At 60.4% G+C, this 57,671-nt stretch carries 52 protein-coding genes (1 of these 52 running past the window's edge); 27 read left to right on the top strand and 25 right to left on the bottom strand.

Annotated elements, in window-relative coordinates:
• Nucleotides 1-275: 275 nt before the first annotated feature.
• Nucleotides 276-1,475, bottom strand: a complete 1,200-nt coding sequence (gene tyrS / locus CAF74_RS12560) for a tyrosine--tRNA ligase (RefSeq protein ID WP_011336180.1) — start codon at nucleotides 1,473-1,475, stop codon at nucleotides 276-278.
• A gap of 210 nt (nucleotides 1,476-1,685) precedes the next feature.
• Here tyrS and CAF74_RS12565 point away from each other — a divergent pair, with 210 nt between their 5' ends.
• Nucleotides 1,686-3,110, top strand: a complete 1,425-nt coding sequence (locus CAF74_RS12565; RefSeq protein WP_085746572.1) for a peptidoglycan DD-metalloendopeptidase family protein — start codon at nucleotides 1,686-1,688, stop codon at nucleotides 3,108-3,110.
• Between the two features lie 3 nt (nucleotides 3,111-3,113).
• Entirely contained in the window at nucleotides 3,114-4,205 is a 1,092-nt protein-coding gene (locus tag CAF74_RS12570; protein WP_085746573.1) for an anhydro-N-acetylmuramic acid kinase, read from the top strand.
• Between the two features lie 72 nt (nucleotides 4,206-4,277).
• Here the strand turns inward: CAF74_RS12570 and erpA are convergent, their stop codons facing one another.
• Together erpA and argC are read right to left on the bottom strand one after the other, a co-directional pair.
• Entirely contained in the window at nucleotides 4,278-4,628 is a 351-nt protein-coding gene (gene erpA / locus CAF74_RS12575) for an iron-sulfur cluster insertion protein ErpA (protein ID WP_003228776.1), read from the bottom strand.
• Between the two features lie 168 nt (nucleotides 4,629-4,796).
• Entirely contained in the window at nucleotides 4,797-5,831 is a 1,035-nt protein-coding gene (gene argC / locus CAF74_RS12580) for an N-acetyl-gamma-glutamyl-phosphate reductase (RefSeq protein WP_011336183.1), read from the bottom strand.
• 135 nt (nucleotides 5,832-5,966) lie between these two features.
• Here argC and hemJ point away from each other — a divergent pair, with 135 nt between their 5' ends.
• From hemJ to coq7, 6 genes are all read left to right on the top strand, one after another.
• The gene (hemJ, locus tag CAF74_RS12585) at nucleotides 5,967-6,395 is read left to right on the top strand and encodes a protoporphyrinogen oxidase HemJ (RefSeq protein WP_007956328.1); all 429 of its coding nucleotides are present in this window, start codon (nucleotides 5,967-5,969) and stop codon (nucleotides 6,393-6,395) included.
• A gap of 33 nt (nucleotides 6,396-6,428) precedes the next feature.
• Nucleotides 6,429-7,397 (top strand): nitronate monooxygenase family protein, encoded by a 969-nt coding sequence (locus CAF74_RS12590; RefSeq protein WP_085746574.1) that lies wholly within the window; start codon nucleotides 6,429-6,431, stop codon nucleotides 7,395-7,397.
• Nucleotides 7,398-7,466: 69 nt separating this feature from the next.
• Nucleotides 7,467-8,417 carry a DUF805 domain-containing protein gene (locus CAF74_RS12595; protein WP_085746575.1) on the top strand — a complete coding sequence of 317 codons (951 nt, stop codon included), beginning with the start codon at nucleotides 7,467-7,469 and terminating at the stop codon, nucleotides 8,415-8,417.
• 61 nt (nucleotides 8,418-8,478) lie between these two features.
• The gene (locus tag CAF74_RS12600; RefSeq protein WP_007956321.1) at nucleotides 8,479-9,267 is read left to right on the top strand and encodes an SDR family oxidoreductase; all 789 of its coding nucleotides are present in this window, start codon (nucleotides 8,479-8,481) and stop codon (nucleotides 9,265-9,267) included.
• Between the two features lie 80 nt (nucleotides 9,268-9,347).
• Nucleotides 9,348-9,686 (top strand): histidine triad nucleotide-binding protein, encoded by a 339-nt coding sequence (locus tag CAF74_RS12605; RefSeq protein WP_007956318.1) that lies wholly within the window; start codon nucleotides 9,348-9,350, stop codon nucleotides 9,684-9,686.
• A 107-nt stretch (nucleotides 9,687-9,793) separates the two neighbouring features.
• On the top strand, nucleotides 9,794-10,441 hold the full coding sequence (gene coq7 / locus CAF74_RS12610) for a 2-polyprenyl-3-methyl-6-methoxy-1,4-benzoquinone monooxygenase (protein ID WP_007956317.1): 648 nt from the start codon (nucleotides 9,794-9,796) through the stop codon (nucleotides 10,439-10,441).
• 61 nt (nucleotides 10,442-10,502) lie between these two features.
• On the opposite strand, the gene speD is transcribed toward coq7, so the two are convergent.
• Nucleotides 10,503-11,297, bottom strand: coding sequence for an adenosylmethionine decarboxylase (gene speD / locus CAF74_RS12615; RefSeq protein ID WP_007956315.1), 795 nt, complete (start codon nucleotides 11,295-11,297; stop codon nucleotides 10,503-10,505).
• Between the two features lie 237 nt (nucleotides 11,298-11,534).
• Complete coding sequence (locus CAF74_RS12620; RefSeq protein WP_003228794.1) at nucleotides 11,535-11,957, bottom strand: OsmC family protein; 423 nt, start codon at nucleotides 11,955-11,957, stop codon at nucleotides 11,535-11,537.
• A gap of 236 nt (nucleotides 11,958-12,193) precedes the next feature.
• On the opposite strand from CAF74_RS12620, the gene crp reads away from it, so the two are divergent.
• On the top strand, nucleotides 12,194-12,838 hold the full coding sequence (crp, locus tag CAF74_RS12625; protein ID WP_007956313.1) for a cAMP-activated global transcriptional regulator CRP: 645 nt from the start codon (nucleotides 12,194-12,196) through the stop codon (nucleotides 12,836-12,838).
• A 10-nt stretch (nucleotides 12,839-12,848) separates the two neighbouring features.
• On the opposite strand, the gene CAF74_RS12630 is transcribed toward crp, so the two are convergent.
• The 4 genes from CAF74_RS12630 to CAF74_RS12645 all read right to left on the bottom strand — a co-directional run bounded on the left by CAF74_RS12630 (nucleotide 12,849) and on the right by CAF74_RS12645 (nucleotide 16,129).
• On the bottom strand, nucleotides 12,849-13,547 hold the full coding sequence (locus tag CAF74_RS12630; RefSeq protein WP_085746576.1) for a lipoate--protein ligase family protein: 699 nt from the start codon (nucleotides 13,545-13,547) through the stop codon (nucleotides 12,849-12,851).
• 96 nt (nucleotides 13,548-13,643) lie between these two features.
• Nucleotides 13,644-14,480 (bottom strand): indole-3-glycerol phosphate synthase TrpC, encoded by an 837-nt coding sequence (gene trpC, locus CAF74_RS12635; RefSeq protein WP_007956311.1) that lies wholly within the window; start codon nucleotides 14,478-14,480, stop codon nucleotides 13,644-13,646.
• Complete coding sequence (trpD, locus tag CAF74_RS12640) at nucleotides 14,477-15,526, bottom strand: anthranilate phosphoribosyltransferase (RefSeq protein WP_039768098.1); 1,050 nt, start codon at nucleotides 15,524-15,526, stop codon at nucleotides 14,477-14,479. The genes trpC and trpD overlap by 4 nt, the downstream gene beginning before the upstream one ends.
• Nucleotides 15,527-15,535: 9 nt before the next feature.
• Nucleotides 15,536-16,129: an aminodeoxychorismate/anthranilate synthase component II gene (locus CAF74_RS12645; protein ID WP_007956309.1), complete on the bottom strand. Its 594-nt coding sequence runs from the start codon at nucleotides 16,127-16,129 to the stop codon at nucleotides 15,536-15,538.
• Nucleotides 16,130-16,532: 403 nt separating this feature from the next.
• Here CAF74_RS12645 and estP point away from each other — a divergent pair, with 403 nt between their 5' ends.
• On the top strand, nucleotides 16,533-18,443 hold the full coding sequence (gene estP / locus CAF74_RS12650) for an esterase EstP (RefSeq protein ID WP_085746577.1): 1,911 nt from the start codon (nucleotides 16,533-16,535) through the stop codon (nucleotides 18,441-18,443).
• Nucleotides 18,444-18,513: 70 nt separating this feature from the next.
• On the opposite strand, the gene trpE is transcribed toward estP, so the two are convergent.
• The 10 genes from trpE to CAF74_RS12700 all read right to left on the bottom strand — a co-directional run bounded on the left by trpE (nucleotide 18,514) and on the right by CAF74_RS12700 (nucleotide 30,788).
• A complete protein-coding gene (gene trpE / locus CAF74_RS12655) occupies nucleotides 18,514-19,992 on the bottom strand; it encodes an anthranilate synthase component I (protein ID WP_085746578.1) in 1,479 nt (492 codons plus the stop codon).
• Between the two features lie 71 nt (nucleotides 19,993-20,063).
• Complete coding sequence (locus CAF74_RS12660) at nucleotides 20,064-20,882, bottom strand: phosphoglycolate phosphatase (protein ID WP_085746579.1); 819 nt, start codon at nucleotides 20,880-20,882, stop codon at nucleotides 20,064-20,066.
• A complete protein-coding gene (gene rpe / locus CAF74_RS12665; RefSeq protein ID WP_007918813.1) occupies nucleotides 20,879-21,553 on the bottom strand; it encodes a ribulose-phosphate 3-epimerase in 675 nt (224 codons plus the stop codon). Before rpe ends, CAF74_RS12660 begins: the two co-directional genes overlap by 4 nt.
• Nucleotides 21,554-21,667: 114 nt before the next feature.
• Nucleotides 21,668-22,816, bottom strand: a complete 1,149-nt coding sequence (locus CAF74_RS12670) for an iron-containing alcohol dehydrogenase (RefSeq protein ID WP_085746580.1) — start codon at nucleotides 22,814-22,816, stop codon at nucleotides 21,668-21,670.
• 281 nt (nucleotides 22,817-23,097) lie between these two features.
• Complete coding sequence (locus CAF74_RS12675) at nucleotides 23,098-23,922, bottom strand: ABC transporter permease (RefSeq protein WP_085746581.1); 825 nt, start codon at nucleotides 23,920-23,922, stop codon at nucleotides 23,098-23,100.
• A 12-nt stretch (nucleotides 23,923-23,934) separates the two neighbouring features.
• A complete protein-coding gene (locus CAF74_RS12680; RefSeq protein WP_007959935.1) occupies nucleotides 23,935-25,182 on the bottom strand; it encodes an ABC transporter permease in 1,248 nt (415 codons plus the stop codon).
• 141 nt (nucleotides 25,183-25,323) lie between these two features.
• Nucleotides 25,324-26,367: an ABC transporter substrate-binding protein gene (locus CAF74_RS12685; protein ID WP_085746582.1), complete on the bottom strand. Its 1,044-nt coding sequence runs from the start codon at nucleotides 26,365-26,367 to the stop codon at nucleotides 25,324-25,326.
• Between the two features lie 48 nt (nucleotides 26,368-26,415).
• Nucleotides 26,416-27,540, bottom strand: coding sequence for an ABC transporter ATP-binding protein (locus CAF74_RS12690; RefSeq protein ID WP_007959931.1), 1,125 nt, complete (start codon nucleotides 27,538-27,540; stop codon nucleotides 26,416-26,418).
• A gap of 218 nt (nucleotides 27,541-27,758) precedes the next feature.
• Nucleotides 27,759-28,388 (bottom strand): response regulator transcription factor, encoded by a 630-nt coding sequence (locus CAF74_RS12695; RefSeq protein ID WP_007959929.1) that lies wholly within the window; start codon nucleotides 28,386-28,388, stop codon nucleotides 27,759-27,761.
• Nucleotides 28,389-30,788: a PAS domain S-box protein gene (locus CAF74_RS12700; protein WP_007959927.1), complete on the bottom strand. Its 2,400-nt coding sequence runs from the start codon at nucleotides 30,786-30,788 to the stop codon at nucleotides 28,389-28,391.
• A gap of 73 nt (nucleotides 30,789-30,861) precedes the next feature.
• On the opposite strand from CAF74_RS12700, the gene CAF74_RS12705 reads away from it, so the two are divergent.
• Nucleotides 30,862-31,851, top strand: coding sequence for an alpha/beta hydrolase family protein (locus CAF74_RS12705; protein ID WP_085746583.1), 990 nt, complete (start codon nucleotides 30,862-30,864; stop codon nucleotides 31,849-31,851).
• 62 nt (nucleotides 31,852-31,913) lie between these two features.
• Here the strand turns inward: CAF74_RS12705 and CAF74_RS12710 are convergent, their stop codons facing one another.
• From CAF74_RS12710 to CAF74_RS12720, 3 genes are read right to left on the bottom strand one after another with little or no spacing between them, the layout of a single operon-like run.
• On the bottom strand, nucleotides 31,914-32,681 hold the full coding sequence (locus CAF74_RS12710) for a TerB family tellurite resistance protein (protein ID WP_085746584.1): 768 nt from the start codon (nucleotides 32,679-32,681) through the stop codon (nucleotides 31,914-31,916).
• A 1-nt stretch (nucleotide 32,682) separates the two neighbouring features.
• A complete protein-coding gene (gene murU / locus CAF74_RS12715) occupies nucleotides 32,683-33,354 on the bottom strand; it encodes an N-acetylmuramate alpha-1-phosphate uridylyltransferase MurU (protein ID WP_085746585.1) in 672 nt (223 codons plus the stop codon).
• Complete coding sequence (locus CAF74_RS12720; protein ID WP_085746586.1) at nucleotides 33,351-34,370, bottom strand: aminoglycoside phosphotransferase family protein; 1,020 nt, start codon at nucleotides 34,368-34,370, stop codon at nucleotides 33,351-33,353. Before CAF74_RS12720 ends, murU begins: the two co-directional genes overlap by 4 nt.
• A gap of 130 nt (nucleotides 34,371-34,500) precedes the next feature.
• Here CAF74_RS12720 and CAF74_RS12725 point away from each other — a divergent pair, with 130 nt between their 5' ends.
• From CAF74_RS12725 to CAF74_RS12775, 11 genes are all read left to right on the top strand, one after another.
• Nucleotides 34,501-37,299 (top strand): LPS-assembly protein LptD, encoded by a 2,799-nt coding sequence (locus CAF74_RS12725; RefSeq protein ID WP_085746587.1) that lies wholly within the window; start codon nucleotides 34,501-34,503, stop codon nucleotides 37,297-37,299.
• Complete coding sequence (gene surA / locus CAF74_RS12730) at nucleotides 37,280-38,596, top strand: peptidylprolyl isomerase SurA (protein WP_139832903.1); 1,317 nt, start codon at nucleotides 37,280-37,282, stop codon at nucleotides 38,594-38,596. The genes CAF74_RS12725 and surA overlap by 20 nt, the downstream gene beginning before the upstream one ends.
• Entirely contained in the window at nucleotides 38,593-39,582 is a 990-nt protein-coding gene (pdxA, locus tag CAF74_RS12735) for a 4-hydroxythreonine-4-phosphate dehydrogenase PdxA (RefSeq protein ID WP_085746588.1), read from the top strand. The genes surA and pdxA overlap by 4 nt, the downstream gene beginning before the upstream one ends.
• On the top strand, nucleotides 39,579-40,397 hold the full coding sequence (gene rsmA, locus CAF74_RS12740) for a 16S rRNA (adenine(1518)-N(6)/adenine(1519)-N(6))-dimethyltransferase RsmA (protein WP_085746589.1): 819 nt from the start codon (nucleotides 39,579-39,581) through the stop codon (nucleotides 40,395-40,397). Before pdxA ends, rsmA begins: the two co-directional genes overlap by 4 nt.
• Before the next feature lie 116 nt (nucleotides 40,398-40,513).
• Nucleotides 40,514-40,894 carry a Co2+/Mg2+ efflux protein ApaG gene (gene apaG, locus CAF74_RS12745; RefSeq protein ID WP_064380341.1) on the top strand — a complete coding sequence of 127 codons (381 nt, stop codon included), beginning with the start codon at nucleotides 40,514-40,516 and terminating at the stop codon, nucleotides 40,892-40,894.
• Nucleotides 40,894-41,775, top strand: a complete 882-nt coding sequence (locus tag CAF74_RS12750; protein ID WP_085746590.1) for a symmetrical bis(5'-nucleosyl)-tetraphosphatase — start codon at nucleotides 40,894-40,896, stop codon at nucleotides 41,773-41,775. Before apaG ends, CAF74_RS12750 begins: the two co-directional genes overlap by 1 nt.
• Nucleotides 41,776-41,808: 33 nt before the next feature.
• The gene (gene glpE, locus CAF74_RS12755) at nucleotides 41,809-42,138 is read left to right on the top strand and encodes a thiosulfate sulfurtransferase GlpE (RefSeq protein WP_085746591.1); all 330 of its coding nucleotides are present in this window, start codon (nucleotides 41,809-41,811) and stop codon (nucleotides 42,136-42,138) included.
• Between the two features lie 297 nt (nucleotides 42,139-42,435).
• Entirely contained in the window at nucleotides 42,436-44,358 is a 1,923-nt protein-coding gene (locus CAF74_RS12760) for a PrkA family serine protein kinase (RefSeq protein WP_007959909.1), read from the top strand.
• A 205-nt stretch (nucleotides 44,359-44,563) separates the two neighbouring features.
• The gene (locus CAF74_RS12765) at nucleotides 44,564-45,835 is read left to right on the top strand and encodes a YeaH/YhbH family protein (RefSeq protein ID WP_007959907.1); all 1,272 of its coding nucleotides are present in this window, start codon (nucleotides 44,564-44,566) and stop codon (nucleotides 45,833-45,835) included.
• Nucleotides 45,832-47,403 carry a SpoVR family protein gene (locus tag CAF74_RS12770; RefSeq protein WP_011336213.1) on the top strand — a complete coding sequence of 524 codons (1,572 nt, stop codon included), beginning with the start codon at nucleotides 45,832-45,834 and terminating at the stop codon, nucleotides 47,401-47,403. Before CAF74_RS12765 ends, CAF74_RS12770 begins: the two co-directional genes overlap by 4 nt.
• A gap of 63 nt (nucleotides 47,404-47,466) precedes the next feature.
• Nucleotides 47,467-48,696, top strand: a complete 1,230-nt coding sequence (locus CAF74_RS12775) for a multifunctional CCA addition/repair protein (RefSeq protein ID WP_085746592.1) — start codon at nucleotides 47,467-47,469, stop codon at nucleotides 48,694-48,696.
• 39 nt (nucleotides 48,697-48,735) lie between these two features.
• On the opposite strand, the gene folK is transcribed toward CAF74_RS12775, so the two are convergent.
• Nucleotides 48,736-49,254 (bottom strand): 2-amino-4-hydroxy-6-hydroxymethyldihydropteridine diphosphokinase, encoded by a 519-nt coding sequence (gene folK / locus CAF74_RS12780; RefSeq protein ID WP_039768074.1) that lies wholly within the window; start codon nucleotides 49,252-49,254, stop codon nucleotides 48,736-48,738.
• Nucleotides 49,245-49,601, bottom strand: coding sequence for a dihydroneopterin aldolase (gene folB, locus CAF74_RS12785; RefSeq protein ID WP_085697719.1), 357 nt, complete (start codon nucleotides 49,599-49,601; stop codon nucleotides 49,245-49,247). Before folB ends, folK begins: the two co-directional genes overlap by 10 nt.
• Before the next feature lie 74 nt (nucleotides 49,602-49,675).
• Here folB and plsY point away from each other — a divergent pair, with 74 nt between their 5' ends.
• Nucleotides 49,676-50,245, top strand: coding sequence for a glycerol-3-phosphate 1-O-acyltransferase PlsY (gene plsY, locus CAF74_RS12790; RefSeq protein ID WP_085746593.1), 570 nt, complete (start codon nucleotides 49,676-49,678; stop codon nucleotides 50,243-50,245).
• Nucleotides 50,246-50,268: 23 nt separating this feature from the next.
• On the opposite strand, the gene tsaD is transcribed toward plsY, so the two are convergent.
• Complete coding sequence (gene tsaD, locus CAF74_RS12795) at nucleotides 50,269-51,294, bottom strand: tRNA (adenosine(37)-N6)-threonylcarbamoyltransferase complex transferase subunit TsaD (protein WP_085746594.1); 1,026 nt, start codon at nucleotides 51,292-51,294, stop codon at nucleotides 50,269-50,271.
• Nucleotides 51,295-51,493: 199 nt separating this feature from the next.
• Here tsaD and rpsU point away from each other — a divergent pair, with 199 nt between their 5' ends.
• From rpsU to CAF74_RS12815, 4 genes are all read left to right on the top strand, one after another.
• A complete protein-coding gene (gene rpsU, locus CAF74_RS12800) occupies nucleotides 51,494-51,709 on the top strand; it encodes a 30S ribosomal protein S21 (protein WP_002551877.1) in 216 nt (71 codons plus the stop codon).
• Nucleotides 51,710-52,189: 480 nt separating this feature from the next.
• Nucleotides 52,190-54,157 carry a DNA primase gene (gene dnaG, locus CAF74_RS12805; RefSeq protein ID WP_085746595.1) on the top strand — a complete coding sequence of 656 codons (1,968 nt, stop codon included), beginning with the start codon at nucleotides 52,190-52,192 and terminating at the stop codon, nucleotides 54,155-54,157.
• A 67-nt stretch (nucleotides 54,158-54,224) separates the two neighbouring features.
• Nucleotides 54,225-56,072: an RNA polymerase sigma factor RpoD gene (rpoD, locus tag CAF74_RS12810; protein WP_085746596.1), complete on the top strand. Its 1,848-nt coding sequence runs from the start codon at nucleotides 54,225-54,227 to the stop codon at nucleotides 56,070-56,072.
• A gap of 126 nt (nucleotides 56,073-56,198) precedes the next feature.
• Nucleotides 56,199-57,671 carry the beginning of a bifunctional diguanylate cyclase/phosphodiesterase gene (locus CAF74_RS12815; RefSeq protein WP_085746597.1) on the top strand. The gene runs 2,274 nt beyond the window's last position, so only the first 1,473 of its 3,747 coding nucleotides appear in the window; its start codon is at nucleotides 56,199-56,201; the stop codon falls past the right edge of the window.

Raw genomic sequence — 57,671 nt, forward strand, 5'->3', positions numbered from 1 at the left:
GCTTCCGATCTCTCGTTAGCGGGAGGCGAATTCTACAGCGTTACACGCTGCTGTCAACACCTCTTTTTCTCCGCTTTCGACCGAGAAGATCGAACCGTTGAAAGCGCCGAACAAGTCGACATTTCCAACTGCTTCCAGGCTTCGATGAACTGAAGCAACCCGCTTTCGAAACCTACTTAACTCATTGAATCTCAAGGAGTTTTCCGTTTCGACTGCGCCGGAAGTGGGGCGAATTATAGACCTCTGGAATTCGCCGTCAACCCCTTATTTCAACTTTACTCAGATTTCAGCGTAATCCGTGCAAAAGCCTTCTTGCCGGCCTGGCAAACGTGAGTCGCGCCCAGTACGTATATAAAGGAGCGATCAACCACCTCACCATCTACACGTACACCACCGGAAGCCAGCAGATCACGTGCAGCTGCCGAGTTCTTCACCAGACCTGCCTTATTAAGGACAGCGGCAATCGGCATATCCTCGGCAGCAGTCAGCTCGACCTCTGGCAGATCATCCGGCAACTCACCGTCCTTCATACGGTTACCCGCGCCACGGTGAGCATTGGCCGCAGCCTCTTCACCATGGAAGCGCGCGACAATCTCTTCGGCCAGCTTGATCTTGATATCGCGAGGATTAGCGCCCGCCTCTACATCAGCACGGAACGCATTGATCTCATCCATCGAACGGAAGCTGAGCAACTCGAAGTAGCGCCACATCAACGCATCGGGAATCGAAACCAGTTTGCTATACATGACACCTGGCGCTTCCTGAATACCGACGTAGTTGCCCAACGACTTGGACATTTTCTTCACGCCATCCAGACCTTCAAGCAGCGGCATCGTCAGGATGCACTGCGCCTCCTGACCATAACCACGCTGCAGCTCACGCCCCATCAGCAGGTTGAACTTCTGATCGGTACCACCCAGCTCCACATCAGCGCGCAAAGCAACCGAGTCATAACCCTGCACCAGCGGATAGAGGAACTCGTGAATGGCGATCGGCTGATTGGTGGTGTAGCGCTTGTCGAAGTCGTCACGCTCGAGCATACGAGCAACGGTGTATTGCGAAGTCAGACGAATAAAGTCCGCAGGCCCCATCTGATCCATCCAGGTGGAGTTGAACGCGACTTCGGTTTTCGCCGGATCAAGAATCTTGAACACCTGAGTCTTGTAGGTCTCTGCGTTTTCCAGAACCTGCTCACGGGTCAACGGAGGACGTGTGGCGCTCTTGCCGCTCGGATCACCGATCATTCCGGTGAAATCACCAATAAGGAAGATCACCTGATGCCCCAGTTCCTGGAACTGGCGCAGCTTATTAATAAGCACAGTGTGACCAAGGTGCAGATCCGGCGCAGTTGGATCGAAGCCGGCCTTGATTCGCAGCGGCTGGCCACGTTTGAGCTTTTCGATCAGCTCGGACTCGACCAACAGTTCTTCCGCACCACGTTTAATCAGCGCTAGCTGCTCTTCAACCGACTTCATAACAGACCCGCAAGGCTCAGATTCAAAGGGAACCAACCATACAAGATCGCGCACCAAATACAAGTTTTGCCCGGCGCACGGACGCCAATCCACAGACAGGGCGTCCGCAGACTTGCTTCAGGGATGATTTGGTTATATTTTATACAGTTATTTCATCTTCATCATGTCATTCATCTTTTCCAATTCATCTTTTTCAAAGCCAAATTACTTATGACCACTGAACCGTCTAAAGCGCCACCGCTTTACCCGAAGACCCACCTGCTCGCCGCAAGTGGGATCGCCGCCCTTCTCAGTCTGGCGCTCCTGGTGTTTCCATCCAGTGATGTTGAAGCCAAAAAGACAACGCTGAGCCTTGAACTGGAAAGTCCTGCTGAACAACTGACACAAGATCAAGACGCTGCCGACGCAGCTCAAGCCACAAATGAGTCCGTAGCTTCCCCTTTCGCACAGATCGAAAATAGCGCCGAAGAGACGCAGGAAACCGCTCAGGCCGCACCAGCGCCGACACCGGCAGCTGAAGAAAAGAAGGCCCCAAATCACAGGGAAGTGATCGTCTCCAAGGGCGATACGCTTTCTACACTGTTCGAGAAAGTCGGTCTCCCGGCCGCGGCCGTGCATGAAGTGCTGGCCAGCGACAAACAAGCCAAGCAGTTCAGCCAGCTCAAACATGGCCAGAAACTCGAATTCGAATTGAACCCACAAGGCCAGCTGACCAACCTGCACAGCAAGGTCAGCGACGTTGAAACCATCACCCTGACCAAGAACGACAAGGGTTATGTGTTCAACCGCGTTACCGCCAAACCGACTGTTCGCACCGCCTACGTGCACGGTGTGATCAACAGCTCGCTGTCGCAGTCCGCCGCCCGCGCAGGCCTGTCCCACAGCCTGACCATGGATATGGCCAGCGTGTTTGGCTACGACGTCGACTTCGCTCAGGATATCCGTCAGGGCGACGAGTTCGATGTCATCTATGAACAGAAAGTGGTCAATGGCAAAGCCGTTGGCAACGGTCCGATCCTGTCCGCCCGCTTCACCAACCGCGGCAAGACTTACACTGCCGTGCGTTACACCAACAAGCAGGGCAACAGCAGCTACTACACCGCCGATGGCAACAGCATGCGCAAGGCGTTCATCCGTACACCGGTGGACTTCGCCCGCATCAGCTCGAAATTCTCCATGGGGCGCAAACACCCGATCCTCAACAAGATCCGCGCCCACAAAGGCGTCGACTATGCCGCTCCACGCGGTACGCCGATCAAGGCTGCCGGCGACGGCAAAGTGCTGCTGGCCGGCCGTCGCGGCGGTTACGGCAACACCGTGATCATCCAGCACGGCAACACTTACCGTACGCTGTATGGCCACATGCAGGGCTTCGCCAAGGGCGTGAAGACCGGCGGCACCGTCAAACAGGGCCAGGTGATCGGTTACATCGGCACCACCGGCCTGTCCACCGGCCCGCACCTGCACTATGAGTTCCAGGTCAACGGTGTCCACGTCGATCCACTGGGCCAGAAGCTGCCGATGGCCGACCCGATCGCCAAATCCGAACGCGCCCGCTTCCTGGCACAGAGCCAGCCGTTGATGGCTCGCATGGACCAGGAAAAAGCCACCATGCTGGCTTCGAGCAAGCGTTAAGCCATGGCTCTTTATATCGGAGTGATGTCCGGCACCAGTCTCGACGGGCTGGACATCGCCCTGATCGAGCAATCCTCGGCGATCAACCTGATCGCCACGCACTACATCCCCATGCCTGAAACCCTGCGCGCCGAGCTGCTTGGCTTGTGCGCCAGCGGCCCTGACGAGATCGCCCGTTCGGCGATTGCCCAGCAGAACTGGGTGAAGCTCGCCGCGCAAGGGATCCATACCCTTCTCGAACGGCAACAGCTCAAGCCTGAAGCCATTCGCGCAATCGGCAGCCACGGCCAGACTATTCGCCACGAGCCGGCGCGTGGTTTCACCGTACAGATCGGCAACCCCGCCCTGCTCACTGAACTGACCGGTATCACCGTCGTCAGCGATTTCCGCAGTCGCGATGTGGCCGCTGGCGGCCAGGGCGCCCCTTTGGTTCCGGCCTTCCATGAAGCGTTATTCGAAGAGCGTACCGGCAACCGCGCGGTCCTGAATGTCGGCGGTTTCAGCAATCTCAGTCTGATTGAGCCGAACAAGCCTGTAGCCGGTTTCGACTGCGGGCCGGGGAATGTGCTGATGGACGCCTGGATTCATCAGCAACGGGGCGAGAACTTCGACCGAAACGGGCAGTGGGCAGCCAGCGGGAAGGTTGAGCCTACCCTGCTGAAAGCCCTGCTCAGCGATCCGTTTTTCGTGACACAAGGCCCGAAGAGCACCGGTCGCGAAGTCTTCAACTTGCCTTGGCTGGAGCAGCAACTGTCGCGCCTGCCAGGTTTCGCACCCGAAAACGTACAGGCAACACTGCTCGAACTGACGGCGCTGACAATCGTCGAATCGCTGCAAAGCGCTCAATCGAATACCGAAGAGATCTTGGTCTGCGGGGGCGGTGCCCACAACGCCACGCTGATGAAGCGCTTGGCCGACCTGCTACCCAACGCCAAAGTCGCCAGTACCGCGACCCACGGCGTCGATCCGGACTGGGTCGAGGCCATGGCCTTCGCCTGGCTGGCCCACTGCTGTCTGGAGGGCATCGCCGCCAATCGCCCGAGCGTCACCGGCGCCAAAGGCTTGCGCGTGCTCGGCGCCATCTACCCCAACTGACAAATCGCAGATAACAAAACGCCGCAGAACCGTGAGGTTCTGCGGCGTTTTATTGTGTACGTTGAAGCGCGATCAGATCGAGAACGAGGAGCCGCAACCACAAGTGGTGGTGGCATTCGGGTTCTTGATCACGAAACGCGAACCTTCCAGACCTTCCTGATAATCCACCTCGGCACCCGCCAGATACTGGAAGCTCATCGGATCGACCACCAGACTGACGCCTTCGCGCTCGACGATGGTGTCGTCCTCGGCCACATCTTCATCGAAGGTGAAGCCGTACTGAAACCCTGAACAACCGCCGCCCGTAACGAATACGCGCAGCTTCAAGCGATCATTCCCCTCTTCATCGACCAGGCTCTTCACCTTGTGCGCGGCACCTTGAGTGAATTGCAAAGCCGTGGGGGTGAAGGATTCGACGCTCATGCTGACTATCTCCCGGCGTTACGCCGCCATAATGCGTGATGACGCGCATTATCCGCTTGTCCTAGAAAATCGGTCAACTATTGTTACGGTATATCAATAAAGCTGATCAACCGACCAGAATGCAAAAAGGCCCGTCAGACGGGCCTTTTTACCAAGCTAGATCAGTCGTTACGGCAGCATGCCCGCGTGGGACAGGCCCAAACGCTCATCCAGCCCGAACAGGATGTTCATGTTCTGCACCGCCTGACCCGACGCGCCCTTGACCAGGTTGTCGATCACCGAGAGCACTACCACCAGATCACCATCCTGCGGGCGGTGAACCGCGATGCGGCAGACGTTGGCGCCACGCACACTACGGGTTTCTGGATGGCTACCAGCCGGCATCACGTCGACGAACGGCTCATTGGCATAACGCTTCTCGAACAACGCCTGCAGATCCACCGAGCGATCCACCACGGTCGCGTAGAGCGTGGAGTGAATGCCACGGATCATCGGCGTCAGGTGCGGCACGAACGTCAGACCGACATCCTTGCCCGCCGCACGACGCAGCCCCTGACGAATTTCCGGCAGATGGCGGTGACCTTTCACCGCATAAGCCTTCATGCTTTCCGACGTCTCGGAGTACAGCGAGCCTACGGCAGCACCACGACCGGCACCGCTGACACCGGACTTGCAGTCGGCGATCAGGTGCGACGCGTCGGCAATACCCGCCTCAAGCAACGGCAGGAAACCCAACTGCGTCGCGGTCGGGTAGCAACCCGGCACCGCGATCAGGCGTGCTTTCCTGATCTGCTCACGATTGACTTCCGGCAGACCGTAAACCGCCTCGTCCAGCAACTCCGGCGCGCCGTGCGGCTGGCCGTACCACTTGGCCCACTCATCGGCGTCCTGCAGACGGAAGTCTGCCGACAGGTCGATGACCTTGGTGCCGGCCGCCAGCAATTCGCCTGCCAGTGCGTGGGCAACGCCGTGCGGAGTGGCGAAGAACACCACGTCGCAAGCGCCCAGCGTCTTGATGTCCGGCACGCTGAATGCCAGACCGTCGTAGTGACCGCGCAGGTTCGGGTACATATCAGCCACGGCCAGACCGGCCTCGGATCGGGAAGTGATCACTACCACTTCTGCCTGCGGATGCTGTGCCAACAGACGCAGCAGTTCGACACCGGTGTAACCCGTGCCGCCGACGATACCGACCTTGACCATAAACCTGCCCTCAACGAACCCACTGGAAAGCCGTCGATAATAGGGGCCGCGCGCGCCTGCGACAACCGCAAAGGTGACGTGCGGACGCTCAAGCCTCTACTATCGGGCCTACCGTGAATCAGGGAATAACCCAAAATGCTCTATCTGTGGATCAAAGCGCTGCATATCGTCAGCATCGTGTGCTGGTTTGCCGGCCTCTTCTATCTTCCGCGACTGTTCGTTTATCACGCGCAAAGTGAAGACACGATCAGCAAGGAACGCTTCAGCATCATGGAGCGCAAGCTCTATCGCGGCATCATGGGCCCGGCGATGATCGCCGCGCTGATCTTCGGCGGCTGGCTGATCTACCTGAACCCGAGCATCTTCAGCAGCGGTGGCTGGATCCACGCCAAATTGACCCTGGTCGTGCTGTTGATCGGTTACCACCACATGTGCGGCGCGCAGGTAAAACGTTTCGCCCGTGGCGAGAACACCCGCAGCCATGTCTTTTATCGCTGGTTCAATGAAGTGCCGGTTCTGATATTGCTGGCTATCGTAATTCTGGTCGTGGTCAAGCCGTTCTAACTTCAACAAATACAACTTTCCGGGGTACTTCCGATGTCGCTGCCCGCTCTGCTCGAACAACGTCTGCGCCTGCCCGTAGTGGCGGCGCCGATGTTCCTTATCTCCAATCCTGAACTGGTGCTGGCGTGCTGTCGCAACGGCGTGGTTGGCAGCTTCCCGGCGCTGAACCAACGCGAAAGCAGCGGGTTCAAGGCCTGGCTGGAGCAGATCGAAGCGGGGCTGGCGACATTGGAGAACCCGGCGCCGTACGCGGTGAACCTGATCGTCCACCACAGCAACCCGCGCCTGCAGGCTGACCTGGACATCTGCGTCGAGCACAAAGTCCCCATCGTCATCACCAGTCTCGGTGCCGTGAAGGAACTGGTAGACGCCGTGCACAGTTACGGCGGCCTGGTCTTCCATGACGTAACGACCCGTCGCCATGCCGAGAAAGCCGCCGAGGCTGGTGTCGATGGCTTGATCGCCGTCGCGGCCGGTGCCGGTGGGCACGCCGGGACCTGGAGCCCGTTCTCGCTGATCGCCGAGATCCGCGAGTTCTTCGACAAAACCCTGTTGCTTGCAGGATGTTTGAACCATGGGCATGAGATTCTCGCCGCACAACTGCTCGGCGCGGATCTGGCCTACTTCGGCACGCGATTTATCGGCACCACTGAAAGTCATGCGCCTGACGCTTACAAGGAGATGCTGCTGACTGCCAAAGCCGCCGACATCATTCATACTCCTGCCGTGTCCGGTGTACCGGCCAGTTTCATGCGCCAAAGCCTGGAGGCCGCCGGTTTCGACATGGCCGCCCTGCAAGGCAAGGGCGAAGTGAATTTCGGCGACAAGCTCAAGCCGATCAACGACGAAGCCAAGGCCTGGAAAACCGTGTGGTCGGCGGGTCAGGGCGTAGGCCAGATCGACGATCTGCCAAGCGTGGATCAACTGGTGGCGCGTCTCGATACCGAATACCGCCAGGCCCTGGAGCACGCAGCACAACTGCCGAAACGCTGGCCACGTTGAATGAAACCCGTCCAGTCGCTGCTGACTGGCCTTAGACTCAATTTATCTCGCGACAAGGATGCCTCGGCCATGAGCGAACCCCGTTACAAGATCGTTTTCGACGGCGCGCTCCAGCCCGGCGTCGATATCACCACGGCCAAGCTCAACCTGGCCGATCTGTTCAAAAGCGATGTCGCCGCCATCGAGCGCCTGTTCAATGGCCGCACCGTCGCGCTCAAGCGTGATCTGTCCCACAGCGATGCGCAGACCTACCTGCAAGCGCTGGGCAAGACCGGGATCGATGCCCGGATCGAAACGGAAACACCCATCGAACTGAACCTGTCGGATGTCCACGAACAAAGCGCCGCCGTTGCGGAGCCTGACTCGCCTTATGCGCCGCCTCGCGCCGTCGTCGGTGAAAACCTGCCGGCATTCGCACCTCTCAAACCGTTCAGCGTTGAAGGCCGGATCGGCCGCTTGCGTTACCTGGCATGGTCGATGGTGTTGAGCCTGGTAGCCCTGCCAATCGTCAGCGTGTTCGCGCTGATCGGTCTGGGCCTGGTGAGCGCCGACTCGACGACCGGCCTGATCATCGGCGGTCTCCTCGCCTTCTTCCTGTTTCTGGCCTTCGCGATCGTCGGGATCCTGTTCAGCATTCAGCGCCTGCACGATATCGGCTGGTCGGGTTGGCTCTGGCTGCTGACGCTGGTGCCGTTCGTGGGGAGCTTCTTCCCGCTGGTGATCATGGTCGTGCCGGGCAATACCGGCGCCAATCGCTATGGCCCACCGCCTCCGCCGAACAGCACGGCAGTCAAAGTGCTGTGCTCTTTGTGGATCGTGTTTATCGGGCTGTTTTTCATGGGCGGCATGCTGGGCGGGATTACCGCCATCCAGCAGGAATACGAAAGCAGTCTTGAAAGCAGCTACGAGAGCGGCTCGGTGACCACCGATGAAATCGATGTGGAAGTCGAGCCCACCGCGAATTCGGCAGACGATGCAGCCGAAGCCACCCTCGCCCCTGTAGACTCTGCGAAAGAATGAACAACGCTCCCCGCCGTGACACCTGCGTCCACGGCGCGGCGCTGTTGCGATGGAGATTTGCATGACCCGTTACGCTCTGATCACCGGCGCCTCCAGCGGCATTGGCCTGGCCATGGCCGAAGCCCTGGCGCGCCGTGGCCGCAGCCTGATTCTGGTGGCTCGCCAGCGTGATCAGCTGGAAAGCATTGCGATTGAACTGACCCAGCGCTTCGGCGTGGAAGTGCTGTTCCGCGCCTGTGATCTTGGCGAGCCGCTGCGCCTGTCCGGTTTTCTGCTGGAGCTTGAAGAAGGCGATCGCCAAATCGATCTGCTGGTCAATTGCGCCGGCATCGGTACTTGCGGCCCGTTCCTGGCCCAGGACTGGATGACCGAACAGGACCTGATCGAAGTGAACATCCTCGCCCTTACCCGCCTTTGCCATGCCATCGGCAACAGCATGGCGTTGCAGGGCGGCGGGCAGATTCTCAACGTCGCGTCGGTGGCAGCCTTCAACCCCGGGCCGTGGATGAGCACCTACTACGCCAGCAAGGCGTATGTACTGCATTTCTCGGAAGCACTGCGGGTGGAACTGAAGAAGTGTGCGGTCAAGGTGTCGGTGCTCTGCCCCGGCCCGACCCGCACCGCGTTCTTCAGAACCGCACAACTGAACAACGACAAACTCAACGCCAGCAAACTGCTGATGAGTCCCGAGGAGGTCGCGCTGTATACCGTGCGCGCCCTGGAGAAAAACCGCGCGATCATCATTCCCGGACGCCGAAACCGCTGGTTCGCCTTTCTGCCTCGGCTCGGTTCGCGCTGGCTCAACCGCACCATCGTCGGCATGGTCAACAAAGCTTACTGCCCTCGCTGAAGGGCCGACAGGCAAATGGCTGGGCGTGGTGATCCTCCGTGGGTACACTCAGCCCAGCTCACACAACGGAGAAAACAGCTGTGGATACTCTGTTCACCAAGATCATCAACCGGGAAATTCCGGCGAAGATCATCTACGAGGACGACCAGGTTCTGGCGTTCCACGACATCGCCCCACAGGCACCGGTGCATTTTCTGGTGATCCCGAAGAAACCGGTGCGTACCCTCAACGACCTGACCGAAGACGACAAGGCACTGGCCGGGCATATCCTGTTCACCGCCCAGCGTCTGGCGCTGGAACTGGGTTGCGAGGAAGGCTTCCGGGTGGTGATGAACTGCAATGAAATGGGCGGGCAGACGGTCTACCACATTCACATGCACGTACTCGGTCAACGCCAGATGAACTGGCCGCCGGGCTGATTGAACCCGCAGATCGGTGGGAGCGCCCTGCTCCCACATGACCCAGCGCAAACCTTCCCCGGCCGATTCGGTTAAACTGGCCGCCGAGATTCTTCCCGGAGGTCAGCATGACTACCCAACGTCACTACTCGCCCATTGATCGTCTTCTGCTGCAAGCCGATGCCGCGATGCGTACCTTGCTGCCCTTCAGCGGCCAGCCGTACCGTCCGTCGCCGGCAATCGTGCAGCCCGATGTGCAGATGAGCGATGAAGACACCCGCCACGTCGCCGGCCTGATGCGCATCAACCACACCGGTGAAGTCTGCGCCCAGGCGTTGTATCAAGGCCAGGCGCTGACCGCCAAGCTGCCGCAGGTGCGCGAGGCCATGGAGCATGCGGCCGAAGAAGAGATCGATCATCTGGTCTGGTGCGAACAGCGCATTCACCAGCTGGGCAGCCACACCAGCGTGCTCAACCCACTGTTCTACGGTATGTCGTTCGGCATCGGCGCAGTCGCCGGGTTGATCAGCGACAAGGTCAGCCTCGGATTTGTTGCCGCCACCGAGCATCAGGTGTGCAAGCATCTGAACGAGCATCTGGAGCAACTGCCGGCCGAGGACGAAAAATCCCGGGCGATTCTGGAGCAGATGCGTATCGATGAAGAACATCACGCGGAAAGCGCACTGGAGGCCGGCGGCTTCCGCTTCCCGGCGCCGGTGAAGTTCGGCATGAGCCTGTTGGCCAAAGTGATGACCAAGAGCACTTACCGGATCTGAAAAACGCCCACAAAAAAGGCGACTGCCGCAAAGCAGTCGCCTTTTTTTGTGCCCGGATTTCTTAGCTCGGCATATTGCGCGCGTAGAAGATTTCCAGCATTTCGTGTTTCACACGCTCGGTCACCTGAGCACGTTGCTCGGAAGACAGATTGCTGGTGGCATCGCCGAACAGGTAGTTGTCCAGTTCGAAGTTCTTCAGCAGCATTTTGGTGTGGAACAGGTTTTCCTGATACACGTTCACGTCGGTCATCTGGTACGCGTCGCGGGTGTCTTCGGAGAGGTAGTTCTGGATCGAGTTGATCTCGTGATCGATGAAATGCTTGTTGCCTTCAACGTCACGGGTGAAGCCGCGCACACGGTAATCCACGGTCACGATGTCCGAATCGAACTGGTGAATGAGGAAGTTGAGCGCTTTGAGCGGTGAAATGACACCACAGGTCGACACATCGATGTCCACACGGAAAGTCGCAATACCGGCGTCCGGATGGATTTCCGGGTAGGTGTGCACCGTGATGTGGCTCTTGTCGAGGTGGGCCAGGATGATTTCGGGCAACGGGCCCGGGGATTCTTCGATCTGGCTTTCGGTCGGGGTCACCGGCTCTTCCGAGATCAGAATCGTGACGCTGGCACCCTGAGGCTCATAGTTCTGACTCGCAATGTTCAGAATGTTGGCACCAATGATTTCGACAACTTCCGTGAGGATCTGCGTCAGGCGTTCGGCGTTGTACTCTTGATTGATGTACTCGACGTAAGCCTGCTGGTCTTGCGGGGTTTCCGCGTAGCAGATGTCATAGATGTTGAAGCTCAAGGTCTTTGTCAGGTTATTGAACCCGTGGAGCTTGAGTTTGCTTTTCACCGTTAAAAACTCTCTATGTATGCGGCACGGCCGCGTGATCAAGCATGCCCGTCAAGTGCGAACAACGCACCTGCGTAGGACGGTTAACACCTCTTCGCGATGGCGATTTTGGTTATCTGTTCAGGCGGATGACCCGTCGGTTGACTGATCACGGCCCTGAAAAAAGTGGCGCATTATGCAGACGTCAGCGGGGGATCGCCAGAGTCTGCACTGCTTTTATGATAGTTGAATGTCGGCTCAGCCGAGTTCAACGATTTCGTAGTCGTGGGTGATCGCTACGCCAGCTGCGCCGAGCATGATCGAGGCCGAGCAATACTTCTCGGCAGACAGTTCGATGGCGCGTTTGACCTGGGCTTCTTTCAGACCACGACCCTTGACCACGAAGTGCATGTGGATCTTGGTGAACACTTTCGGATCTTCGGTCGCGCGCTCGGCTTCCAGAAAGGCTTCGCAGCTTTCAACGGCCTGACGGGACTTCTTCAAAATGCTGACCACGTCGAAGTTGCTGCAACCACCAACACCCAGCAGGAGCATTTCCATCGGGCGGACACCCAGGTTACGACCACCGGCGTCCGGCGGACCGTCCATGACCACGACATGACCGCTGCCGGATTCGCCGAGGAACATGGCTTCGCCAGCCCATTGGATGCGTGCCTTCATCGTCAAGACTCCACTGTAGAAAAAAGGGTCGCCAGCTTAGCACAGGGCCCTGCCCGGACAGCGAGCACGTTCCTGGGACGAATGCACCTTTGACGTAGGCGATTTCTCGAAATTTCGACGAAGTGTCTGGTAAGCTGGCGCCAATTCACTGGCGCCTTCGCCAGACTGTGTAGCGACCGCCTCAGCGCCTCATATAAAAACCAAATATAACCGTGCAGTCTTTTCGGGATACAACCATGGTTGGTATTACCCCCACACCCAAAATCAAGAACCTCGACAAGCTGCTGATGCATTGCCAGCGCCGCCGTCACGCGGCCAAGAGCAACATCATCTGCGCCGGGGATCGCTCCGACACGCTGTACTTCATCATCCGCGGCTCGGTCACGATCCTGATCGAGGACGACGACGGCCGCGAGATGATCATCGCCTACCTGAATGCCGGGGACTTCTTCGGCGAGTTGGGTCTTTTCGAAGAAGCCGGCCAGGAGCAACAGCGCAGCGCCTGGGTGCGGGCCAAGGTTGAATGCGAAGTCGCGGAAATCAGCTACACCAAGTTCCGCGAACTGTCGCAGCAGGATCCAGACATTCTTTACGTCCTCAGCGGACAAATCGCACAACGTCTGCGCAACACCACACGCAAGGTCGGCGACCTGGCGTTCTTCGACGTCACCGGCCGTGTCGCTCGCTGTTTGCTGGAGCTGTGCAAACAACCGGACGCGATGACTCACCCGGACGGCATGCAGATCAAGGTGACCCGTCAGGAAATCGGCCGGATTGTCGGTTGTTCACGAGAGATGGTCGGTCGCGTGCTCAAGGATCTTGAGGAACGCAACCTGGTGGATGTGAAAGGCAAGACCATGGTGGTCTTCGGCACCCGCTGAGTTCCAAAGCTCAACCGGCGTAGATCTGCGCCAGCATCAAACGAAAGAGTTCATCGAGACGCGCCAGTGCATGGGGCGCCGGGAATTTCTCATGCAGAGCGATGTGGCTGGCGGCACGTACCCGTTGCTCCAGGCCACACGCTTCATTAAATCGATTGACCGCCGCAACCATCGACTCACGTTCGTCTTCCACCAGCATCGCACCGTGCACCAACCCCACCGGTCGCTGACCACCCTGACTCTGGCGCCAGCGTTGGGCGGTGCCGACCATCTTGCGACCGTCGAGATTGACGTTGAAGCGACCGTCGCAGAACGCACCGTCGATTTCACCCAGCGACGAAGTGCCACCCAACTCATCCAGCAACTCACAGATCGGATCGCACAGCCGCCGGTAACCGGTTTCGATGCGGTTCAGATCGCCTTCGCTGCGAGGCGGTGCGTAGACAAGCGCAATATTGATGGTCGACGCCGATTGCGGAACAGGTTCGCCGCCGGTCTCACGCAGCAACACCGGCCAGCCGGCAGCAGCGGAGGTTTCGCAGGCGTGATCGAATCCGGGCAAGCGGTTCAAACGACGTGGCATGACCAAAGCGCGGTCGCTGGGCTGCCAGAACAGCAAGCCAAATTCGGCATCACCAGCGCAGACCGAGGCCAGCAGATGCTGTTCGGCTTGCAGGCCGGCTTCGATGGTCAGGGATGTGGGGATCATAAGGTTTCCATAGGACGTTGAGTCTGAGGTGAATCTTATGCCGCCTTCGCGGGCAAGCCCGCTCCCACAGGGGAACGGGCGCCTGCGAAGACTCGATCAGTCGAGGGTCGAACCGCTCACCGGAACGCCGCGCTCCGGGAAAAACAGACGCTGCAGTTCGATGCCCGGGCTTTCGGCGCGCATGAATGCTTCGCCGACCAGGAACGCGTAAACGTCGCTGATTTCCATCAGTTCGACATCGGCACGGTTGAGGATCCCGCTCTCGGTGATCACCAGACGATCGCGCGGAATGCGCGGCAGCAGGTCGAGGGTGGTTTCCAGGCTGACGTCAAAAGTGTGCAGATTGCGGTTGTTGACCCCGACCAGCGGCGTGTCGAGGGTTTTCAGCGCGCGCTCCAGCTCATCGCCGTCGTGCACTTCCACCAGCACATCGAGGCCGACGTCTTTGGCGACCGACGCCAGTTCGGCCATTTTCACGTCATCCAGTGCGGAGACGATCAACAACACACAATCGGCGCCCAGCGCACGGGCTTCGACGATCTGGTACGGATCGATCATGAAGTCCTTGCGGATCACCGGCAGCGAGCAGGCCGCGCGGGCCTGTTGCAGGTAGGCATCGGCGCCCTGGAAGTAGTCGATGTCGGTCAGCACCGACAGGCAGGTCGCCCCACCCTTCTCGTAGCTTTTGGCGATGTCGGCAGGAACGAAGTTCTCGCGGATCACGCCCTTGCTCGGCGACGCTTTCTTGATTTCGGCGATCACTGCCGGTTGTTTCTTCTTGGCCTGCGCCAGCAATGCCTGGGCAAAACCACGGGGTGCATCGGCCGCCTTGGCCAGACTTTCCAGCTCGCTCAGGCTCACACGAGCGCTACGCTCGGCGACTTCCTGAACCTTGCGGGCCAGAATGTTTTCCAGAACCGTCGGTACACTCATCCCTCATTCTCCACTTTGAATACCGCGGTAAAGGCACCCAACTCCTCGAGTTTCTCCCGAGCAAGACCGGTGTGCAGAGCGTCGTGGGCCAGTGCCACGCCCTCTTTCAAACTTGTCGCTAGGTCGGCGGCGTACAGCGCCGCACCGGCATTGAGCACGATCATTTCGGCAGCCTTCTGACCGTTCTCGGTCTTGCGCTTGCCCAGTGCATCGCGGATCAGCGCCAGCGACGCTTCCGGGCCTTCGACCGACAGGCCGTGCAGGCTCTGGCTCTTCATGCCCAGATCTTCCGGCTCGACCCAATATTCGGTGATCTGATCGTCCTTCAGCTCGGCGACAAACGTCGGCGCCGCCAGACTGAATTCGTCCAGACCGTCCTTCGAATGCACCACCAGCACGTGCTTGCTGCCCAGACGCTGCAAGACTTCAGCCAACGGCCGGCACAGCGCCGGGGTGAACACGCCCACCACCTGATGTTTCACACCGGCCGGATTCGTAAGCGGGCCGAGCATGTTGAACAAGGTACGCAGGCCGAGATCGCGACGCGGGCCGGCGGCGTATTTCATGGCTTTGTGGTGAGTCTGGGCGAACATGAAGCCGATGCCGACGTTGTCGATGCAGCGCGCCACCTGAACCGGAGTCAGGTTGAGGTAGATGCCGGCGGCTTCCAGCAAATCGGCGCTGCCGCTCTTACCCGACACCGCGCGGTTACCGTGCTTGGCCACGGTGCAGCCAGCCGCGGCGACCACGAAGGAAGACGCGGTCGACACGTTGAAAATATTCGCCCCGTCACCGCCGGTGCCGACCACATCGACCACGCCGTCGAGGGTCTTGAGTTCGACCTTGTCCGCCAGCTCGCGCATCACCGACACGGCGCCGACGATCTCGTCGATGCTCTCGCTCTTCATGCGCATGGCCATCATGAACGCGCCAATCTGCGCGTCAGTGCATTGGCCGGTCATGATTTCGCGCATCACGTCGCGCATTTCATCGGTGCTGAGGTCGAGGTGATCGACGATACGGCTCAGGGCTGTCTTGATATTCATGGAAAGTCCTTAGCGCGTGCCGCCGGTTTGTTTGAGGAAGTTGGCAAACAGTTCATGGCCCTGTTCGGTGAGGATCGATTCCGGGTGGAACTGTACGCCCTCGATGTTCAGGGTCTTGTGACGCAGGCCCATGATTTCGTCGACCGAACCGTCATCGTGCTGGGTCCACGCCGTCAGCTCCAGGCAATCGGGCAACGTTTCGTGCTTGACGATCAGGGAATGATAGCGGGTGACGGTCAGCGGACGGTTCAGACCGGCAAACACGCCCTTGTCCTCGTGGAATACCGGGCTAGTCTTACCGTGCATCACTTGCCGGGCGCGGACGACATCGCCGCCAAAAGCCTGGCCGATGGACTGGTGACCGAGGCAGACCCCGAGAATCGGCAGTTTGCCGGCGAAGTGCTTGATGGCTTCGATGGAGATGCCGGCTTCGGTCGGTGTGCACGGGCCAGGGGATACGACGATCCGCTCAGGGTTGAGCGCTTCGATTTCGGCAATGGTCAGTTCGTCGTTGCGCACCACCTTGACCTCGGCACCCAGCTCGCCGAGGTATTGCACAACGTTGTAAGTAAAGGAGTCGTAGTTGTCGATCATCAGCAACATGGCGTTTCGAACCTCTTGAATTCTGACTTGAAGACAGCCTTCGGATGACTTGCCAGGGCGCTGCACACGGTCGGACGCGCAGGTCGCATCGGCACAGCGGCATTTCATACGGGCAAGGAAGGCAAAGCGATACAGATCCGGCGGGGCCGGCAGAAAAGATTCAGGCGCGCCAACGCCAGCGGGCGTGTGCCTTGATGACTTGATCCAGAAGTTTGCTGGTGATCAACACGGGGAAGGTCTCGTTCATACGTTTCGGCACAGTAACTTAGCTGGGCGGAGCGTGCAATATGGCCGGGGCCGTGGGGGATAAAACAATGGGAGGGTTGACGACCGATGGCAAAACGCCGGAAGTTTTTGGTACTGTCGTTTCGTTCACTACAACAATAAATAAACGGACTTGCTCATGATCAAACAGACGTTGTTTGTACCGCTCGCCGGATGCCTGCTCGCGATGGCCTGCGCCCAGGCGAACGCCGCACCCAATCCTTATTCGAATTTCGTGGTTTTCGGCGACAGCCTGAGCGATGCCGGGACTTTCACTGACAGCGGCGGCCCGGCCGGCGCCACGCAGCGCTACACCAACCGCACCGGCCCGGTGTATCTGGACGGCAGCGGTGAACTCCGCTCGCTGAACTCGACGCAACTGCTCGGTGGCCGTCTCGGCTTCACACCGGATCAAACCGCCTCCTCGTCCTCGGCAGTTCGTGCCGGCCAAGGCCAGCCGGACGGTAACAACTGGGCTGTCGGCGGCTACCGCACCGACCAGATTCTCGACTCGATCACCAGCCAGTCCGCCACCGGCGAACGCACCCGCGCCGGTTATCTGCCGTCGAACGGTTTCCGCGCGGACCCGAATGCCCTGTATTACCTGACCGGGGGCGGTAACGATTTCCTACAGGGCCGCGTCACCAGTCTTCCGCAGGCGAATGCCGCCGCCGATCGACTGGTCGACAGCGTCCGCACGCTGCAAGGCGCCGGCGCCCGCTACATCATGGTCTGGCTGTTGCCGGACATCGGCCTGACTCCGGCCATCAACGGCTCGCCGCTACAGGCCTTCACCTCGCAACTCAGCGCCCAGTTCAACACCGAACTGGTCAGCCAGTTGCAGAGCGTCAATGCCAACGTCATCCCGCTGAACGTCCCGGTTCTGCTCAAAGAGGCATTCGCCAATCCGGCGCAGTTCGGCCTGGCGACCGACCAGAATCTGGTCGGCACCTGCTTCAGCGGCAACAGTTGCACGGAGAACGCGCGGTACGGGATCAACAGCGCCACCCCGGATCCGACCAAGCTGATCTACAACGACGCCGTCCACCCGACAGAAGCCGGGCAGCGCCTGATTGCCGATTACGCCTACTCGCTGCTGGCCGCGCCATGGGAAGCGACCCTGTTGCCGCAAATGGCCCAAGGTACCCTGCGCTCGCATCAGGATGAACTGCGCAACCAGTGGCTGGCAGATTGGGAAAACTGGCAGGCCGTTGGCCAATGGCGGGCGATTGTCGCCGGCGGCGGCCAGCATCAGGACTTCGACAGCCAGCGCAGCGGCGCGAGCGCAGACGGCAACGGTTACAACCTGAACATCGGCGGCAGCTACCGTCTCAACGACGCCTGGCGCATGGGCGTGGCGGCCGGTTTCTACAATCAGAAACTCGAGGCCGGCGACAACGACTCGGACTACAAGCTGAACACTTATCTGGGCACCGCGTTCGCCCAGTACCAGCAGAACCGCTGGTGGGGTGACGCCGCCGTAACCGCCGGGCATCTGGATTACGACAGCCTCAAACGCAAATTCCAGTTGGGGGTCAACGAACGTGGCGAGAAAGGCGATACCGACGGCTATGTTCTGGCCTTCAGCGGACGCGTGGGTTACGACATTGCGCCAGAAGCGAGCAGCCCATGGCACCTGTCGCCATTCGTCAGCGCCGACTTTGCCAAGGTTGAAGTCGATGGTTACTCGGAAAACGGCGCCGACTCCACCGCGCTGACGTTCGATGACCAGTCGCGCATCTCCCGCCGTCTCGGTCTCGGGATCCAGGGCAAGTACCAGATCACCTCGCAGACCCAGGTGTTCGGCGAGCTGGCCCATGAGCGCGAGTACAACGACGACACCCAGAATGTGACGATGAACCTCAACAGCCTGCCGAACAACCGCTACACCTTGGCCGGCTACGCCCCTCAAACCAACCTGAACCGCCTGAACCTGGGCGTGAGCCACAACCTCACCAAGGATCTGGCATTGCGCGCCAGCTACGACATCCGCAAGGATGACGACTTCACCCAGCAAGGGGTCAACGTCGGCGTAGCACTCGACTTCTGATTCGCAGGCCATAAAAAACGCGGCGCCCTCACAGGCGCCGCGTTTTTTTTATAGCTGAAGCATCAATCACTCAGTCCGGGGTTTGCTCGGCGAGCGCAACAGCGCGGAACATCGCCCGGCGCTTGTTGATGGTTTCTTCCCATTCCAGCGCCGGCACCGAGTCAGCGACGATGCCGCCACCCGCTTGCACGTGCAGTTCGCCGTTCTTGATCACTGCGGTACGGATCGCAATCGCGGTGTCCATGTTGCCGTTCCAGGCGAAGTACCCGACCGCGCCGCCATATACGCCACGCTTGACCGGTTCCAGCTCGTCGATGATTTCCATCGCACGGATCTTCGGCGCGCCGGACAAGGTGCCCGCCGGCAGGATCGCCCGCAGCGCGTCCATCGCCGTCAACCCGGTCTTTAACTGACCGGTGACGTTAGACACGATGTGCATCACGTTGGAATAACGCTCGATGACCATTTTCTCGGTGAGTTTCACCGAGCCGATTTCCGAAACGCGTCCGGTGTCGTTGCGACCGAGGTCGATCAGCATCAGGTGCTCGGCGATTTCCTTGTCGTCGGACAGCAGGTCTTCTTCCAGTGCCACATCCGCCTCTTCGTTAGCCCCGCGAGGACGGGTGCCGGCAATCGGGCGCACGGTGATCAGGTTGTCTTCGACCCGCACCAGCACTTCCGGCGAACTGCCGACAACATGGAAGTCGCCGAAGTTGAAAAAGTACATGTACGGCGTCGGGTTGAAGCAACGCAGTGCGCGGTACAGATCGATCGGCGCCGCCTTGAAGTCGATCGACATGCGCTGGGACGGCACGACCTGCATGCAGTCACCGGCGAGGATGTATTCCTTGATGGTGTCGACGGCTTTTTCGTAGTCATCCTGGGTGAAACTGGAGCGGAACACCGGCTCGGCCGCCTGCTGCTTGCTGAAATCCAGGCCACGACGCGGGGTGATCGGCTGACGCAGTTTTTCCAGCAGTTGCTGCAATTGCGCCTGGCCCTGCTCGTAGGCATCGGACTGCGCCGGGTCGGCCAGCACGATCGCGTGCATCTTGCCGGCGAGGTTGTCGAACACCACCACCGCATCGGAGACCATCAGCAGAATGTCCGGCACACCCAGCGGATCCGGGTTCGGGCATTTGCCGAGGCGCTTTTCTACATAACGTACGCAGTCGTAACCGAAGTACCCCACCAGACCGCCGTTGAAGCGCGGCAGACCGGCAATGGTCGGCACGTTGTAGCGGGCCTTGAAGGTTTCGACGAAGGCCAGCGGGTCTTCAACGTCATGGCTTTCAGTTTCGACACCATCGACGGTGATGCTCACGTGATGATCGTGAACTCGCAGCACGGTGCGGCACGGCAGGCCGATGATCGAGTAACGGCCCCATTTCTCGCCGCCCTGCACCGATTCGAGCAGGTAGGAGTTGGGCTGGTCGGCCAGTTTCAGGTAGATCGACAGCGGAGTGTCGAAGTCGGCCAGGGTTTCGCAGGCCAGCGGGATGCGGTTATAGCCGTCAGCGGCCAGACGCAGGAATTCTTCGCGGATCATAGGGTGCCTCGTGGTGTGAGGGGCAAATCAGTCAGGTGTGCAAACGCGCCGGCAGGCCGGCCAGGAACAAGTCAGGCGCGCCAACGCCAGCGGGCCAGGGCCTTGATGACTTTCATCCAGAGTTTGCGGGTGACCACCACGATGGCGTTTCCAGAAGGGGATTGAGAAGCGTCGGGCAACGTTATCTCAGCGGCCGTATCCAGGCAACCGGGAATTAGCTTGCGCAGATCGTCGATCACCAGCGCCGGGGATTCCTCGGCAATCGGCCGGCCATGGTTGTAGCCATAACTCAGCCCTACGCATTTGACCCCCGCCGCTTTCGCCGCCAGCACGTCGCTGCGCGAATCGCCGACGAACAGCGATTGCGAGGCCGGGATACCGGACATCTTCATGACGAAGAACAGCGCCGCCGGATCGGGCTTCTTCTGCGGCAGGGTGTCGCCGCCGATGATCCACTTGAAGTAGCGGCCGATCTTCATCTGATCCAGCAGCGGCGCAACGAAGCGCTCCGGCTTGTTGGTGATCAGCGCCATGGCCACGCCCTGCTTGTGCAGCCATTTGAGGGTGTCGCGCACGCCGGGATAGACCACGGTCAGCTCATGGCTGGCGCCGTAGGCCTCCATGAAAACTTCCAGCGCGTGCTCGGCTTCGACGTCATCCACGGAAGAATGATCGATGCCGCCGGCCAAGGCGCGGCGCACCAGCTCCGGCGCACCGTTGCCGACCCACTCGCGAACCGACTCGATACCGGCAGGCTTGCGCCCGAGGGTGAGCAGCATGTTATCCACCGCCGCCGCCAGGTCGGGTACCGAATCGATCAGCGTGCCATCCAGATCGAACATCACCAACCGCGGCAGTTGCCCCGGGAACAGCTGCTCAAAACCGCTCATGGGCGAGCCAGCGCCAGTTCGGAACGCATCTTGTCGATGACTTCCTGATAGTTCGGCGCGTTGAAGATCGCCGAGCCGGCCACAAAGGTGTCGGCGCCGGCGGCAGCGATTTCACGGATGTTGTTGACGTTGACGCCGCCGTCGATTTCCAGGCGGATGTCACGGCCCGAAGCATCGATGATCGCCCGCGCTTCGCGCAGCTTGTCGAGGGTGCCGGGGATGAACTTCTGCCCGCCGAAGCCCGGGTTGACGCTCATCAGCAAGACCATGTCGACTTTGTCGATCACGTACTTGAGCACGTCCAGCGGGGTCGCCGGGTTGAACACCAGGCCGGATTTGCAGCCGCCTTCACGGATCAGTTGCAGCGAACGATCGACGTGCAGCGTGGCTTCCGGGTGGAAGGTGATGTAGGTGGCACCGGCCTCGATGAAGTCGCCGACAATGCGATCCACCGGGCTGACCATCAGGTGCGCGTCGATCGGCGCGGTCACGCCGTACTTGCGCAGTGCGGCGCAGACCATCGGGCCGATGGTCAGGTTCGGTACATAGTGGTTGTCCATGACATCGAAGTGGACGAAGTCGGCACCGGCGGCCAGAACGTTGTCCACTTCCTCGCCCAGGCGGGCGAAGTCGGCGGAGAGAATCGACGGAGCAATAACGAAGGGCTGCATGACGCACCTTTTCTGAGCTAAATCACGATGGCGCGCATTGTATACCTCAAGTTTCCGCGCGCGCACCGTGACCGCGATGATTGGGTTGTGCCATGACCGGCGGCCGGCAGTTTCTCAGTAGGCCGCCCGGTAGATCTTCTCGATGTCGGCGGCGCTGAGCTTGCGCGGGTTGTTGCGCATCAGGCGCTCGATGCCTGCGGCCTCTACGGCCATGGCCGGGATCGCCTCTTCGGGCACCCCGAAACTGCGCAAGCCCAGCGGAATTTCCACCACTGCGCACAGTTCGGTCATCGCCGCGACGGCGCTATCGGCCGCTTCATTGAGACTCAGATGAGCGGTCTTCACCCCCATGGCTTCGGCAATATCCTGCATCCGTTCGACGCAGGCCATCTTGTTCCAGGTCATGACATACGGCAGCAGCAACGCATTACTGACGCCGTGAGCAATGTTGAAGCGCCCGCCCAGCGGATACGCCAGCGCATGCACCGCGCCGACCCCGGCATTGCCGAACGCCATGCCGGCCATCAGGCTGGCGGTGGCCATATCCTCCCGGGCTTGCAGGTTGGACGGATTGGCGTAGGCCTTGGGCAAGGATCGGGCGATCAACTTGATCGCGCCGATGGCCAGCGAATCGGTGATCGGCGAGGCATTCAGTGACAGGTAGGATTCGATGGCATGCACCAGCGCATCGACGCCACTGGCGGCGGTGACACTGCGCGGGCAGGTCAGGGTCATCTGCGGACTGACCAGCGCCACGTCCGGCAACAGGTAATCGCTGACGATGCCTTTCTTCAGTTGGGCGACCTTGTCCGAGAGGATGGCGACGTTGGTCACTTCGGAACCGGTGCCGGCCGTGGTCGGGATGGCGATCAGCGGCGGACCTTTGCGCGGCACCTGATCGACGCCGAACAGATCCTCCAGCGCACCGTGATAACCAGCATAGGCGGCAACACTCTTGGCGATGTCGATGGCACTGCCGCCCCCGAGGCCGATCAGACCGTCATGCCCGCCTTCGCGATAGACGCGCATGCAATCCTCGACGATGGCGATTTCCGGATCGGGCAGCACCCGGTCGAAGATTTCGTACTCGCGCTCACCGATCTGTGCCAGCGCCAACTCCACCGTGCCGGACTTGACCAGTGCGGCATCGGTGACGATCAGCGGGTTGTCGATGTCCAGCCGCGTGAGCTCGGCCGCCAGTTGCTCGATGGCCCCGGCGCCGGTGATCAGTTTGTGAGCGATCTTGAACGAGGAAAGACTCATCGTGCGCAGCCTCTTATAGATGTGGGAGCTGAGCACAAGCGTAGCTGGGGAATTCGGGTTGTCTGGTATTCAGGGTGTGAATGACTGAAGCAGGAACAAGAGCGCCCTCACCCTAACCCTCTCCCGGAGGGAGAGGGGACTGACCGTGGTGAACTTTCGCCATCCATTGACCTGAATTACCGAGTTGAACTCAAATTTTGATAAGCATAGAGATCGGCTCCCTTTCCCCCTCTCCCCATTGGGGAGAGGGTTGGGGTGAGGGGTGGCTCTTGAGCCGAACACTAAATCTGAGCAGTACGCAGTTTCTCACTCCGCCCACGCAACCACTCCAGCGTCAGCAGCAGAATCACCGAGAAGGCAATCAGTAGCGTTGCAGCCGCCGCAATCGTCGGGCTCAGATTCTCGCGAATCCCGCTGAACATCTGCCGAGGCAACGTCGCCTGCTCGGGACCTGCGAGGAACAGTGTCACCACCACTTCATCGAACGAGGTCGCAAAGGCAAACAGCGCCCCGGAAATCACCCCCGGCGCAATCAGCGGCAAGGTCACCCGACGGAACGTAGTCAGTGGCGAGGCGCCCAGGCTGGCCGCCGCCCGCACCAAGTTATGGTTGAATCCCTGCAACGTCGCCGACACCGTGATGATCACGAACGGTACACCCAACACCGCGTGCACCACGATCAGCGAAAAGAAACTGTTGCCCAGCCCCAGCGGCGCGAAGAACAGGTAACTGGCCACGCCGATGATCACCACCGGCACCACCATCGGTGAAATCACCAGCGCCATCACCAGCGGCTTGCCGGGGAAGTCGCCACGGGTCAGGCCGATGGCCGCCAGCGTGCCGAACACCATCGCCAGCACGGTCGCGGCCGGGGCGACGATGATGCTGTTCTTCAACGCGCGCATCCATTCCGCCGAGGCGAAGAAGTCCTGGTACCAGTGCAGCGAAAAGCCTTGCAGCGGGTACACCAGAAAACTGCCCGAGTTGAACGACAGCGGCACGATCACCAGCACCGGCAGGATCAGAAACAACAGGATCAAGCCGCAGAGGATCCGCAAGCTGTAGAACCACACCCGCTCGACGGGCGACATATAAGGACTCAGCATTTCAAATTCCCCTTAGCTCAGGCGCAGGCGACTGGCGCCCACCAGCCAGCTGTAGATCAGATAAAGCACCACGGTCGCCAGCAGCAACAAGCCGCCGAGTGCAGTGGCCATGCCCCAGTTGATGCTGGTGTTGGTGTAGAACGCGACGAAGTAGCTGACCATCTGATCGTTCGGGCTGCCCAGCAGTGCCGGGGTGATGTAGTAGCCGATGGCGAGGATGAACACCAACAGGCAACCGGCGCCGACACCGGCGTAGGTCTGCGGGAAGTACACCCGCCAGAAACTGGCGAACGGATGGCAGCCGAGGGAAATCGCAGCGCGCATGTAGGTCGGCGAGATGCCTTTCATCACGCTGTAGATCGGCAGGATCATGAACGGCAGCAGGATGTGCACCATCGAGATGTAGACCCCGGTGCGGTTGAACACCAGCTCCAGCGGTTTATCGATGATGCCCATCGCCATCAGCGCGCTGTTGATCAAACCACCGGATTGCAGCAACACGATCCACGCGGCGACACGCACCAGAATCGACGTCCAGAACGGCAGCAGCACCAGAATCATCAGCAGGTTGCTCTGACGCGACGGCAGGTTGGCCAGCAGGTACGCCAGCGGATAGGCCAGCACCAGGCAGATCACGGTGATGATCAGGCCCATCCAGAAAGTCCGGGCGAAGATGTCGAGGTAGATCGCCTGATCCGGGGTGGCCGGAGCAATTTCGCCGAGGTCGTCGATGCGGTGATCCACCGCCGCCAACAGATAGAACGGGGTGATGCTGCTGGTGTTGCGCTTCACCGCTTGCCAGTAGGCCGGATCGCCCCAACGCTCGTCGAGGCCTTCCAGCGCTTCTTTATAAGAGGCCGGTTCGCTGGCGAATGGCAGCGAGCGGGCGGTTTTGGTCAGCAGGCTGCGATAGCCGGCCAACTCCATGTTCAGGCGTTTGGACAGATCGCCCAAGGTCTGGTTTTTGCGCGCTTCGGCGAGGTCTTCGCTGGCGGCTTTATAGACCGGTTCGGCGGGCAGGCCTCGGCCGTCCCACGCCGCAATCGCGGTTACGGTGCGCGGCATGCCGCCGACCACTTCCGGGTTGCCGACGCTTTTATAGAGCAGCGCCACGATCGGCACCAGGAACACCAGCAACAGAAACAGCACCAGCGGCGCGATCAGCGCCTGGGCCTTCCAGCGGTTGACCCGCTCGGCGTGCTTGAGCCGCTGCTTCAAGGTGGGGCTGTTGCCCTCGTTCAGGGGAACGGCGATGGCCATGACGTACTCCGCAAATCTTTGATCAATCGAGAATGTGGGAGCGAGCCTGCTCGCGATAGCGCCTTCGGATTCAACATTGATGCCGACTGACACACCGCAATCGCGGGCAGGCTCGCTCCCACAGGAGGGCGAGCCCTCTGGTTACTTCGCAGCCCAGGAATTGAAGCGCTGCTCCAGTTGCTCGCCGTTGTCAGCCCAGAAGCTGACGTCGATCTGCACCTGGTTGGCGATGTTTTCCGGGGTGGTCGGCATGTCTTTCAGGATTTCCTTGTCCAGCAACGGCACTGCCTGAGAGTTGGCCGGGCCGTAGGCGATGTTTTCCGAGTAGGTCTTCTGCTGTTGCGGCTGCACCGAGAACGCGATGAATTTCTTCGCCGCTTCCGCACGCTTGGCGTCCAGGCCTTTCGGGATGGCCCAGGCGTCGAAGTCGTAGATGCCACCGTTCCACACCACTTTCAGGTTGGATTCTTTCTGCACGGCGGCGATACGACCGTTGTAGGCCGAGCTCATGACCACGTCACCGGAAGCGAGGTATTGCGGCGGCTGGGCGCCGGCTTCCCACCACTGGATGTTCGGTTTCAGCTCGTCGAGTTTCTTGAACGCACGATCCTGACCGCCCTTGCTGGCCAGTTCCTTGTAGACGTCTTTCGGCGCAACGCCATCAGCCATCAGTGCGAATTCGAGGGTGTACTTGGCGCCTTTGCGCAGGCCGCGCTTGCCCGGGAATTTTTTCGTGTCCCAGAAATCCGCCCAGCTGGTCGGTGCGGTTTTCAGCTTGTCGGCGTTGTAGGCCAGCACGGTCGACCACACGAAGAAGCCCACGCCGCATGGCTGGATTGCGCCTTTGACGTAATCTTCGGACTTGCCGAACAGCGCAGGGTCCAGTTGCTCGAACATGTCTTCGTCGCAGCCACGGGACAGTTCCGGCGATTCAACCTCTACCAGATCCCAGGACACGCTCTTGGTGTCGACCATGGCTTTGACCTTGGCCATCTCACCGTTGTACTCGCCGGCGACGATCTTGCCATTGCCCGCTGCTTCCCACGGTGCGTAGAAGGCTTTGACTTGCGCCGCCTTGTTCGCCCCGCCAAACGACACCACGGTCAGATCCGGCCCAGCGGCCATTGCGCTTGCCGCACCCATCAGGCCCAGGGTCAGGGCTGTGAACTTCAGGGATCTCAACATTTATTGTTCTCTCCACGTGCAGGGTTGGTGTTGGTATTGCCGGGGCGCTTAATGCGCCTCTAGAAGAGGATCGAGCGCGCGAACGTGCTCGACCTGCCAGCCAAGCGGAACCACGTCGCCGACCGCGAGCGCTGGATCGAGCTCGGCAATCGGTTGTTTCACGAAGAAGTCGGTCTTGCCGCAGACTTCCAGGCGCACCCGGACGTGGTCGCCCAGATAGATGAATTCGGCCACCCGCCCGGAGAAGCGGTTTACGCATTGGTCACTCGAACCGTTGAGGCTGACGCGCTCCGGACGGATCGACAGAGTGACCGGCTCGCCGGTCTGGCCGATGTTGACCGCCAGCGCCTCGACCTTTTCCCCACGCCCCAGCTCGACCACGCAGCGCTCGCCGTTCTGACTGAGCAGGCGCCCGTTGAGGCGGTTGTTCTCGCCGATGAAGTTGGCGACGAAGGTGTTTTTCGGTTCTTCGTAGAGGGTGCGCGGCGGAGCGATCTGCTGGATCTCGCCCTGGTGGAACACGGCGACGCGGTCAGACATGGTCAGGGCTTCGCCCTGGTCGTGGGTCACGTAGACCACGGTCACGCCAAGGCGCTGGTGCAGGTGTTTGATTTCCATCTGCATGTGTTCGCGCAATTGTTTGTCGAGAGCGCCGAGGGGTTCGTCCATCAGCACCAGTTGTGGTTCGAACACCAGCGCGCGAGCCAGTGCCACACGCTGTTGCTGACCGCCGGACAGTTGCGCCGGGTAACGCGATGCGAACGCGTCGAGCTGGACCATGCTCAGGACTTTCTTGACCTTGTCGCTGACGTCGCTCTTGTTCAGGCCGCGCACGGTCAGCGGGAACGCGAGGTTTTCGGCGACGGTCATGTGCGGGAACAACGCGTAGTTCTGGAACACCATGCCGATGTCACGCTTGTGCGGCGGCACGTTGTTGATCGCCCGCCCGGCCAGGAGGATTTCACCGGCGGTCGGCGTCTCGAAACCGGCGAGCATCATCAGGCTGGTGGTCTTGCCGGAGCCGGACGGCCCGAGCAAGGTGAGGAATTCGCCCTTGCGGATGTCCAGGTTGAGGTCTTTGACGATCAGGTTCTCGCCGTCGTAGCTCTTCTGCACTCCACGAAAGCTGACCAGCACATCACTGGCCCCTGCGTTTGATTCGACCTGGCTCATACCCACACCTTTGTTATTGATGACTGCTGTGGGATTAAGCCTAGTGGCTGCTTGCAGTCCCGCAAATCGGGGCGCAGGAGAGAATCGCCTCAGCCGGATGGAAGGCCGGGGGTAGGGATTGCCCTACAAGGATGGCGCGTTTTGGCAAACCCGACGCATGGGTCGGGGCTCAAGCCGTCAGAACCGGCAAAAGCGCTTGTCGCTATTGGATATGTCGCTCAGAGCAGCTTGTGTTCCATCGCGTACTTCACCAGCTCGGCAAGTGAAGTGATGTTGAGTTTCTGCATCAGCCGCGCCTTGTGGGTACTGATGGTCTTGCTGCTCAGGGCCAGTTGCTGGGCGATGTCGTTGACGTTGGCGCCTTGCGCCAGCCGTTCGAACACGGAGAACTCGCGCTCCGACAGCAGCGAGTGCAGTGGCCGCGCATCGGTCAGGCCGACTTCGAAGACCATGCGGTCGGCCAGCTCCGGATCGATGTAGCGCCCGCCGGCCGCGACCTTGCGGATCGCCGTCAGCAGCAGCGCCGGATCACTGTCCTTGGTCGCATACCCGGCGGCGCCGACTTTTAGCGCCCGAGCGGCCATCTGCGCCTCGTCGTGCATCGACAGCACCAGAATCGCCGGCGGATGGTTCAGCGCGCGGATCCGCGGAATCGCTTCGAGCCCGTTGACGCCAGGCATCGAGATATCCAGCAACACCACTTCGCAGGGCACGTTGCGCAGGGTTTCCAGCAATTGCTCGCCGTTGCTCGCCTCCCCCACCACTTGCAGATCCTTGGCCAGGCCGATCAATTGCTTGATGCCTTCGCGAACGATGGTGTGGTCTTCGGCTACCAGTACACGGATCACTTACTTCTCCTCATCCAGTGGCACCCGCACGCTCAGCGTGGTGCCCTCGCCCGGCTCGCTGTCGAGTGACAGCTGCCCGCCCATGATCAACACCCGCTCGCGCATGCCCACCAGTCCAAAGGATGTCGGCCTGCCGGCAGCGGCGACAAATCCTACGCCATCATCGCTGACCGTCAGACACAATTCGTCGCCTTCCTGCGCCAGCGTCAGTTCCACAGTATGCGCCTGGGCATGGCGCATGACGTTGGTCAGCGCCTCCTGAAGAATGCGGAACAGGCCGATGGCCTTGGCGTCGCTGAGCGGCGCAAGGTTGTCCGGCACCTGCACCAGACACGGAATCTGCGTGCGCGCCTCAAACCGCCGCGCCTGCCACTCGATCGCCGAGGCGATCCCGGCATCGAGAATCGGCGGGCGCAACGCCGTCGCCACATCGCGCACCAGCTGGAACAACTGGGCGATCAGACGTTTCATGCTGTTGAGCCGTTCGTTCAGACCGGGGTCGAGTTGCGCGTAGGCCAGTTCGCACATCGATGTCTCCAGTTTCAGCACCGTCAGCATCTGCCCCAGCTCATCGTGAACCTCGCGGGCGATGCGCGCCTTTTCCTCTTCCCGCACGCTTTCCAGGTGCGCCGACAATTCGCGCAGTTGCTCGCGGGAGGCCGCCAGCTCCAGTTCGATGCGTTTGCTTTCGGTGATGTCCCAGACAATGCCGTCCCAGACGTAAGAACCGCCTTCCAGCTGACGGGTGATCGCCTTGATTTCGGCCCAGCGTTGCTCGCCCTGGCGCGTGAGGATCCGGCCCTGCCACGACCAGTCGCTGTCGGTGTCCAGCGCTTGATCCTGGGTCTGGTGATAAGCGGCCCGGTCATCCGGATGCACCAGGCTGCGCAGGCCCATGTCGCGGTGGGCGATGGCGGCCGGCGCGTAGCCGACCAGACTTTCGCTGCCCTCGCTGATGTAGGCGAAGTCGATCTGCCCGGTGACCGGTGCGCGCTCGAGACGGAACACCAGCCCCGGCACATTGGCCGCGATGCCTTGCAGCCGCGCCTCGCTTTCCTGCAACGCAGCCAGGGCACGACGGCGCTCGGTGACATCGGTGAGATAAACCACCAGGTATTCGCCATCACGAAAACGCAGGAAACTCAGCGACACGTCCGCCGGCAGCACACTGCCATCGGCCCGCACACAGTTGGTTTCAAAACTAAGCGGCCCTTCTTCGCTGGCCCGGGCGCGTTTCCACAGGTTGAGCCAGCGGTCCATGTGCAGGCCCGGTTCGAAGTCGATCAACGGCCGATCAATGATGGCGCCCTGTGGATAACCGAGCATGTTTTCTGCCGCACGGTTGGCGTAGCGCACATGGCTGTCCCAGTTGACCCAGAGAATGCCGACGGTGCTCTGATCGATGGAAAACTGGGTCAGACGCAGGGCTTCTTCGCTGGCGGCACGCAAAGCGATGTCTTCGCGCGCATCGAACAGGCGTTGTTCAAGACTGCGTTGCTGGCGGCGTTGCCAGAACACGATGGCCACGCAACTGAGCAGCAACACCGCGAACAACAGACTCAGGTTCTGCCAGAAGCCCGGCGACTCGGAAAGCCGCGGATACTTGGGTTGCAGCCATTGCGCATGCAGGCGTTCCAGATCCTTGGCCGGGATTGCGCGCAGGGCGCTTTCAACGATGCCAGCAAGCTCCGGCCAGTCGCGACGGGTGCCGATGCGCAGCAGTTGCGGCAAACCGATGTCACCGACCACCACGAGTCCGGCGAACTCCGGTTCTGCCGACAGTCGACCGAGCTGCGCCTCATCGACCACCGCGTAGGACGCCTGCTGACTCAGCAACAGTTGCAGCGCCTGACGCTCCATCGGTACGCCTTGCAGATTCAGGTGGGGATAGTTGCCGCGCAGGTAATCGGCGGTGACGCCGGGCATGCGCACGGCGACGCGGGTCTGGCTGTCGAGTTTTTCCAGTTCCACGGTCGCGCTGCTTTTCTGGTCGCTGACCACCAGTTGCGGCACGCGCATGTACGGGTCGGAAAACTGCCACAGCCGCAGCCCGCCCGGGGTCTGGGTCAGGCCCGGGGCGATGTCGATTTCGCCGTCCCGGGCAGCGGCCTCGAGTTGGGCCAGATCCTGAAAATTGCGCCAGCTCAGCTCGACATTCAGCGCCCTGGCCAATGCCTTCATCACTTCGACGTTGGCCCCTGACAGCCGCTGCAAGCGCCGGTCGTATTGCGCGTACGGCGCCTGCAACACCAGGCCCACGCGCAATTCATTGTGCTGTGCGAGCCACTGCTGTTCGCTCGCCGACAACCGCGCGAGGTGGCTCGGTGGCGCAGGCGCCGCCCAGCCCATCAAGGGAAACGCCAGACAGCCGATAACCCACAGGCAGCAAAAACGCATCATTGAAGTCTCATACACTGACAAATTCTGACCAACCCATTAGGCTGCCGGGATAACTTCTGGCCTGGAATAACCGATGCCCCCTGTCTATCGCCTGGCAATGCCAGCATTGTGCCTGTCGCTGATCCTGCCTTGTGCGTTTTCCGTCGAAGCTGCGGATCCGGCACCCGCCCCCGCCGCAGAAAAAGCCGCCGAAGAAAAACCGGTCGAACGCCAGCCACTGCTTGAGCGTAGTCAGGAAGAAGCCGCGGCACTCGAACGCAAGGTTCCGGCCCAGGAACAACAGCAACTGCAAGCGGGCAGCGACACCTTCCTCGCCCTGTGGAAACCGGCCAACACCGCCGAACCCAAAGGCGCGGTGATCCTCGTTCCCGGTGCCGGCGAAACCGCTGACTGGCCCCAGGCGATCGGCCCGTTGCGCCGCAAGTTGCCGGACGTCGAGTGGAGCAGCCTGAGTATCACCCTGCCCGATCTGCAAAGCGATGCCATCGCACCGCGCGTGGCTGAAGCCCCCGCCGCACCGAAAACCGCCGACCCGGGCAGCAAGGATTCGACCACCGCCGAGCCGATCGAACAAGCCGCCGGCGGCGAAGCCGATGTGGCCGACAAAGTCGTGGCTGAATCCACCGAAGAACAGTCCAAGGCCGACGCCGAGCGAATCTTCGCCCGCATCGACGCGGCACTGGCCTACGCCGAACAACAAAGCGCGCGCAGCATCGTCGTGCTCGGTCATGGTACCGGCGCCTACTGGGCGGCGCGTTACGTGAGCGAGCGACAGAGCTCGCAGGTCGAGAAGCTGCTGCTGGTGGCCGCGCAGACCCCGGCCAAGGCCAAACCGGAACTGGTGGAACTGACGCCGACCCTGAAACTGCCGACAGCCGACATTTTCTACATGGATAAGGCGCCGGACCGCAACTCGGCACTGGAGCGCATGCAGGCGAGCAAGCGGCTGAAGACGTCCTCTTTCAGTCAGGTCGCACTCAAGGCCCTGCCGGACAACAAGGCCGAGCAGGAGCAATTGTTCCGCCGGGTGCGGGGCTGGTTGAATCCGCAGAGCCCGGACTAAAAATCCGGACTGTAAAAACGCAGACAAAAAAATCGCAGCTCAACGCTGCGATTTTTTTATGCCTAGCGAAAATCCCGCCGTTCGCGAATCAACGTGTAGGCATTGTGCAATTCGCGGGTCCTGTCGGTGGCCTCGCGCACCTGCGCCGGCGTGGCACCTGTCCCGGCCACCTTGTCCGGGTGATGCCGGCTGAGCAGGCGTCGATAGGCACGCTTGATCTGCGCCGGTTCACTGGTGGCCGATACGCCGAGCAGGCGCATCGCCTCCTGATAGCTCACCGCCGCGCTGACGATCGGACGCTTGTGCGGCTCGTAGTCCGCCGCCAACGCCTGGATCTGGTGCGTCGTCCAGCCTAGCCACTTGCCCCACTGCGCCAGCAATTCCCGCTCGCTGACACCGGCCCGGCCATCGGCCCAGACCATTCGCCAACAGGCCCGCAACACACCTTCGGCCGCATGAGGCTGAGTACTCAACCGACGCAGATAACCGCGCAGATTGTCGTTGCCTGACTTGCCGCGATTGAACGCGGCAATCGCCCGGCGCTGCGCCGGCTCGCTCATTTCCAGCGCGCGCATCTCGTGACGCGCCTGCTGGATGTGACCGTCCGTGACCCGCCCGTCGCTCTTGGCCAGACGCCCGAGCAACACGAACAACAGCTCGTCGTTGCGCAGCATCGGCCGACCGCCGAGTTTTTCCCGCAAATGCCCCCAGCTCTGCAAATGCAGGCGCCGATCCAGCGCCTGCCCCAACAAAGCACCAAGCATGGCCCCCGGAATGCTGGCGATAGCAAAACCCGCTCCGGCTCCAATCAGAGTCCCTGGCCACAACATATCAGCGACTCGCTTCTATCAAGGCTTCGGCTTCGGCCAGACGCTCGTGCGTGCCGACATCGACCCAGTGACCTTTCAGTCGCTCGCCGGTCACCTGCCCGTCCGCCATGGCTTTACGCAACAGCGGCGCCAGTTTGAAAGCGCCGTCGCTGCAGCCGTCGAACAACTGCGGATGCAGTACGGCGATGCCACTGTAGGTCAGGGTCGCCGCATCGGCCTGGCCATCACGCACCTGGCCGTCGGTCAGGGTGAAATCGCCGGTCGGGTGATGGGCCGGATTGTCCGCCAGCACCAGATGTGCCAGGCCGCTGATCGGCTGATGCAGCACGCTGAAGTCGTAATCGGTCCAGATGTCACCGTTGACTACCAGAAACGCGTCGTCGCCCAACAGCGGCAAGGCGCGGAAAATTCCGCCGCCGGTTTCCAGTGGCTCGCCCTCCGGCGAATACTGGATCGACACGCCGAATTGCGAACCATTGCCCAGATGATCTTCGATCTGCTGTCCGAGCCAGGCGTGATTGATCACGATCTCATTGAAGCCGGCCGCGGCCAGGGCACGCAGGTGGTATTCAATCAGCGGCACACCGCCGGCTCGCACCAGCGGTTTGGGGGTGGTCAGGGTCAGCGGGCGCATGCGCTCGCCTTTGCCGGCCGCCAGAATCATTGCCTTCATGCCGTCACTCCACCACGCAGGCTGGCGAGCAGTGCCTGCAGATCCGCCAGCTCGGGACGGCGCGCGATGACCGCTTCTATATAAGAGAAGAAACGCGGCACATCGCCGAGGTAACGCGGCTTGCCATCGCGATGGCAGATGCGGGCGAAGATGCCGATAACTTTCAGGTGGCGCTGCACGCCCATCAGGTCGCTGGCGCGCAGGAACTCCTCGAAGTCCGGCTGCACCGGAATGTTCAGCGCCGACGCCTGCTGCCAGTAGCTTTCCAACCAGCCGCGCACACGCTCTTCAGGCCAGCTGAGGAAGGCGTCCTTGAACAGGCAGGTCACGTCGTAGGTCACCGGGCCGTACACGGCGTCCTGGAAATCCAGCACGCCGGGATTTGGCTCGCTGAGCATCAGGTTGCGTGGCATGTAGTCGCGGTGCACCAAGACCTTCGGTTGGGCCAGGGCGCTGTCGATCAGCAGATCGCTGACCTTTTGCCACTGCTGCTGTTGGGTTGCATCGAACTCGACGCCCAACTCGCGTTTCACGTACCACTCGGGAAACAGTTCCAGCTCGCGGCGCAACAACGCGACGTCATAGCTCGGCAGCGGCGCCACCATCGGCAGCTGCTGAAAAGCCAGCAGTGCTTGCAGGGCATCGCTGAATAACGCGTCGGCATTTTCGCTGTCGATCACGTCCAGATAGGTCTTGTTGCCCAGGTCATTGAGCAAAAGAAACCCGCGTTCGAGGTCTTCTGCATAAATTTTCGGCACGTTGATGCCGGATTTCGCGAGCAAAAAGGCGATATCCACGAACGGTTTGCAGTTTTCCTGAGGTGGCGGCGCGTCCATCACGACGAAGCTGCGACCCGCGCCTTCCCAACGGAAATACCGACGGAAACTCGCGTCGCTGCTGGCCGCGGTCAACGTGGCCGGGGGTACGGCTCCCCAGCCCTGATCTGCAAAAAGGGTTGCCAACTGTTCATCGAGCCAAACTTTCAGGTGTTGCAAGCGTACATCTTGATCAGGCATTGCAAGGGTCTCCGACGGCGCTAGCCGTCAAGCGGGTCATGCTTTATTATCCAGCATCTTTTTCAGACCATCGAGAGGCGTGCGGCCCACACCGCGGGCAGATGGCACGCAGGAAGCCCGGACTAATAAGATGGCATTGAAATCCCCCGCGTTTCGTAAAAAATTTCCGTTGTTGGTAACCGGCAGTCTGCTGGCTATGCAACCTCTGGCCAGTTCATTCGTTGTTGCCGCCGAGCAGTATGACTGCGCCGTCTCGGCAACGGGAGGCTGGGCCTGCTCGCCGAAGACGCCGGCAGCTACCTTGCCGCCGCGTCCCGTGCATGACGGCAGTGCCGTCAGTGCCGCTGGCGAAGCCCCGGCCGAGAGCGGCTCCACTGCGGAGTCCGGGCCCAAGCCGGTACTGGTTACCGAGTCCAAGGGCCGTGGCCTGAAATCCCGTAGCGAAGACTACAGTCACCTCGACTGGGTTCCGCGCGAGAAGCTCACCGCCGCCCAGCTGGCCGAGACCGGTCCTTACTGCTCTGGTTCCTATATCGAACCGATTCGTCCTGGCATGAATGACAAGACGAATAAAAGTGACGCCCCGACCTTCATCGGCGCCAAAGCGTCGCGTTACCAGCAGGATTCGCAGGTCGCGAGTCTCGCCGGTGACGTGGTCATGCGTCAGGGCAGCATGCAGGTCGAAGCCGACGAGGCCAACCTGTATCAGGCCGAAAGCCGTGGCGAACTGGCGGGCAACGTGCGCATTCGCGACAACGGTGCACTGATCGTCGGCGACCACGCCGATGTGCAGCTGGACACCGGTGAAGCCAAGGTCGACAACGCCGAATACGTCATGCACAAGTCGCGCATCCGCGGTAACGCGCTGTACGCCAAGCGTGCCGAAAACGCGATCATCCGTCTGAAGGACGGCACGTACACCACGTGCGAACCGAACAGCAACGCCTGGCAGCTCAAGGGCAACAACATCACCCTGAACCCTGCCACCGGCTTCGGTACCGCGACCAACGTGACGCTGCGGGTCAAGGACATTCCTGTCCTGTACACGCCGTACATCTACTTCCCGATCGACGATCGTCGTCAGTCGGGTTTCCTGCCGCCGACCATCGGCACCGGCAGCGACACCGGCTTCATGCTGGTGACCCCGTACTACTTCAACCTGGCACCGAACTACGATGCCACGTTGTATCCGCGCTACATGAGCAAGCGCGGCATGTTGATGGAAGGCGAATTCCGTTACCTGACCAAGTCGAGCGAAGGTCAGTTCGGCGCAGCGTATCTCAACGACGAGGACGACGAGCGCAAGGGCCAGACCGACTACGACAAGACTCGCTACATGTACAACTGGCAGCACAAGGGTGGTCTCGACTCCCGCGTGCTCACCCAGGTGGACTACACCAAGATCAGCGATCCTTATTACTTCCAGGATCTGCAGACCGACCAGATCGGCGTGAAAAGTGCCGACTACGTGAACCAGCAGGGCTCGGTCACCTATCGTGGCGACAGCTACACCGCCCGTTTGAATGCCCAGGCGTATCAGCTGGCAACCGTATCGAACATCACACCGTATGACCGCCTGCCGCAAATCACCTTCAATGGCCAGCTGCCGTATCATCCGGAAGGACTGGATTTCGATTACGAGACCGAGATCGTTCGTTTCGATCGCGATCTGAAAAATGGCGATTTCACGAACGAAGACGGCACAACCGAGCCTCGCCTCGACAACAACGTGTTCGGCCTCGCTCGCGCCAATGGCGACCGTCTGAATCTGAAACCAGGCGTCAACCTGCCAATGAACTGGACCTATGGTTTCCTGAAACCATCGTTGAAGTACCAGTACACGCAGTATCAACTGGATCTGGACAGCAAAGGCAAGTCGGATATCGCCGCGTTGTCGCCGGAGAACCAGAAACTGTTCGGCAAGTTCGACAGCAACCAGAACCGCGGCGTACCTATCGCCAGCATTGACGGTGGCCTGTACTTCGACCGCAACACATCCTTCTTTGGCAAGAACTATCGTCAGACCCTGGAACCGCGCTTGTTCTACCTCTATGTACCCGAGGTGGACCAGGAAGACATTCCGGTATTCGACACCAGCGAGTACACCTTCAACTACGCGTCGCTGTTCCGTGACAACCGCTTCTCCGGCTCCGACCGTGTCGGCGACGAAAACAAGCTGTCGCTGGGCGTGACCAGTCGCTGGATCGAAGACGACGGCTTCGAACGTCAACGCATCAGTGTCGGCCAGGCGCTGTACTTCAAGGATCGCAAGGTTCAACTTCCGGGTATCGCGTTCAACGATCGCGACGACGCCAAGTCCAGTGTTTCGCCTTATGCACTGGAATACGAATACCGCTGGAACCGCGACTGGCGCACCACTGCCGACTACAACTGGGATCCGGACAGCCACAGCCCGCGTTCCGGCAGCGCGATGTTCCACTACCAGCCTGAAGACAACCCGAACAAGGTGGTCAACGTCGGCTACCGCTATCGCAACGACCAGGTTCGTTACGACCAGAACACCGGCAAGTGGTCGGTGGGCGGCGGTGACTACGGTACACCGGGTCAACCTGGCTACGTGAAGGACTACTACAAGATCCAGCAGCATGACTTCTCGGTCATCTGGCCAATCGTTCCACAATGGAGCGCCATCAGCCGCTGGCAGTACGACTACAACCGCAACCGTACACTGGAAGCCTTCGGTGGTTTCGAGTACGACAACTGCTGCTGGAAACTGCGCCTGATCAACCGTTACTGGGTTTCCTACGACGAATTCAGTCAGGAAGCTCCGCAAAACGAAAAAGGCGACCACGGCGTCTTCCTCCAAATTGTTCTGAAGGGACTCGGCGGCCTCACCGGCGCCAAGGTAGAGAGCTTCCTCGACAAAGGCATCCAAGGTTATCGTCAACGTGAAGACCAAGCTTTCTGATTGTCTGCGCCCGCTGATGCTGGGCGCGCTGTTCCTGGGTACCGCGGCCAACGCCGCGGTGCAGTCCATCGATAAAGTGGTGGCCATCGTCGACAACGACGTAGTCATGCAGAGCCAGCTGGATCAACGCGTCCACGAAGTTCAGCAAACCATCGCCAAGCGTGGCGGCGGTTTACCACCTCCGGGCGTGCTGGACCAACAGGTGCTCGAGCGCCTGATCGTCGAAAACCTGCAACTGCAGATCGGCGAGCGTTCCGGTATCCGCATCACCGATGAAGAGCTGAACCAGGCTGTGGGCACCATTGCCCAGCGCAACAACATGACCCCGGAGCAGTTCCGCATTGCCCTGTCCCGTGACGGCCTCTCCTATGAAGACGCTCGCGAGCAGATCCGCCGCGAAATGATCATCAGCCGTGTACGCCAGCGCCGCGTGGCCGAACGCATCCAGGTCTCGGAACAGGAGGTGAAGAACTTCCTTGCCTCCGACCTGGGCAAGATGCAACTGTCCGAAGAGCTGCATCTGGCCAACATCCTGATCCCGACCCCGGAAAGCGCCAACTCCGAAGCGATTCAGAGTGCCGCTCGCAAGGCGATGGAGGTTTACCAGCAGCTCAAGCAAGGCGCCGACTTCGGCCAGATGGCCGTAGCCAACTCTGCCAGTGACAACGCGCTGGAAGGCGGCGATATGGGCTGGCGTAAAGCCGCTCAACTGCCACCGCCGTTCGACCGTGAACTGAGCCGCATGGCGACTGGCGAAATCACTCAACCGGCACGCACTCCGGGTGGTTTCATCATCCTGAAGCTGCTGGAAAAACGTGGTGGCGAGAGCCAGATGCGCGACGAAGTGCATGTGCGCCACATCCTGGTCAAGCCAAGTCCGGTTCGCGACGAAGCCAAGACCAAGGAGCTGGCCCAATCGCTCTACAACCGCATCGAAGCCGGTGAAGATTTCGCCGAACTGGCCAAGAAGTATTCGGAAGACCCGGGCTCTGCCCTCAACGGCGGCGACCTGAACTGGATCGACCCGAACGCACTGGTACCGGAATTCCGCGCCGTGATGGCCAAGTCCCCGCAGGGTCAGCTGTCCAAGCCGTTCCAGACCCAGTACGGCTGGCACGTTCTGGAAGTCCTTGGCCGTCGCGCCACCGATAGCACCGAACAGGCCCGTGAGCAGCAAGCGATGACCGTACTGCGTAACCGCAAATACGACGAAGAGCTGCAAACCTGGCTGCGTCAGATCCGTGACGAAGCGTACGTAGAGATCAAACTCCCTGGTGCAGACCAGGCAGCGCAGTGAAACCCAAGCGTTTCGCGCTGACACCCGGCGAACCGGCCGGCATCGGTCCCGACCTGTGCCTGCTGCTCGCCTCGCAAGCCCAGCCACATCCCCTGATTGCCATCACCAGCCGCGACCTGCTCCAAGAGCGGGCCGCGCAGCTGGGGCTGGCCGTCAGCTTGCTGGAAGTGGCGCCTGACCACTGGCCGGACGCACCGGCGCCCGCCAACAGCCTGTACGTCTGGGACACCCCGCTCAGCGCCCCCGTGGTCGCCGGGCAACTGGACAAGGCCAACGCAGCATTCGTCCTCGAAACCCTGACCCGCGCCGGCAACGGCTGCCTGAACGGCGACTTCGCCGGAATGATCACCGCCCCGGTGCACAAAGGCGTGATCAACGAATCGGGCATCGCGTTTTCCGGCCACACCGAATTTCTCGCCGACCTGACCCACACCGCCCAAGTGGTAATGATGCTCGCGACCCGCGGTTTGCGCGTGGCGCTGGTCACCACTCACCTGCCCTTGCGCGACATCGCCGATGCGATCACGCCCGAGCGGCTGGAGCGGGTCACGCGGATTCTGCACGCTGATCTGCAACAAAAATTCGGCATCGCCCAACCGCGCATCCTGGTCTGCGGGCTCAACCCGCACGCCGGTGAAGGCGGACACCTGGGCCATGAAGAAATCGACATCATCGAACCCACATTGGAGCGCCTGCGCGGCGAGGGCATGGACCTTCGTGGCCCGCTGCCTGCCGACACTCTGTTTACCCCCAAATATCTGGAGCACTGCGACGCAGTGCTGGCGATGTACCACGACCAGGGCCTGCCCGTACTGAAATACAAAGGCTTCGGCGCCGCGGTCAACGTGACCCTGGGCCTGCCGATCATCCGCACGTCGGTCGACCATGGCACCGCCCTGGATCTGGCCGGCAGCGGCAAGATCGACACCGGCAGCCTGAAAGTCGCCCTGGAAACCGCCTACCAGATGGCCGAGACCCGTTTATGACCGAGCAATACCAACACAAGGCGCGCAAACGCTTTGGCCAGAACTTCCTGCACGATGCCGGCGTCATCGACCGCATCCTGCGCTCCATCAGCGCCAAGGCCGGCGACCGCATGCTGGAAATCGGCCCGGGCCAGGGCGCATTGACTGCCGGCATCCTCAACTCCGGCGCACAGCTGGACGTGGTGGAGCTGGACAAGGATCTGATCCCGATCCTCAACCAGCAGTTTGCCAACAAGAGCAATTTCAACCTGCATCAGGGCGATGCGCTGAAGTTCGATTTCAACAGCCTGAACGCTGCGCCGAACAGCCTGCGCGTGGTCGGCAACCTGCCGTACAACATCTCCACACCGCTGATTTTCCACCTGCTGAACAACGCCGGCATCATCCGCGACATGCACTTCATGCTGCAGAAGGAAGTGGTCGAGCGTCTGGCCGCAGGTCCGGGTGGCGGTGACTGGGGCCGTCTGTCGATCATGGTTCAGTACCATTGCCGGGTCGAGCATCTGTTCAACGTCGGCCCGGGCGCATTCAATCCGCCGCCGAAAGTCGACTCGGCGATCGTCCGCCTGGTACCGCACGCCGTACTGCCGCATCCGGCCAAGGATCATCGCCTGCTCGAGCGGGTGGTGCGTGAAGCCTTCAACCAGCGTCGCAAGACCCTGCGCAACACCCTCAAGCAGTTGCTGAGCAACGCCGAAATCGAAGCCGCCGGCGTCGATGGCAGCCTGCGACCGGAGCAACTCGATCTGGCCGCGTTCGTGCGCCTGGCCGACAAGCTCGCCGAACAGCCGGCAAAGGCGCCTGAAGCCGACTGACCGGCAATGATCGCTATCGGGCGGGACGCCAACTCTGGTCTACTGCCCGATACTTGCCTAGACTGAATCCCAATCAGCTACGCCCCGCGTCCCGCTTCGTTTTTAAGGCCTTTTGCATGTCCGATCCTCGCTACCAGGTCGATGTCAGTGTCGTTACCCACTATCTGGCAGACCAATCGCAACCCGAGCACGAGCGCTTTGCCTTCGCCTACACCATCACCGTGCAGAACAATGGCGAGCAACCGGCCCGCCTGATGTCGCGCCACTGGGTGATCACCGATGGCGACGGGCATGTCGAAGAAGTGCGCGGCGCCGGCGTGGTCGGCCAGCAACCGTTGATCGGCGCCGGTAAAAGCCACACCTACAGCAGTGGCACGGTGATGACCACCAAGGTCGGTACCATGCAGGGCACTTACGAAATGGTCGCCGACGACGGCAAGCATTTCGATGCGATCATCAAGCCCTTCCGCCTCGCCGTTCCCGGAGCCCTGCACTGATGGCGACCTATGCCGTCGGCGACCTGCAAGGCTGCCTCGAACCGCTCAAATGCCTGCTCAAGCAGGTGGCGTTCGACCCGGCTCTGGATCGCCTGTGGCTGGTGGGTGATCTGGTCAACCGAGGCCCCCAATCGCTGGAAACCCTGCGCTTCCTTTATGGCATGCGCGACTCGCTGGTCTGCGTACTCGGTAATCACGACCTGCACTTGCTGGCAGCGGCGAAGAACATCGAGCGCATGAAGAAGTCCGACACGCTGCGTGAAATCCTTGAAGCGCCGGACTGCGCCGAACTGATGGAATGGCTGCGCCAGCAGAAACTCATGCACTACGACGAACAACGCGAAGTGGCCATGGTGCACGCGGGCATCCCGCCGCAATGGTCACTGCGCAAGGCGCTCAAGCACGCTGAAGAAGTCGAGACCGCGCTGCGTGACGACAACCTGCTTCCACCCTTCCTCGACGGCATGTACGGCAACGAGCCGGCAAAATGGGACAGCGACCTCAAAGGCGTGACACGCCTGCGGGTCATCACCAATTACTTTACCCGCATGCGTTTCTGCACCGCCGAAGGCAAGCTCGACCTCAAGAGCAAGGAAGGCCTGGACACCGCGCCGCCGGGCTACAAGCCCTGGTTCCAGCACAAGGAACGCAAGACCCGTGGCCTGCGGATCATTTTCGGTCACTGGGCGGCGCTGGAAGGCAACGTTCACGAGCCCGGCATCTCGGCCCTCGACACCGGTTGCGTATGGGGCGGCAGCCTGACCCTGATGAATGTCGACAGCGGTGAACGCCTGTCATGCAAATGCGACGAGCATGGGGCCGTACTGCCCAGCGTCGCGCCACTGATCACCGAATCTTCTCCCGTCAGCGCCCCGCGCTAGACTGCGTTTTCAGCCGAGCCACAGGAGCCCGCCATGAGCGAATTCAAACGTATCCCCCCGGAACAGGCCCAGGCCCTGCGCGAGCAAGGTGCCGTGGTCGTCGACGTCCGTGATCCGGCAACATTTGCCGCACTGCACATCAGCGGCTCGAAGCATCTGGATAATCATTCCCTCCATGCTTTCATCCAGGGCGCCGACCTCGATGCACCCACCGTCGTGGTCTGCTACCACGGCAACTCGAGCCAGGGTGCTGCGGCGTACCTCGTGAGCCAGGGCTTCTCCGACGTCTACAGCATGGACGGCGGCTTCGAACTGTGGCGTACGACTTTTCCTGCGGAAACCGCGCAAGGCACCTCCGAATAATTTTTTTGTAACGTGCAGGCCCCGGCTCCCGCGGGCTTGCGCGGTGGCAGACGAACGGTCTGCCACAACTAATTACGTATCTCGCCTTTACCTCCCGAATTCCCAACTATCCTTAAGCCCAGGCCATCCAAAACAGGGGAGAGCCGGTACACCGGCGCACGGGTCATCGGGAGTGACTTTCGCGATTGTCGATCGCGAAAGTGTTCTGGGGGGTAAACAACAGCTGCCATCGCAGCTGCTTGCCAGCATCGACTGAGTGATCCGGCGTCGGCTCCACGTATCGAGCGAGGTGACGTCATGAGTATCTTTAGCCACTTCCAACAACGCTTCGAGTCCACACGCCAGGAAGAATTCTCCCTGCAGGAGTACCTGGAACTGTGCAAAAAGGATCGCAGTGCCTACGTTTCCGCCGCCGAGCGTCTATTGCTGGCCATCGGCGAACCGGAACTGCTCGACACCTCGACCAACTCGAGACTGTCGCGCATCTTTTCCAACAAGGTGATCCGTCGCTATCCGGCCTTTGAAGACTTCCACGGGATGGAAGAATGCATCGACCAGATCGTGTCGTATTTCCGTCATGCCGCTCAGGGCCTGGAAGAGAAGAAACAGATCCTCTATCTGCTCGGCCCTGTCGGCGGCGGCAAGTCGTCCCTGGCCGAGAAGCTGAAACAGCTCATCGAAAAAGTGCCCTTCTATGCGATCAAGGGCTCGCCGGTATTCGAATCGCCACTGGGTCTGTTCAACGCCACCGAAGATGGCGCGATCCTCGAAGAAGACTTCGGCATTCCACGGCGCTACCTGAACACCATCATGTCGCCATGGGCCACCAAGCGCCTGGCCGAATTCGGCGGCGACATCAGCCAGTTCCGTGTGGTCAAACTGTACCCGTCGATCCTCAACCAGATCGCCGTGGCCAAGACCGAACCGGGTGACGAAAACAACCAGGACATCTCCGCGCTGGTGGGCAAGGTCGATATCCGCAAACTCGAAGAATTCCCGCAGAACGACGCCGACGCCTACAGCTACTCCGGTGCGCTGTGCCGGGCCAACCAGGGCCTGATGGAATTCGTCGAGATGTTCAAGGCACCGATCAAGGTGCTCCACCCATTGCTGACCGCCACCCAGGAAGGCAACTACAACAGTACCGAAGGCCTTGGCGCGATTCCGTTCACCGGGATCCTGCTGGCCCACTCCAACGAATCGGAGTGGCACACCTTCCGCAACAACAAGAACAACGAAGCCTTCATCGACCGGATCTACATCGTCAAGGTGCCGTACTGCCTGCGTGTGAGTGACGAGGTGAAGATCTACGACAAGTTGCTGTTCAACAGCTCCCTGGCCAAGGCGCATTGCGCGCCGGACACCTTGAAGATGCTGGCGCAGTTCACCGTGCTGTCACGCCTGAAAGAGCCGGAAAACTCCAACATCTACTCCAAGATGCGGGTGTATGACGGCGAAAACCTCAAGGACACCGATCCGAAGGCCAAGTCGATCCAGGAATACCGCGATGCGGCAGGTGTCGACGAAGGCATGAACGGCCTGTCGACCCGGTTCGCGTTCAAGATCCTGTCCAAGGTCTTCAACTTCGATCCCCATGAAATCGCTGCCAACCCGGTGCACCTGCTCTATGTGCTGGAACAGCAGATCGAACAGGAACAATTCCAGGCCGAGACCCGCGAGCGCTATCTGCGCTACCTGAAAGAGTACCTGGCACCGCGTTATATCGAATTCATCGGCAAGGAGATCCAGACCGCCTACCTCGAGTCTTACAGCGAGTACGGCCAGAACATCTTCGACCGCTACGTGCTGTATGCGGACTTCTGGATTCAGGATCAGGAATACCGCGATCCGGAAACCGGCGAGATCCTCAACCGCGTCGCCCTCAACGAGGAGCTGGAAAAAATCGAGAAACCGGCCGGCATCAGCAATCCGAAGGATTTCCGCAACGAAATCGTCAACTTCGTGCTGCGCGCCCGGGCCAACAACAACGGCAAGAACCCGACCTGGCTCAGCTACGAAAAACTGCGGGTGGTCATCGAGAAGAAAATGTTCTCGAACACCGAAGACCTGCTGCCAGTCATCAGCTTCAACGCCAAGGCCAGCAAAGAGGATCAACAGAAGCACAACGACTTCGTTACACGAATGGTCGAACGCGGCTACACCGACAAACAGGTACGACTGCTCTCCGAGTGGTACCTGCGGGTCAGAAAATCACAGTAAACCGCGGCCGGTCAGACCGGTTGTCGTCAGCCCGAGGCCTGTGCGCGCATTTTCTGCTACACAGGCCTCTGGAAGGTGTTCGAAAGGCGGTAGCGAGGTTCAGGCAGCACCCAAAGCGCTTGGGGGAGCGTGTACGTCCCTTGGCATTCGGTTCAATGCTGCATGACCGCTCGCCCCTTTGCAGGACAGCTTCTAAGGAGCAGTCATGAGCTATGTGATCGACCGACGTCTCAATGGCAAGAACAAGAGCACGGTGAACCGTCAGCGCTTCCTGCGGCGTTACCGTGACCACATCAAGAAGGCTGTCGAAGAGGCGGTCAGCCGGCGTTCCATCACCGATATGGAACACGGCGAGCAGATCAGCATTCCCGGTCGCGATATCGACGAACCGGTGCTTCACCATGGTCGCGGCGGCAAGCAGACCGTGGTTCACCCCGGCAACAAGGAATTCACCGCTGGCGAACACATCGCCCGTCCGCCGGGAGGCGGCGGAGGCCGAGGGCCGGGCAAGGCCGGCAACTCCGGCGAAGGCATGGACGAGTTCGTCTTCCAGATCACCCAGGAAGAATTCCTCGAATTCATGTTCGAGGACCTCGAACTGCCCAACCTGGTCAAGCGCAACCTGACCGGCACCGACACCTTCAAGACCGTACGTGCGGGGATCAGCAACGAGGGCAACCCGTCGCGGATCAACATCATCCGTACCCTGCGTTCGGCCCACGCCCGGCGCATTGCGCTCTCGGGCAGCAGCCGCGCCAAACTGCGCGAGGTCAAAGAGGAACTGGCGCGACTCAAACGCGAAGAACCCGACAACTTCGGCGACATTCAGGATCTCGAGGCGGAAATCGAGAAACTAAGTGCGCGTATACATCGGGTGCCGTTCCTCGATACTTTCGACCTCAAGTACAACCTGCTGATCAAGCAGCCAAACCCCAGCTCGAAGGCCGTGATGTTCTGCCTGATGGACGTCTCCGGCTCCATGACCCAGGCGACCAAGGACATCGCCAAGCGGTTTTTCATCCTGTTGTACCTGTTCCTCAAGCGGAACTACGACAAGATCGACGTGGTGTTCATCCGCCACCACACCAGCGCCCGTGAAGTGGACGAAGAGGAGTTTTTCTATTCCCGCGAAACCGGCGGCACCATCGTTTCCAGCGCCCTGAAACTGATGCAGGAGATCATGGCCGAGCGCTATCCGAGCAATGAATGGAACATCTACGCCGCGCAGGCTTCCGACGGCGACAACTGGAACGACGACTCGCCGATCTGCCGCGACATCCTGATCAACCAGATCATGCCTTTTGTGCAGTACTACACTTACGTGGAGATCACCCCGCGCGAACATCAGGCCTTGTGGTACGAGTACGAACGCATCGCCGAAGCCTTTTCCGACACTTTTGCCCAGCAGCAACTGGTCTCGGCCGGGGATATCTATCCGGTCTTCCGTGAACTCTTCCAGCGCAGGTTAGTGACATGACCGCCAAGACCGCCAAAGAGCAGAAGCGCCAACCCATTTCCACAGGCTCGGAATGGACTTTCGAGCTGATCCAGACGTACGACCGTGAAATCGCCCGTATCGCGGCCCGTTATGCTTTGGATACCTACCCCAACCAGATCGAAGTGATTACCGCCGAGCAGATGATGGACGCCTACGCTTCGGTTGGCATGCCGCTGGGCTATCACCATTGGTCCTACGGCAAGCACTTCCTCAGCACTGAGAAATCCTACAGCCGCGGGCAGATGGGGCTGGCGTACGAGATCGTGATCAACTCGGACCCGTGCATCGCGTACCTGATGGAAGAAAACACCATCTGCATGCAGGCACTGGTGGTTGCGCATGCCTGCTACGGCCACAACAGTTTCTTCAAGGGCAACTATCTGTTCCGCACCTGGACCGATGCCAGTTCGATCATCGATTACCTGGTGTTCGCCAAGCAGTACATCATGCAGTGCGAGGAGCGCCACGGGATTGATGCCGTAGAGGATCTGCTCGATTCCTGCCACGCCCTGATGAACTACGGTGTCGACCGCTACAAACGTCCGTACCCGATTTCCGCCGAGGAAGAGCGGCGTCGGCAGAAGGATCGCGAAGAACACCTGCAGAAGCAGATCAACGACCTGTGGCGCACCATTCCCAAAGGCGCAGACAAGTACAGCGACAAGGACAACGCACGCTTTCCGGCCGAGCCACAGGAAAACATCCTGTATTTCATCGAGAAGCACGCGCCATTGCTGGAGCCTTGGCAGCGCGAGATCGTGCGGATCGTGCGCAAGATCGCCCAGTATTTCTATCCACAGCGCCAGACCCAGGTGATGAACGAAGGCTGGGCGACGTTCTGGCACTACACGCTGATGAACGACCTGTACGACGAAGGCCTGGTGACCGACGGCTTCATGATGGAGTTCCTGACGTCCCACACCAGCGTGGTGTTCCAGCCGGGGTTCGACAGCCCTTATTACAACGGCATCAACCCATACGCACTGGGCTTTGCGATGTATCGCGACATCCGTCGCATGTGCGAAGAGCCTACGGAAGAAGACCGCCGCTGGTTCCCGGAAATCGCCGGCAGCGACTGGCTGTCGACCATCAAGTTCGCCATGAGCAGCTTCAAGGATGAGAGCTTCATCCTGCAGTACCTGTCACCCAAGGTGATCCGCGACCTGAAACTGTTCAGCATTCTCGATGACGACCAGAAGGACGATCTGCTGGTGCCTGCGATCCATGACGAGGGCGGCTACAGGATCATTCGCGAAACGCTCGCAGCGCAATACAACCTCGGCAATCGCGAACCGAACGTGCAGATCTACAGCATCGACCGCCGCGGCGACCGCTCGCTGACTCTTCGCCACCAGCAACACGACCGCAAACCGCTGGGCGATTCCACCGAGGAGGTCCTGAAACACCTGCACCGGTTGTGGGGCTTCGACATTCATTTGGAAACCCTGCAAGGCGACCAGATCATGAAGACCCATCACGTTCCGCCTCGTAGCGAACACAGCGAGGGGGATTACGGTCGACTCGACCTGGCCGTCATTCATCTTTGATCCCGTTCAGGCCTCCGAAAGTCCGGCGCAAGAGTTATCCTGTCGGGCCAACGGAGGTTTTTTATGCAGATTTACAAGGTCGGCGGTGCGGTACGTGATCGCCTGCTGGGCAACCCGGTCACCGATATCGATTGGGTGGTGGTCGGCGCGACCACAGAAGAAATGCTCGCCAAGGGGTTTCGCCCGGTCGGCGCGGACTTCCCGGTTTTTCTTCACCCGAAAAGCGGCGAGGAGTACGCCCTCGCCCGCACCGAGCGCAAGAGCGGTCGCGGTTATGGTGGTTTCACCTTTCACGCCAGCCCCGAGGTCACACTTGAAGAAGACCTGATCCGCCGTGACCTTACGATCAACGCCATGGCTGAGGATGATCAGCAAAATCTGACCGACCCCTACCACGGCCAGCGCGATCTCGAAGAACGGATTCTGCGCCACGTTTCCCCCGCGTTTGCCGAAGATCCGCTCAGGGTTCTGCGCGTTGCGCGCTTTGCTGCCCGCTACGCGGAGCTTGGTTTCAAGGTGGCGCCCGAGACATTGGAGCTGATGCGTCAGCTCAGCGAATCGGGTGAGCTGGAAGCCCTTACGGCCGAACGCAGTTGGAAAGAGATTTCCCGCGCACTGATGGAAGATCAGCCCCAGGTTTTCATTCAGGTGCTGCGCGATTGCGGCGCCTTGAAGGTGCTGATGCCAGAGGTCGATGCCTTGTTCGGCGTGCCGCAACCGGAAGCCCATCACCCGGAAATCGACAGCGGCATCCACACCCTGAGCGTGCTTGAGCAGTCAGCCCTGCACAAGCAGCCGTTGACCGTGCGCTGGGCCTGCCTGCTGCACGACCTCGGCAAAGGCCTTACTCCAGAGGAGGAATGGCCACGACACATCGCCCATGAGCACAAAGGCCTGAAGTTGATCAAAGCGGTCAACGAGCGCTTCAAGGCACCGAAGGACTGTCAGGAACTGGCCTTGCTGGTCGGCCAATATCACACCCACGGGCATCGCGCCCTGGAGCTGAAGGCTTCGACCTTGCTCGAGTTGCTGCAAAGCTTTGACGTTTACCGTCGGCCACAGCGTTTCGAAGAGTTCATCGTCGCGTGCGAGATGGATGCCCGAGGCCGCAAAGGGCTTGAGCAGCGCAGTTATCCACAGGCGGATTACCTGCGCGGCGCGGCCAATGTGGCGCGCGGCGTGGCAGTGCAGCCGTTGCTGGAGAAGGGATTCAAAGGCCCGGAACTGGGCGAGGCACTCAAGCGCGAACGGCTCAAGGCGCTGAAGGTTTACAAGGAATCGGCGGCGTCCTGAAAACATTTGATCCGCCCTCGCCAGGGCGGATCAAACCGTTCAAGCCAGACCTGAAGGCGTGAGCTGAGTACCGCGCCATTCAAATCCGACCGGTGCCAGCACCTGATCGATCTGCGCTTCGGCCCACAATGTGGCAAAGCTTTTTCCTACACCGGGATGTACCCGATCCGGCGCAATCAAAGACAGCGGCCACAGCACAAAGGCATTTTTCAGGATTTCCGCCCGGGGCAGGATCAGCCCGTCGAAGTTGCCGGCCAGATCGCCGTACAGCAACACGTCGATATCCAGCGGCAAGCCCTTGCGATCCGGCGCATAGCGACCGTTGTCCGCTTCAATGAACTTCAAGCGGCGATCCAACTCGATCAACGGCAGATCGGTGAACGCCGACACCACGAAGTTGAAGAACGGCCCGCTCTTGATTCCCACCGGCTGGCTTTCGAACACAGGCGAACAGCGGATATCCACCAGAAACGTGGACAAGGCATCCAGACCGGCCTGCAAATGGGTTTCGCGCTCGATATTGCTACCGAGCCCGAGATAGATCTGGGTCAGCGGCATCCGCGCTCGATCTCCACACCCACACCACCCTTGGCGGCCGGCACGGCACCTGGCTTGGTCAGCTTCAGGCGCACCCAGGTGATCTTGAATTCATTCATCAGCACTTCAACCAGACGTTCGGCGAAGGTCTCGACCAGTTGATACCGGGATTGCTCGGCAAAGGCCTGGATCCGTGTGGACACACTGGCGTAATCGAGCGCCAGGGTCAGGTCGTCACCGGCGGCGGCCGGGCGATTGTCCCAGGCGAAGCTCAAATCAAGACGCAGGCACTGTCGGATGCCGCGCTCCCAGTCGTAGGCACCGATCACGGTGTCGACTTCCAGGCCCTCGATAAACACTCTGTCCAAGCACTTTTCTCCGCTGCACGACAAGGGCGCAATGCGCCGTTAGAATCAGGGCGTCCTCGCCCGGAATAGTTAGCATGTTTTGGTTACTGGCGATCCTCGCCTACCTGCTCGGCTCTCTGTCCTTCGCCATTTTGCTCAGCCGCCTGACCGGGAATCCGGATCCGCGAATGAGTGGCTCGGGTAATGCCGGCGCCACCAACATGCTGCGCCTGGCCGGACGCAAACTCGCGACCCTGACCCTGCTGGGTGATCTGTGCAAAGGCCTGTTGCCGGTGCTGATCGCTTCGGCAATGGGCCTTTCGCTGCAGGATCAGGCGTGGATCGGCGTCTGCGCCGTGATCGGTCACCTGTTCCCGTTGTACTTCCGCTTTCGCGGTGGCAAGGGCGTTGCCACGGCGGCCGGCATGCTGCTGGGCCTGTATCCACCCGCTGCGCTGCTGGCCGTGTGCGCCTGGCTGCTGACGTTCTACCTGACCCGCACCAGCTCACTGGCAGCGTTGATCGCCACTCCGCTGACCCTACCGTTGCTGGCATGGCAGGAACCGGCAGCGCTGTTGCCGATGAGCACGCTGACACTGCTGATCGTCTGGCGCCACCGGGGCAATCTACGCGACCTGTTCGCCGGGCGCGAACGGCATTTTTAAATACCGCACGTGAGCGCCACTCATCACAGCGCCGACAACTGCTCCATCGGCCAGCGCGCCTGCACGCTGATCGCCAGGCTTTCCTGCTGGCCGGCCTGCAAACGCTGGCAGCCGGCAAACGCAATCATTGCGCCGTTATCGGTGCAAAACTCGGGACGGGCATAGAACACATCGCCCTTCATGTCGCCGAGCATCTTCTCCAGCGAAACACGCAGCGCCCTGTTGGCACTGACGCCTCCGGCGATCACCAGACGCTTCATGCCGGCCTGCTTCAGGGCACGCTTGCACTTGATGGTCAAAGTCTCCACCACGGCCTGCTGGAACGCCAGCGCGATGTCGCAACGGGCTTGCTCGCTGTCGTCCCCGGCGCTGACGCATTGCTGCCAGGTGTTGAGGGCGAAGGTCTTCAGGCCGCTGAAGCTGAAATCCAGACCCGGGCGATCACACATCGGACGCGGGAAGGTGAAACGTCCTGCGACACCCTTCTCTGCCAGCTTGGCGATTTCCGGTCCGCCCGGATAATTCAGGCCCATCATTTTTGCAGTCTTGTCGAAAGCTTCGCCCGCGGCATCGTCCAGCGTTTCACCGAGCAGGCTGTATTGGCCGATGCCATCGACCTGAACCAGCTGCGTATGACCACCAGAGACCAACAAAGCGACGAACGGGAATTCCGGCGGTTTTGGCTCCAGCATCGGCGCCAGCAAGTGGCCTTCCATGTGATGCACGCCGAGCGCCGGGATGCCCCAGGCAAACGCCAGCGCCTGGGCGCATGAGGCCCCCACCAGCAGCGCCCCGACCAGGCCGGGACCCGCGGTGTAGGCGATGGCGTCGATCTCGGTCGGCACGCAGCCGGCTTCGGCCAGCACCTGACGGATCAAAGGCAGCATGCGCTTGACGTGATCGCGCGAGGCCAGCTCCGGTACCACGCCGCCATAGACGCGGTGCAGGTCGATCTGACTGAACAACGCGTCGGCCAGCAGGCCGCGCTCACTGTCGTATAAAGCGACGCCGGTTTCGTCGCAGGAAGTTTCTAATCCCAGTACTAGCATGGGTTTGCGCCTTGTTTAGGCTGAATTCGAAGGCGCGCATAATAGTCGCCGCGTGATGCCCCGACCAGCGGTTTTCGATCAGAGGCTTTGCATTCCGAGCGATGAGGGGTTAACATCCGCAACCCTTAAAAACCGACGTCTTCAAGTGCTCTTTTGCCGCGAGGATGTTGACCCCGGTAATGAATGAAGGTAGCTCTGGATGCCAGCCGTCAAAGTTAAAGAGAACGAACCCTTCGACGTAGCTCTGCGTCGTTTCAAGCGCTCCTGCGAAAAAGCCGGTGTACTGGCTGAAGTTCGTAGCCGCGAATTTTACGAGAAGCCAACTTCTGAGCGTAAGCGCAAGGCAGCTGCTGCTGTTAAGCGTCACGCCAAGAAAGTTCAGCGCGAACAGCGCCGCGCCGTTCGTCTGTACTAATACACAGACGATCGTAGCAAGCTTCTGCCAAGCCCGGCCCTCAGCCGGGCTAATGGCATTTGCGTAAAACGCTTGATGCTTCACCGTCGAAGCCGCAGATGCGACCGAGACAAACCCGCTTCACCGCGTCAGGCCTGGCTCTTTTGCCAGCGGTGCACGTCTTTTCTGACGAGCCTTTCAAGGCTACTGACGAGCACACCCACTGATTCCTCTTACGACGATCAGCCCAAGGCACCTGCTTGCGTGCCCGCTTCATGAGCTATCCGAGGCCGATTGCCGGCCGTCAGCGGATTCAGCGCAACATTTTCGAATAGTCGAAGACTGATGAGTACTAACGTCAGTGGATTTTCGGCAGATACACTTCCCGACAGCGATTACGCAAACGACACCGGTCGAGCCGCACCACGTGCGCGCATCACTCAATGACCCGCGTCCGGCAGACTTTCGCATCGGATCCATTACAGCGCAGACGAGAACGCCATGGCCGGGCTGATTCCCCAGAGCTTCATTGACGACCTTCTGAACCGCACCGACATCGTCGACGTGGTCAGCTCGCGCGTGCAATTGAAGAAGGCCGGTAAAAACTACACCGCCTGCTGCCCGTTCCATAAAGAGAAGACCCCGTCATTCAGCGTCAGCCCCGACAAGCAGTTCTATTACTGCTTCGGCTGCGGCGCCGGCGGCAACGCCCTCGGCTTTCTCATGGATCACGACAATCTGGACTTCCCCCAGGCCGTCGAAGATCTGGCCAAGGCCGCCGGCATGGAAGTGCCGCGAGAAGAAGGCGGCCGCTCGAACAAGCCGCGCCAGCCGACCGATTCACCGCTGTACCCGCTGCTCACTGCCGCTGCCGACTTTTACCGGCAGGCGCTCAAGAGCCACCCGGCACGCAAGGCAGCAGTGGATTACCTCAAGGGTCGTGGCCTGACCGGCGAAATCGCCCGGGACTTCGGTCTCGGATTCGCACCGCCGGGCTGGGACAACCTGTTCAAACACTTGAGCAGCGACACCTTGCAGCAGAAAGCCATGATCGACGCCGGCCTGCTGATCGAGAACGCCGAAACCGGTAAACGCTATGACCGCTTCCGCGATCGCGTGATGTTCCCGATCCGCGACACCCGTGGACGGATCATTGCTTTCGGCGGTCGAGTGCTCGGCGACGACAAGCCAAAGTACCTGAACTCGCCGGAAACCCCGGTCTTCCATAAAGGCCAGGAACTCTACGGCCTGTACGAAGCCCGCAAGAACAATCGCAACCTCGACGAAATCATCGTCGTCGAAGGCTATATGGATGTCATCGCTCTAGCCCAGCAAGGCCTGCGCAATGCCGTCGCGACACTCGGCACCGCCACCAGCGAAGAACACCTCAAGCGTCTGTTTCGCGTAGTGCCGAACGTACTGTTTTGCTTTGACGGCGACCAGGCTGGCCGCAATGCCGCCTGGCGCGCACTCGAAGCCACACTGCCCTGCCTGCAGGACGGGCGCCGTGCACGCTTTCTGTTTCTGCCTGAAGGCGAAGACCCGGATACGTTGATTCGCGCCGAAGGCACAGACGCCTTCCGCGCCCGGATCAATCAGCACGCACAGCCGCTGGCGGACTACTTCTTCCAGCAACTGACCGAAGAAGCCGACCCGCGTTCGCTGGAGGGCAAGGCCCACATGGCCACCCTCGCAGCACCATTGATCGACAAGGTCCCAGGCGCCAATCTGCGCATCCTGATGCGCCAGCGCCTGACCGAGATCACCGGTCTGAGCAGCGAAAGCGTCAGCCAGCTGGCCCAGAGCGCTCCTCAGGAAGCACCGCCGGCCTATGACCCGGGCATCGATTACGACGCCATGCCGGACTACAGCGACTACCATCAGCCGCAGGCACAGGACATGTATGTGCCGCAGCAGGAATGGACGCCGAAAAAAACCGGCGCCGGCGGCAAGAAATGGGACAAGAAACCGTGGGACAAAAATGGCAAGCGTGGCGGTGATCGCGATCAGCCGCGTGCCCCACGCGTGCCGGCCGCCGTCGAACCTCCGACCCTGGCCGCTCTGAGAACCTTGCTGCATCACCCGCAACTGGCGGAAAAGGTCGAGGACGCCGGGCACTTCGCGGACGAGAACCAGACCAACGCACAGCTGCTGGTGGCACTGCTCGAAGCCGTGCAGAAGAATCCCAAGCTAAACTCATTTCAGTTGATCGCGCGATGGCACGGAACCGAACAGGGTCGCCTGCTCAAGGCGCTGGCGGAAAAGGAATGGCTGATTGACGGAGACAACCTTGAACAACAGTTTTTCGACACCATTACTAGCTTGTCAGCCCGCCAACGCGAGCGAAACCTGGAACAACTGCTCAGGAAAGCGCGTCAAAGCGAACTGAGCGCCGAAGAGAAAAATCAACTGCGCGACCTTTTAAGTCGCAATGTTTCCGCATCAAACCCGACCTCAACTGGCGCGTGAGGTCATAGCTCAGGTATAATCCTCGGCTTGTTTTTTGCCCGCCAAGACCTTCAGTGGATAGGGTGTTATGTCCGGAAAAGCGCAACAGCAGTCTCGTATTATTGAGTTGATCAAACTGGGTCGTGAGCAGAAGTATCTGACTTACGCCGAGGTCAACGACCACCTGCCCGAGGATATTTCAGATCCGGAGCAGGTGGAAGACATCATCCGCATGATTAACGACATGGGGATCCCCGTACACGAGAGTGCTCCGGATGCGGACGCCCTTATGCTGGCCGACGCCGATACCGACGAGGCCGCTGCGGAAGAAGCAGCCGCTGCGTTGGCGGCGGTGGAGACCGATATCGGTCGCACCACTGACCCGGTGCGCATGTACATGCGTGAAATGGGTACGGTCGAGCTTCTGACTCGTGAAGGCGAAATCGAAATCGCCAAGCGTATCGAAGAAGGCATCCGTGAAGTGATGAGCGCCATCGCGCACTTCCCTGGCACGGTTGACCATATTCTCTCCGAGTACACTCGCGTCACCACCGAAGGTGGTCGCCTGTCCGACGTTCTGAGCGGTTACATCGACCCGGATGACGGCATTGCGCCGCCTGCCGCCGAAGTACCACCGCCGATCGACGCGAAAGCGGCGAAAGCGGATGACGACTCCGAGGACGATGACGCCGAAGCTTCCGATGACGAAGAAGAAGCCGAAAGCGGTCCGGATCCGGTCATTGCCGCACAGCGCTTCGGTGCTGTCTCCGACCAGATGGAAATCACCCGCAAGGCCCTGAAAAAGCACGGTCGTCACAACAAGGCGGCAATTGCCGAACTGTTGGCTCTGGCTGAGCTGTTCATGCCGATCAAACTGGTGCCGAAGCAATTCGAAGCACTGGTCGAGCGTGTTCGCAGTGCCCTGGATCGTCTGCGTCAGCAAGAGCGCGCGATCATGCAACTGTGCGTACGTGATGCACGTATGCCACGCGCCGATTTCCTGCGTCAGTTCCCGGGCAACGAAGTCGACGAAAGCTGGTCCGACGCCTTGGCCAAAGGCAAGAGCAAGTACGCCGAAGCCATTGCCCGCGTGCAACCGGACATCATCCGTTGCCAGCAGAAGCTGACCGCGCTGGAAACCGAGACCGGCCTGACCATCGCCGAGATCAAGGACATCAACCGTCGCATGTCGATCGGTGAGGCGAAAGCCCGCCGCGCGAAGAAAGAGATGGTTGAAGCGAACTTGCGTCTGGTGATCTCCATCGCCAAGAAGTACACCAACCGTGGCCTGCAATTCCTCGATCTGATCCAGGAAGGCAACATCGGTCTGATGAAAGCGGTGGACAAGTTCGAATACCGTCGTGGTTACAAGTTCTCGACTTATGCCACCTGGTGGATCCGTCAGGCGATCACTCGCTCGATCGCCGACCAGGCCCGCACCATCCGTATTCCGGTGCACATGATCGAGACGATCAACAAGCTCAACCGCATTTCCCGCCAGATGTTGCAGGAAATGGGTCGCGAACCGACCCCGGAAGAGCTGGGTGAACGCATGGAAATGCCTGAGGACAAGATCCGCAAGGTATTGAAGATCGCCAAAGAGCCGATCTCCATGGAAACCCCGATCGGTGATGACGAAGACTCCCATCTGGGTGACTTCATCGAAGACTCGACCATGCAGTCGCCAATCGATGTCGCCACTGTTGAGAGCCTGAAAGAAGCGACCCGCGAAGTGCTGTCCGGCCTTACTGCCCGTGAAGCCAAGGTACTGCGCATGCGTTTCGGTATCGACATGAACACCGACCATACGCTCGAAGAAGTCGGCAAACAGTTTGACGTGACCCGTGAGCGGATCCGTCAGATCGAAGCCAAGGCGCTGCGCAAGCTGCGCCACCCGACGCGAAGCGAGCATCTGCGCTCCTTCCTCGACGAGTGATACCAGAACCCCCGGCCCAGGCCGGGGGTTTTGTTTTTAGCGCAGATTAAATACCTCGCACCGCCCTCCCCCCGCGCACAGCCCGTCTACACTCGAAACATTCCCCCGAGCCATAACGAGACCGTTATGCCCAGACTGGCGTCCGTGCTTTTTTTGCTGTCACTGATGATCTGGACCGCAACGGCTGACGCGCTGACTCTGACCGATGAAGAACGTCGCTGGCTGGCGGCTCACCCGGACTTGCGCCTGGGTGTGGATGCGTCGTGGCCGCCCTTCGAGTTCCGCGACGACCAGAACCGCTATCAGGGTCTGGCAGCGGACTATATCGATGTGATTCGCCAGCGCCTGGCGATCAAACTCACCCCCATCGAGCCGGTGAGCTGGACCGTGGTGCTCGAACAGGCGAAAAACGGCACGATCGACCTGCTGCCGGGCATCATGTCCACCCCGGAACGCCAGAGTTACCTGTCATTCACCCGCCCTTATCTGGACTTTCCGATCGTCATCCTCGCCCACGTCGGCGGCCCGCAGCCGCGCAAGCTTGAGGATCTTTACGGCCTGAAAATCGCCGTGGTCGAAAACTACGCCCCCCACGAGCTGCTGCGCACCCATCACCCCGACCTGAATCTGGTGGCAATGCCCAACGTCAGCTCAGCATTGCAGGCACTGGCCACCGATGAAGTCGACGCAGTGGTCGGCGACCTGGCCTCCAGTGTCTGGAGCCTGCGGCAGCTCAAACTGGATGGTTTGTATGTCAGCGGCGAGACCCCTTATCGCTACCAGCTGGCGATGGGCGTCCCCCGGGACAACAAAATGCTGGTGGGGATTCTCGACAAGGTGCTGGCCGACATGTCCCCGGAGGAAATCAGCAGCATTCAGGAGCACTGGGTCGGCAACGTCCTCGATCACCGGACATTCTGGTCGGATCTGCTGGTTTACGGTTTACCGGGGCTATCGCTTCTGGTCATCGTCCTGGCAGTGGTGATCCGCATCAACCGGCGCCTGAGCTCGGAAATCGCCCGACGCATCGACCTTGAACAGGAACTGCGCAGCAGCGAATACCACTATCGCGGGCTGGTGGAGAGTCTCTCAGCCATCGCCTGGGAAGCGCGGATCAGCGATTTCACCTACAGCTATGTTTCGCCCCACGCCGAGGATCTGCTCGGCTATCCGCTGTCCCATTGGCTGATTCCAGGCTTTTGGCGCAACATCATTCACCCTGCCGATCTGACTCGTGCCCAGAGCTTCTGCGATCACGAAGTGCTGGCCGGGCGCGATCACAGTCTCGATTACCGCGTCATCACCGCAGACGGCCGTTGCTTGTGGGTACGCGACATCGTCAGCCTGATCGAACACGGCCACGAACCGGTGATGCGCGGCCTGATGATCGACATCAGCGAAACCAAACGCACCGAAGAGGCGTTGCGCCTGTCGGAACAGAAATTCGCTTCGGTATTCCAGCAATGCCCGGACATTCTGGTGATCGCCCGGCTATCCGACGGCTGCCTGCTGGAGGTCAACGAAGCCTTTGAAGAACAGATCGGGCTCAAGGCCGAAGAAGTGATTGGCCAGACCGCCACCGAACTCAACATCTGGGGC

Source organism: Pseudomonas sp. R45(2017) (assembly GCF_002112305.1).
Classification (GTDB): Bacteria; Pseudomonadota; Gammaproteobacteria; order Pseudomonadales; family Pseudomonadaceae; genus Aquipseudomonas; species Aquipseudomonas paraglycinae.

Coding starts and splice junctions, on each gene's coding strand:
- CAF74_RS12660 (WP_085746579.1), bottom strand. CDS start 20,882: ATGAGCGGTTTTGAGCAGCTGTTCCCGGGGCAACTGCCGCGGTTGGTG.
- rpe (WP_007918813.1), bottom strand. CDS start 21,553: ATGCAGCCCTTCGTTATTGCTCCGTCGATTCTCTCCGCCGACTTCGCC.
- CAF74_RS12680 (WP_007959935.1), bottom strand. CDS start 25,182: ATGGCCATCGCCGTTCCCCTGAACGAGGGCAACAGCCCCACCTTGAAG.
- CAF74_RS12705 (WP_085746583.1), top strand. CDS start 30,862: ATGCCCCCTGTCTATCGCCTGGCAATGCCAGCATTGTGCCTGTCGCTG.
- tsaD (WP_085746594.1), bottom strand. CDS start 51,294: ATGCTAGTACTGGGATTAGAAACTTCCTGCGACGAAACCGGCGTCGCT.
- estP (WP_085746577.1), top strand. CDS start 16,533: ATGATCAAACAGACGTTGTTTGTACCGCTCGCCGGATGCCTGCTCGCG.
- CAF74_RS12700 (WP_007959927.1), bottom strand. CDS start 30,788: ATGATGCGTTTTTGCTGCCTGTGGGTTATCGGCTGTCTGGCGTTTCCC.
- folK (WP_039768074.1), bottom strand. CDS start 49,254: ATGCCGCTGACCCAGATCTATCTCGGGCTCGGTAGCAATATCGAGCGC.
- erpA (WP_003228776.1), bottom strand. CDS start 4,628: ATGAGCGTCGAATCCTTCACCCCCACGGCTTTGCAATTCACTCAAGGT.
- rpoD (WP_085746596.1), top strand. CDS start 54,225: ATGTCCGGAAAAGCGCAACAGCAGTCTCGTATTATTGAGTTGATCAAA.
- CAF74_RS12630 (WP_085746576.1), bottom strand. CDS start 13,547: ATGATCCCCACATCCCTGACCATCGAAGCCGGCCTGCAAGCCGAACAG.
- CAF74_RS12685 (WP_085746582.1), bottom strand. CDS start 26,367: ATGTTGAGATCCCTGAAGTTCACAGCCCTGACCCTGGGCCTGATGGGT.
- CAF74_RS12570 (WP_085746573.1), top strand. CDS start 3,114: ATGGCTCTTTATATCGGAGTGATGTCCGGCACCAGTCTCGACGGGCTG.
- trpE (WP_085746578.1), bottom strand. CDS start 19,992: ATGATCCGCGAAGAATTCCTGCGTCTGGCCGCTGACGGCTATAACCGC.
- apaG (WP_064380341.1), top strand. CDS start 40,514: ATGTCCGATCCTCGCTACCAGGTCGATGTCAGTGTCGTTACCCACTAT.
- CAF74_RS12670 (WP_085746580.1), bottom strand. CDS start 22,816: ATGAGTCTTTCCTCGTTCAAGATCGCTCACAAACTGATCACCGGCGCC.
- dnaG (WP_085746595.1), top strand. CDS start 52,190: ATGGCCGGGCTGATTCCCCAGAGCTTCATTGACGACCTTCTGAACCGC.
- trpC (WP_007956311.1), bottom strand. CDS start 14,480: ATGAGTGTACCGACGGTTCTGGAAAACATTCTGGCCCGCAAGGTTCAG.
- CAF74_RS12725 (WP_085746587.1), top strand. CDS start 34,501: ATGGCATTGAAATCCCCCGCGTTTCGTAAAAAATTTCCGTTGTTGGTA.
- CAF74_RS12750 (WP_085746590.1), top strand. CDS start 40,894: ATGGCGACCTATGCCGTCGGCGACCTGCAAGGCTGCCTCGAACCGCTC.
- glpE (WP_085746591.1), top strand. CDS start 41,809: ATGAGCGAATTCAAACGTATCCCCCCGGAACAGGCCCAGGCCCTGCGC.
- CAF74_RS12720 (WP_085746586.1), bottom strand. CDS start 34,370: ATGCCTGATCAAGATGTACGCTTGCAACACCTGAAAGTTTGGCTCGAT.
- CAF74_RS12595 (WP_085746575.1), top strand. CDS start 7,467: ATGAGCGAACCCCGTTACAAGATCGTTTTCGACGGCGCGCTCCAGCCC.
- CAF74_RS12690 (WP_007959931.1), bottom strand. CDS start 27,540: ATGAGCCAGGTCGAATCAAACGCAGGGGCCAGTGATGTGCTGGTCAGC.
- CAF74_RS12770 (WP_011336213.1), top strand. CDS start 45,832: ATGACCGCCAAGACCGCCAAAGAGCAGAAGCGCCAACCCATTTCCACA.
- rsmA (WP_085746589.1), top strand. CDS start 39,579: ATGACCGAGCAATACCAACACAAGGCGCGCAAACGCTTTGGCCAGAAC.
- argC (WP_011336183.1), bottom strand. CDS start 5,831: ATGGTCAAGGTCGGTATCGTCGGCGGCACGGGTTACACCGGTGTCGAA.
- CAF74_RS12565 (WP_085746572.1), top strand. CDS start 1,686: ATGACCACTGAACCGTCTAAAGCGCCACCGCTTTACCCGAAGACCCAC.
- CAF74_RS12620 (WP_003228794.1), bottom strand. CDS start 11,957: ATGAAGGCACGCATCCAATGGGCTGGCGAAGCCATGTTCCTCGGCGAA.
- crp (WP_007956313.1), top strand. CDS start 12,194: ATGGTTGGTATTACCCCCACACCCAAAATCAAGAACCTCGACAAGCTG.
- coq7 (WP_007956317.1), top strand. CDS start 9,794: ATGACTACCCAACGTCACTACTCGCCCATTGATCGTCTTCTGCTGCAA.
- rpsU (WP_002551877.1), top strand. CDS start 51,494: ATGCCAGCCGTCAAAGTTAAAGAGAACGAACCCTTCGACGTAGCTCTG.
- CAF74_RS12775 (WP_085746592.1), top strand. CDS start 47,467: ATGCAGATTTACAAGGTCGGCGGTGCGGTACGTGATCGCCTGCTGGGC.
- trpD (WP_039768098.1), bottom strand. CDS start 15,526: ATGAATATCAAGACAGCCCTGAGCCGTATCGTCGATCACCTCGACCTC.
- CAF74_RS12645 (WP_007956309.1), bottom strand. CDS start 16,129: ATGTTGCTGATGATCGACAACTACGACTCCTTTACTTACAACGTTGTG.
- CAF74_RS12600 (WP_007956321.1), top strand. CDS start 8,479: ATGACCCGTTACGCTCTGATCACCGGCGCCTCCAGCGGCATTGGCCTG.
- plsY (WP_085746593.1), top strand. CDS start 49,676: ATGTTTTGGTTACTGGCGATCCTCGCCTACCTGCTCGGCTCTCTGTCC.
- murU (WP_085746585.1), bottom strand. CDS start 33,354: ATGAAGGCAATGATTCTGGCGGCCGGCAAAGGCGAGCGCATGCGCCCG.
- CAF74_RS12765 (WP_007959907.1), top strand. CDS start 44,564: ATGAGCTATGTGATCGACCGACGTCTCAATGGCAAGAACAAGAGCACG.
- CAF74_RS12710 (WP_085746584.1), bottom strand. CDS start 32,681: ATGTTGTGGCCAGGGACTCTGATTGGAGCCGGAGCGGGTTTTGCTATC.
- CAF74_RS12760 (WP_007959909.1), top strand. CDS start 42,436: ATGAGTATCTTTAGCCACTTCCAACAACGCTTCGAGTCCACACGCCAG.
- CAF74_RS12590 (WP_085746574.1), top strand. CDS start 6,429: ATGTCGCTGCCCGCTCTGCTCGAACAACGTCTGCGCCTGCCCGTAGTG.
- hemJ (WP_007956328.1), top strand. CDS start 5,967: ATGCTCTATCTGTGGATCAAAGCGCTGCATATCGTCAGCATCGTGTGC.
- tyrS (WP_011336180.1), bottom strand. CDS start 1,475: ATGAAGTCGGTTGAAGAGCAGCTAGCGCTGATTAAACGTGGTGCGGAA.
- CAF74_RS12675 (WP_085746581.1), bottom strand. CDS start 23,922: ATGCTGAGTCCTTATATGTCGCCCGTCGAGCGGGTGTGGTTCTACAGC.